Here is a 57487-nt window from a genome sequence, read left to right as displayed (position 1 = left end):
GCTCTGCCGTGGCGGGGGTCATCGCCTGGTGGTACGAACGCTGGTCGGTCTGCGAGAGCGTCCGGCCACCCGGGGTCGTCACACGCTCCACCAGATGAGGCTGCTTGAGGTCCCCGGCGTTGGCGACGGCCGCCGAGACCATCGCCATCTGGAGCGGTGTCGCCGTGGTGTTGAACTGCCCGATCGACGACAGCGCCAGCTGGTCCACGGTCATCCGGGTGTCGAAGTTGGAGGGGGCCACTCCGGAGGGGATGCGCAGCTTGCGGTCGTTGAAGCCGAACTTGGAGACCGTGTCCAGCATGCGGGCCAGGCCGATCTTCACGCCGATCTCCGCCATCACCGAGTTGCACGACCACTGGATCGCGTAGGCGAGCGAGGCGTTGCGGCAGTCCTTCGTCGCGTTGGGCAGCGTGGTACGGGTGCCCGGCAGGATGTACGGGTCGGGTGTACCGGTCGGCGCGTCGACGTCGGCGACCACCTTTGCGTCCAGCGCCGCCGCCGCGGTCACGATCTTGAAAGCGGAGCCGGGCGGATACGTCTGCCGGATCGCCCGGTTCAGCATCGGCTGTGTGTACTCCGCGTTGAGCCGTGCCCACGCGTACGTCGTCGACATGCCCGTGCCCGAGAGCTCGCCGGGGTCGTACGACGGGCTGCTGACCAGCGCGAGAATTCTGCCGGTCGACGGTTCGAGCGCGGCGACGGCGCCCCGCCTGCCGCCGAGTCCCCGGTACGCGGCCTCCTGCATCGACGGTTTGATGGTGGTGACGACATTGCCGCCGGAGCGCCGGTTGCCGCTCACTCCATTCCAGAACGGGAACGCGGTGAGCAGCGGATCCGAGCCCGAGAGCACCTTGTCCTCCGCGTTCTCCAGGAGGGTGGTGCCGTACGTCTGCGAGGAGAAACCGGTCACCGGTGCGTACAGCGGGCCCTGGGGATAGGTGCGTTCGAAGCGGAGCTGCTCGCCGGTGTCCTCGTTGCCGGTGACGGGTCTGCCGCCGACCAGGATGTGGCCGCGCGGCCCGTCGTAACGGCCGATCGCCGTACGGCGGTTCGCCGGGTTGTCGTCCAGCGGGCCGGACGCGACGAGCTGCACCCGCGCGGCGTTGATCAGCAGGGCGACGAGCAGCAGAAGGCAGAGGCCTGCCGCGCGGCGGATGTAGCGGATCACCTGTCCCCCTTCAGGGCCGGGACGAGCACCCCGGTGTCGGCCGGTTCCGGGCTCGGCCGGCGGGCCGAGTCGCTGACCCGGATGAGCAGCGCCACGATGATCCAGTTGGTGACGACGGACGAACCGCCCTGCGCCAGGAAGGGCATCGCCATGCCGGTGAGCGGGATCAGCCCCATCACACCGCCCGCGATGACGAAGACCTGGAGGGCGATGATCGAGGCGAGCCCCACCGCCAGCAGCCGCCCGAAGGGGTCGCGCAGACAGAGCCCGGCCTGGAAGCCGCGCGCCACCATGAGCGCGTAGAGCATCAGGATGCCGGTGAGGCCGACCAGTCCGAGTTCCTCGCCCGCGGTGGCCAGGATGAAGTCGGACTTGGTCGCGAACCCGATGAGCGTGGAATGGCCGAGGCCGAGACCGGTGCCGAGCATCCCGCCCGCGGCGAAGGCGAACAGTGACTGGGCGACCTGGCTGGGTCCCTGACCGGCCTCGATGGTCGCGAACGGGTCCAGCCAGTCCTGGACCCGGCCGTGCACATGGGGTTCGAGCAGGCCGACCGCGACCGCGCCGGCCGCCGCGAGCGTCAGCCCCACCGCGATCCAGCCGGTCCGGCCAGTGGCCACGTACAGCATGATCACGAAGAGTCCGAAGAAGAGCAGTGAGGTGCCGAGGTCACGTTCCAGTACGAGTACGGCGACGCTGATCAGCCAGATCGCGACGACGGGACCGAGCACCCGGCCGGTGGGGAGCTGCATCCGCCAGATCCGGCGGCCCGTGCTGGCGAGCGTGGTGTGGTTGGCCGCGAGGTACGCGGCGAAGAAGACGGCGAGCAGGATCTTCGCGAACTCACCCGGCTGGAACGACAGTCCGCCGATACGGATCCAGATCCGGGCGCCGTTCACCGCGGGGAAGAAAATCGGCACCAGCATCAGGGCGAGCGCGGCGGCGACCGAGACGTAGGCGTAGCGCTGGAGGAGCCGGTGGTCGCGCAGCAGGAGGACCGCGGTGATGAAGAGGGCGACTCCGAGCGTGGACCAGATCAGCTGGACGGGCGCGGCGATGTCGTGCGGCGTCTCCTGGTCGAGCCGGTAGATGAGCACCAGGCCCAGGCCGTTGAGGAGGACCGCGATGGGCAGCAGCAGCGGGTCGGCGCACGGGGCGCGGAACCGCACGGCGAGATGGGCGAGAAGCGCGAGGACGCCGAGGCCGGCGCCGTAGCGCAGTACGTCGTGCGGTACGGCGTTGTGGCGGGCGAGACCCACCGCCGCGTAGCCGAAGACGCTGATGAGGACGGCGCCCACCAGGAGCGAGAGCTCGACGCCCCGCCGCCGGGGGAGACGCGGGGCGGGCGGGGGAGCCTCCGCCGTCGTTGCGGTCATGCCACGCAACGTAGCAAGACGCAAGTCTTATGTCCCTTTATGTCAATAGTGTGCCGGTGAGGAGTTGACGGAACGTCACATCCCGCCTTCGGGGGCGAGGTCGGGGGAGTCGTCGTCGAACCGCACGTACTCGGGCAGCGTCAGCCGGGCCACCGCACCGCCCTCGGGCGCGTTCGTGAAACGCAACTCGGCTCCGATCGCGGCCGACTGGCCGACCGCGATGGTCAGTCCGAGCCCGTGCCCCTTGCTGCCGCCCTCGGTGCGGAACCGCGCGGGCCCGTGCGCCCGCAGATACCCGGGATAACCCGGCCCGTGGTCGGTGACCGTCACCACCGGGCCGTCGACGGTCAGCACCACCGGCGGCCTCCCGTGCCGATGGGCGTTGGACACGAGATTGCCGAGCACGCGTTCGAGCCTGCGGCGGTCGGTCTCCACCGCGGCGTCCCGTACGACCCGCACCTCGGTGTCCGTCCCCGACAACCGCACCACGCGCTCCGCCAGTCGCGCCAGTTGGTGCACCTCCAGGTCCACCGTCTCGCTGCCCGCATCCAGCCGGGAGATCTCCAGCAGGTCCTCGGTCAGCGAGCGCATCGCGCGCACCCGGTCCCGCACCATCTCGGCCGGCCGTCCCTCCGGCAGCAGCTCGGCCGCCGCCGTCAGCCCGGTCAGCGGCGTCCGCAGCTCGTGCGCCACGTCCGCCGTGAACCGCTGCTCGCTCAGCAGCTTGCCCTGGAGCGAGGAAGCCATCGTGTCCAGCGCACCGGAGACCGTCGCCACCTCGTCCTGGCGGCGCGAAGGGTCCTCGGTGCGCGGATCGTTGACCCGGGCGTCGAGGTCGCCCGCGCTGATCCGCCGGGCCACCTGCGCGGTCAGATGGAGCCGGCGCGTGACCCGGGTGACGGCGAACGCGCCGACCAGCAGCGTCGCCCCGATGGCCAGCCCCGACGAGCCGACGATGGCCCGGTCCAGGCCGTCGATGGTGTTGGCGCTCTGGGTGTAGTCGAGGCGTACGGCGATGGCCCGGCCGTCCGCGGGCCCCGCGGCCCACATGGTCGGGTGCCCCTCGAAGCTGCTCACCACCGTGCCGCGCCTCCCGCCGACGGCGACATCGCGCAACGCCGCCGGCAGGCCGGGTGGATCCACGCCCGCGTACCGGGGCAGCGGAGCACCGCCCTCGTACGCCTCGGTGACCTCCGTCAGCCGGTCCAGCGCCTTCCCGCGGGACTCCTCCACGGTCTGCCGGGTGACCGAGGCGTGCACCAGCGCGCCCAGCAGTGCCGCGAGCGCGCAGCACATCACGGTGATGAAGACCGCGGCCTTCCAGGTGAGGGTCGCGGTCCAGCGGGGCAGTCGCGGCGCTCTCACGGCCCGGCCGCCGGACGCCTCGGCGTGGCGGAGGGCGGCGGTGTGGCGGACGGTGACGGCGTGACGCGGACGATCTCGTCGCTCGTCGCCAGCATCGCGTTCTGCCGGGCGTCCCAGGACCACACCGTGCGGTACTCGTACCCGGGGATGCCGGCGGAGACCGAACGCAGCACGAGGTCCCGGCCGGCCAGCTCCACGTTCACCAACTGGTCGTACGTGGCCATGATCCGCGTCAGCCCGCCCTGGCCGGGCATGTAGCAGCGCACCGCCGTCTGCTGCCGCGGCAGGGTGATACCGACGATCAGCTCGTCCTGCCCGTCACCGGTCAGGTCGCGGTAGTACGGCGGGAGTACCGGGCACGACGCGGGTTTCGTCGTGCAGTCGTGGAGCCGGGCGACCGTCTCCTGGTAGCGGTCGTCGGCGCCGGTGAAGGTGCTCGGCTTGGCGGCGGCCTCGGCGAGCAGGACCGACACCGGGTCGAGTTCGCGCACCCCGGCGGCCGGGACCGTGATGCCGGGGACCCGTTCGGTGTCGGTCTCGCCGTAGTCGTTGGGCGGCGAGGTGACGGGCGCGAGACCGGGCCACAGCCGGACGGGTCCGACGGCCGTGGGGGTGGCACCAGCGATCTCCAGCCGGCCGTCGTCGCCGCACCCCGACAGCAGTACGGCGGTGACCGCCGTCAGCAGCGCGGCGTACAGCAGGCGGGGCGGGCGCACGGGTCTCCTCGGACAGTCGGTCTTCCCGTAGACCTTATTCGTAGGGAAGTCCTTTTTGTCCACCGGTCGGGCGGTCACGCACCCTGGCCGGAGTGCGCCGCTGGAGCGCCGGCGAGCGGTGCCTCCCGCCGGGCGGGCGTGTGGCCTCACGCCGGTAAGGGCGGTGGCCTCAGCGCTGGTACGGGCTGTGACCTCAGCGCTGGTACGGGTTCTGCTGCCCCGGCTGCGCCTGCGGCTGGGCCTGGGGCGCTCCGCCCTGCGGGCCCGCGGCCTGCGCCAGCAGCTGGTCGGCCTGCTCCTTGGTGATCTTCTGCTCCATGCCGCAGAACGTGCACTGCGTGGCGTACTTCGTCGACACCGGGAACAGCGGCACGAAGAACAGCGTGAACTTGGTGACCCGCTTGCGGAGCGTGTGCGCGGACGGGTTGCCGCAGTGCCCGCACACCAGCGTCAGTATGGCCAGCTGGAAGATGTAACCCTTGGTACCGAAAATGATCATGTCGCCGGTCCCTCGCTCGTCAGCGCCCGCCGGCACAGGGCCAGCAGCTTCTCATCCGTAAAGATGTCATGACTGCCGTACCCGCCGTCCATCGCCTGGTGCCGCCGGACGGACGAGATTTCCGCACGCAGCGTCCGCTCCACCTCGTCCGCCACCGCCTCGGGAGGTCCGTCCGGGAGGCCCGCGAGGCATGCGGCGATCGCGGGACGCGTGCCCGGAAGGGTCTCCCAGGCCACCCGCAGCACGGGCCACGCACGGTCCGCGTCGCCCGTCACCCGCCACAGGGCGATCGCCGCGTCCGTCCGGGCCCACACATCCGGCGCCCGCAGCAGTCCCGCCAGGGCGGGGGCGGCCGCTGTCGCCTCGCTGCCCACGACACCGAGCGCCGCGGCCGACACACGCCGGACCGCGAGTTCGCTCGCCGACAGGGCCGTACGCAGGACGGGAAGGACCTCCCGCGCGCCCGGCTCCACCGCCCACAGCGCCGCCGCGGTCTTCACCGCCAAGGCGCCCGCACAGTCGCCCCCGGCCAGCAGCCCCCGCAGATCCGGGGCGGCCGTCCGGGCCGCGGGCCCGAAGGCGGTCAGTGCACGCAGCACCTGCTCGACGACCCACTCCTTGCGGTACCGGGGCGCCCCGCGCAGCACCCGCAGCACCTCGGGCAGCGCGTCGGTGGCCCGCAGCGCCGTCAGTCCGTGCAGCAGCGGACCTGCCAGGTCATGGAGCCGCTCGTCCAAATCCAGCGCGCCGAGCCGCCTGCGCAGCCCCGGCACGAGTGGCAGGGCCTTCTCGCCCAGATGGTCCAGCACATGTCCGAGGTTCCGCGGTGCCTCGTCCAGCTCCAGCAGCCGTGCCAGCACCGGCACCGCCCGCCGGTCGCCCGCGCGCGCGAGGGTCATGACCACGCTGCCGAGCACGGGCGGTCCGCCGGGCCACTCCTGCACCCAGCCCGCCGGGTCCGCCGCGGCCCGGTCCGCCAGCGCGTCCGCCGCGGGCGCGGCCAGACCGAACAACTCCCCGAGCGCGAGCACCGCGGCGTCCGCAAGCCGTGGTTCGGGGTCGCTGAGCTGTTCGCCGATGAGCCCCACCAGCTCGCCGTACTCCCCGCGCCAGGTCCGCAGCAGAGCGCCGCTCATCCGTACGGCATCGGTCCGCTGCCCCCAGTCGGGACTGCACAACTGGTCCGTCAGCAGCGCCGTCCGGTCCTCGACCCGGTCACCCAGACCGGAGTGGAGCGTCCGCAGCAGGTCCGCCGTCCAGGGAGCGTGCCGGCCCGCCGTCTCCGCCTCGTGGCGCTCGCGCAGCTGTCCGAGAATCGTCGGCGTCGACGGCCGCTCGGGCGCCGACGAGGCGGGCACCGGCTCGGCGCGCAGCTCCCGCAGCAGGCCCGTCACCCCGGTCACCACGTCGGGCGGCAGGGCGTCCGGGGCGCAGCGGGCGAGCTGGGCCAGAGCGGCCAGCCGGACCCCCGCGCCGTACGTCACCCGGGTCAGCCCGGTCAGCCACTCCACCACCTCGGATGCCAGACGCCCGTGCCGCAGCGCTATCCGGCCCGCCGCCTCCACACAGGCGAAGCGGACCTCCGCGTCCTCTTCCGCGGCCAGACGCCGGCGCAACAGCCCCAGCACCAGCTCCGGGTCACCGTGCAGAGTGGCGAGCGCGAGGGGGGCGGCGAGCCGCACCCCGCGGTCCCCGGAGTCGACGAGCGCGAGAAAAACGTCGGCGCCCGCGGTCACGGCCGACGCCGCCATCGCGTAGTTCGCCGCGTACTCGAACTCCTCGTCCTCCGGGTCCAGTTCGTCGTCGCCGTCCAGATCGATGCCGCCGATGCTCGTCAGCAGCTCGACGATGCAACCGCGGTCCTCGACGGACGGATCGCCGACCAGCTCCAGCAGGAAGGGGATGCAGGCGAGCGTGGAGTCGTACACATCGCCCTGGTGGTGCACCGCGCCGTACATCCCGTCGAGTGCCGACTCCCGCTCAGCGGGGTCCGGGGACGCCAGCCCGTACAGCAGGGCCGGCACGTCGTCCGCCGGGCCGTAGGCATGCTCCAGTGACGCCCAGTCGACGTCGTTGATTCCCCCGAACACGCCTGCCCCCTCCCAAGAACGTGCGCTTGGGGAGAGTGTGCACCACCGCTCCGGCATCGCGGGGTTATTGCCCCGAAGGCCCCCGGGCTGTTCCCATGGTCCGGGGGTGATGGCATGACCGCGCTGCGCGTCACACCAGCACACAGGGAAGGCCGGGACCGGCTCTACGTCAGCCTTCCCGACGGACGGAACGTCGCCTGGTTCGACCGCGACACCGGGCGGATCAGCCTGGTCGCGGACGAGCACCGGGACGGGGTGCTCGCGGCTCTCGCGCCCTATGTGACAGAGGACTTCACCATCGGGCCCCCACCCGTGCCCACCTCCGCCGACCTCGCCAGGCTCTCCCTGCACCCCGATGACGACCTGGCCCCCAACCGCTCCGGCGAGAGCCTCCTTGCGGACCTGGACCGCAGTCCCGCCCCCGGCAGCCGCTTCCGCCAGGACCCGCGCCTGGCGCAGCTCGACGCCGACCGGCTGCTCGGCGACGCCCTGGAGCGGCTGGAGTCGGCGGGCTGGCGCGTCCTGCACTCGGTTCCGCTGCCCGGCGCCGAGCGCATCGACCATCTGCTGCTCGGACCGGCCGGCGCGCTGGCCGTGCATACCCTGCCCGCGCGGAAGCAGCGGGTACGTGTCGCCGACCCGATGGTCCGCGCGGGCCGCGGGCAGCCCGTCCCCCTGCTGCGCACCACCCGCCGCCGGGCGGAGCGCGCCTCGCTGGCCCTGACCGCGGCCGTGCGGCCGGTGCTCGCCGTCGTCGGGGCGGCGCGGCTGGACGTTCTGCCGACGCCGCCCGGCGTCAGAATCCTTCGCGAAACGGAAGTGCCGGCACTGGCCGGGCTCGGTGGGGTGCTGAAGCCGGCGGACATAGAGGCGCTGTACGCGACGGCGCGCGACCGCCGCACGTGGCTGCGGGCCTGACGGAGCGGGTGGGGCGGCGCGGGCCAGGTGGCCCGCCCAAGGCGGCGGCCGACGCGGGCGGTTCGGGCGGGCCGGGCGGGTTGGGCGGGAGACCGTCCGGCGCGCGGGGTCCGGCACTCTCAGCAGGACGCACCAGGTCCGTCCCCCTCGGCGTCGGGGGGAAGGCGCAGCCGCAGCACCGTGGTGGTCGCGTGCCGCGTGGTCCGCAGCTCCACTTCGGCGCTCAGCCCCGCCGCGACCGGCTGGTACGCGACCTCGCCGAGACCGGCCGCCATCGCCACGGGCGCCCCGACCGGCACGAGGGGATCGCCCGCCCCGACGCCGGTACCGGACGCGGCCGTCCCGGCCGGCCCCGGCAGCGCGGCGGCCGCCTGGACCCGCAGCGCCGGCGGCAGCGGGCTGGAGACCACGGGGGTGTCGTCGTCGGGCAGGACCAGCACCAGGGCGTGCGGCCGGGACCGCGCCCCGGTGAATCCGACGACCACCGCATCGTGCGCCGAGGTGTGCCGCAGCTTCATCCACGCCCGCGTGCCGCTGCGGTACGTCTGGTCCAGCCGTTTGATCACCAGCCCCTCGACGCCGATCCCGGGCAGCGAGTCGTACCAGGTCGCGGCCTCGTCGGCGTCGAGCGTCATCGGCACGGCCTGAAGCGGCGGACCCAGTGACCCGAGGAGAGCGACCAGCCGGCGCCGCCTCTTCTCGTACGCGGCGGTCGTCAGGTCCTCTCCGCCCTCGGCCAGCAGATCGAAGGCCGCGTACGAGGCGGGCAGCCGGCGCGCGAGAGCGGGTGCGCGGCCCGGGGTCGCGGCAGCGCGCTTCTGCACGGCGGCGAAGTCGGTCCGGCCCTCCGTCCAGACGACGACCTCGCCGTCCAGCACCGTCCCCACGGGCAACTGCCGTGCGGCGGCGGCCAGATCGGGGAACGCGTCCGTGATGATCCGCCCGGAGCGGGCCTGGAGCACGACCTTCTCAGCGGTACGGAAGATCACCATCCGGTGACCGTCGAACTTCGGCTCGTACGCCAGCCGCCCCCCACGCGGCAGCGTGCTCACCGACTCGGCGAGCATCACCTTCAGCGGTGGGCGCGGCATGCTCACGGCAGCGGCCTCGCCTGCCCGGGATCGGTCAGCGGGGCGAGCAGATCGCCGTACCTCTCCAGACGCGGTGCGATGTCACCGATCCGGAAGGTGAGCTCCTGCCGCGACTCGATCTCTTCCCAGGTGACGGGCGCCGACACGGTCGGTTCGGGCCGGGCTCGCAGGGTGTAGGGGGCGGCGGTCGTCTTCGCGGCGGCGTTCTGGCTGTGGTCGACGAAGACCTTTCCGGGCCTCAGATTGCGGGCCATCCGGTACAGGGCCAACCGCGGCAGCGCGGCCTCCGCCTCGATCGCGAGGCTCTTCGCGTACGCCGACACCTCCTCCGACGGGGTCGGCCGCACGGGCACCAGGACGTGCAGCCCCTTGGACCCCGAGGTCTTCACGTACGCCTCGAACCCGTCCTCCGCCAGGCGCTCCCGCAGCCACAGCGCCACGGTGCAGCACTCCTCGACCGTGGCGGGGGCGCCGGGGTCGAGATCGAAGACCATCCGGTCGGCGACGGCCGGCGCGTCCTGCGTCCACTGGTGCGTATGGAACTCCACGACCAGATTCGCCGCCCAAACCAGTGACGGCAGGTCGGCGACGACGACCTGCCGGGCGTTCTTGTCGTCGGAGCGTGGCACCGGGGCCGTCTGTACCCACGATGGCGTACCGGGCGGCGGATTCTTCGTGAAGAACATCTGCCCGTCCGGCCCGTCCGGGTAGCGGAGGAAGGAGACCGGCCGGTCGTGGATGTGCGGCAGTATCGCGTCCGCCGTCGAGGCGTAGTAGTGCAGCAGCTCTGCCTTGGTCGTCCCGGTGGCGGGGTGGATGACCTTCTCCAGGTTGCTCAGCGCCAGGCGCCGCCCCTCCACCTCTGTGATCGGCGTCATACGATGAGAATCCCACGATTCCCGGAATTACGGATGAAAGGGATCAAGAGTGCGATCCATCTGGAACGGGGCCATTTCCTTCGGCTTGGTCAGCATCCCCGTGAAGCTGATGAACGCCACGGAGAACCACTCCATCTCCTTCCGCCAGATCCACGCCGCCGACGGCGGCCGAATCCGCTACCGCAAGGTCTGCGAACTGGAGGAGAAGGAGGTGCCCAACGACGAGATCGGCAAGGGCTACGAGACGGAGGACGGCTCGGTCATCCCGATCACGGACGAGGACCTGGCCAAGCTTCCGCTCCCGACGGCGAAGACGATCGAGATCGTGGCCTTCGTGCCGGGGACGGAGGTCGACCCGTTGCAGATCGACGCCGCGTACTACCTCTCGGCCAACGGCGGCCCGGCCGTCAAGCCGTACACCGTGCTGCGGGAGGCCCTCAAGCGCAGCCAGAAGGTCGCCCTCGCCAAGTTCGCCCTCCGCGGCCGGGAACGCCTAGGGATGCTGCGCGTCGTCGAGGACGTGATCGCCATGCACGGCCTGCTGTGGCCGGACGAGATCCGCTCGCCGGACGAGGTGGCCCCGGACGGGGACGTCACGGTCCGCGAGGCCGAACTCGACCTGGCGGACGCGCTGATGAACACCCTCGGGGAGGTCGACATGGACTCTCTGCACGACCACTACCGGGAAGCGGTCGAGGAGATGATCGCGGCCAAGGCGCAGGGCGCCGAACTGCCCGCAGCGCCCGAGGGCGAGGGCGGCGGCGGCCAGGTCATCGATCTGATGGCAGCGCTGGAGAGCAGCGTGCGGGCCGCGAAGAACGCGCAGGGCGGGGACGCGGGCACGGACACGGGCACGCACGCGGAGGTCACCCCGATCAAGGGCCGCAAGAAGACGGCCGCGTCGAAGACGGCGGCGAAGAAGACCGGCGCGGCGAAGACGGCGGCGGGCAAGAAGGCGGCGAAGAAGACGGCGGCGAAGAAGACCGCGTCAAAGGCGGCGACGAAGACGGCGGCGAGCAAGAAGGCGACGTCGGGGGCGGCGAAGAAGACGGCCGCGTCGAAGACGGCGGCGAAGAAGACGACGAAGGCCTCGCCGAAGAAGCGCGCCTCGGCGTGAGGGGCCGCGTGTCCGGCCCACAGGCCCCACCGTTGTGTGGGCCGTTGCGGTGCAGCCTGGCCCCGCCGGTTCGTGAGGAGCAACGCCCGGAACGGGGCCCGCTCGTCCACGGCTACTGCCGTGAGACGGAGGACGCGGACATGCGGAGCCCGCGGCCCGCGGACGAGTACACGGCGCAGGAGTACGCCGTCACCCTCCAGGACGACGGGACCCTCGCCCTGACGCCGGCGCCGCCACTCAGCAGTGTCGCGGTGTTCACGCGGCAGCCGCGCCAGTCGCGGTAGCCGCCCGCCGGGCGAAGCCCGCGCCCGTACGCGCCGCGCGGCGCCCCGGGCACCTGCCGCCGCATGCCCCGCGAGGCACCCGTCCCGTACTCCGGGCGAAGCACCGTCGCTCCCGCAGGCAGCGCGCGTGCACCCGCCCGCCCCGCGAAAAGCACCCCCCGGGTCCGCGCCCCGCAGGTCCCGCGCATGCCTGCCCACGCCCCCTCCCGCCCCTGTATGCGCACTCAGCGCACCCATCCCGTCACCTGGTGCATTCCACCCCACCCCAAACCATCCCAAATTGCTCGCCACCTGTGAGGCGCCCCATAGGACCCACGTCACTTACTAAGCGCGGTAGTGGCGGCGTCCCGCGCTCTCGACCGCAGGCGACCCCCGCTCGATCTCACACGGGACATATCTGCGTAGTTCGGTAGTACGTCACATCTTTGCGTCCACCGCAGAGCGCCGTTAACCATGGCTGACGTTCCGGGGAGCCGAGTGCCGGACCGGGCGAAACCCGCCCGTCCGACCGCACCGGCCCACGCTGCGGAGTCCGACTCCGCTCCAGCCGTACCGACCCCCCGGTCGGCCTCCCCGCACGTCCCCCATGGAGAGGTACATCCGCATGACCACGCACATGAAGTCCAGCACCGGCCGTATCGCCCGCCTTCGCAAGCTCTCGGTCGCGGGCATAGCCACCGCCGGTGCCGCGGCAGCCGCGCTCACGATGATGCCCTCGGCCGCCCACGCCGCCGAGCCGGTCTCCGCGAGCGCGTCCACCGCCTCCGTCGCCTCGGTCAAGGCCAAGGCGGACGCCAAGTCCGACGCCCACGCGGCCAAGAAGACCACGGCGAAGAAGAAGACGTACGCGAACAACCTCGACGGCTGGATCAAGGAGTCGCTGGCCATCATGAAGGCCAAGGACATCCCCGGCAGCTACGAGGGCCTGCACCGCAACATCATGCGGGAGTCCGGCGGTGACCCGAAGGCCGAGAACGGCTGGGACATCAACGCCCAGAACGGCACGCCGTCCAAGGGCCTGCTGCAGGTCATCCAGCCGACGTTCGACGCCTACCACGTCACCGGCACCCCGCACGACCTGACCGACCCGGTCGCCAACATCACCGCGGCCGCCAACTACGCCGCCGACAAGTACGGCTCGATCGACAACGTCGACTCCGCGTACTGAGTCAGCCGAGCCACGGGCGCAGCCGCACCCGCCGCACGAGCGACCACCGGCACACCACTGCCGGTGAACGCCTGACGGTGAACGAAGGGCCGTGAACGCCTGACGGTGAACGCCTGACGGTGAACGAAGACCCGTGACCGCCTGACAGTGAACGAAGGCCGGTGGCGACTGCCGGAACACCCGGGCAGCGCCACCCGACGAACGACGGCCGGCCGGCGAGGCCCGGCCGGCGAAGGACGGACGGACAGGCATGCCGCACGAGAGCGGAGAACCGCACCAGCCATCCGGGCCAGGCGCCCCCACGCCGGAGCCCTACGGACCGGGCAGGGTGTACCGCTCTCGGGGCAGGGCACGACACCGGGCTCGGCGGAGGTCACTGCGGATCGCCGCCTGGACCGCCCTCGGTGTCGTGGCAGTCGGAGGCGGCGGCCTGGCCTACCTCTACTCGCAGCTCAACGGCAACATCCAGGGCACCGACATCAACGCGGCCCTGGGCAAGGACCGCCCCGGCGAGCAGCGCGACGGCTCGATGAACATCCTGCTGCTCGGCTCCGACTCACGAGCGGGCACCCACGGCCAGTACGGCTCGGGCGTCACCGGCGCCCGGTCGGACACGGCGATGGTGCTGCATGTCGACAAGTCCCACAAGAAGGCGAGTGTCGTCAGTGTTCCGCGCGACACTGTCGTGGAGCGGCCCGCGTGCGCCGAGCCCGGCGGCGGCACGGCCCCGGCCGAACACCGGGCGATGTTCAACGAGTCCTACCAGGTGGGCGGACCGGCCTGCACCGTGAAGACGGTGGAGAAGATGTCCGGCGTCCGCATGGACCACTACCTCGAAGTCGACTTCAAGGGTTTCACCAAGCTCATCGACGAGCTCGGCGGTGTGAACGTCACGACCAGCAAGGCCATCAAGGACGACAGCAGCCATCTGTCCCTGCCCGCAGGCAAGCACACGCTCAAGGGCGAGCAGGCGCTGGAACTCGTACGGACCCGTCACGGCGTGAGCGACGGCAGCGACCTCGGCCGCATCCAGCTCCAGCAGACGTTCATCAAGGCGCTGTTGCAACGCGTCGACTCCATCGGCCTGGCGAGCGACCCCACGAAGCTCTACGACCTGGCCGACACCGCGACCCGCACGGTCAGCGCGGACTCGGACCTGGCATCCGCGACGAAGCTGCTCGGCCTCGCGAAGGACCTCAAGGGCATCAAGCCCGACCGGATGCACATGGTCACCCTGCCCGTGACGTACGACCCCAAGGACCCGGGCCGCGTCGTACCGCTGAAGAAGGCCTCCCACGAGGTGTGGGACGCGCTGCGCGAGGACCGCCCGATCCCCGAGTCCGCGTCGGACAACTCGGTCGGCGACCGCGGTGACGCCCCGGTGAGAGCGGGCACCTGACGTTCCCGGGCAGCGTGGTACCCCGCGCCAGGGAAACTGACGGACCATCAGCAACGGAGGGCGCCCCCGACGCCGCGCATCCGCGTCCACGATCCGGGCCCCCGGGTCGCCAACCCGTTCCGCGAGAACATCTACACCGGCCGCCCGGCGGGCGGCACCACCCGCTGGACCTACGACACCCGCGGTCGGCTCGTCTCCGCCACGGGCGCGCTGGGCGCCGTGACCGCAGGTGCAGTGCGACTCGGCGAAGGACAGATGTGCGAAGCAATTCCCGAATGAAAGCACTCCTGGAGGAAACAGACCTCACGGACCTGGGGTCCCGGGACATCCCTCCCCTGTTCCGCGAGGTCGCGGAACGCGGATGGTCCACGACGGCCGGTGGGGCCCGTGTGCCGACCGATCTGCGTCCGGAGGGCCCGGCCGAATACTTCGACCGGCTCGCGGAGGAAACCACGGTCAACGGCCGGGGAATGACCGACTACGACCTCCCCACCGCTGCTCACGAGCACACGCCCCTCCTGCTGCGACGCTGCCTGGCGTACATCTGCGCCTGTCTGCGCGCGGCGGAGAAGGAGTTCGGGGACAGCGGGGTGAAGGGATACGTCTCCCTGTCCTTCGCCGACACCGAGGACGCGCTCCTCACCGCCAATGTCACCTTCTGCACACCGCTGCCCGACGTTCCCCCCTACATCGCGGATCTCGAGCAGGTGGAGAACGAAGCGGTGGCGGAGATCTCCGTGGAGGACTGCCGGCTCTGGTCATGAGGAGGCCAGGGCTGGATCGGTCTTTTCAGTCCTGCTTCGACGCGGGGTGCAGGAGGGCGCGCAGATACCGGCGCCGGTACCAGCGCTGCGCGAGCAGAAGCACCGGGAAAACGGTCCGCCACGGACCCGCGGGAGCCCGGCCGGTCAGCGACCGCAGCGTCAGAGTGACCCGCCCGTCGGGGTCGCGGCCCACCACGAAGGACTCCTCTCCGGACACCGGATGGCCGGGCAGCGTGCCGTAGGCGAAGCCGCACCTGTCGGCGGTGTCGACGACGGCGACCACCCGCACCGGCTCATGAACGGCCGCCGGCCCCCACGCCGCCGTGATCCGGTACTCGGCCCCCTCGACGACCCGCTCACCGGCGCCCGCGAGCGGAGTGACGCGGAAGCCGCTACGGCGCTTGATGCCCCAGCGCAGCACGGCATCGGAGGCGGCGCGCCAGTCGCTGTCCCCGTGCCCGACGACCACGGTCCGTTCAAAGCGGCGGTAGCCGGGTATTCCCGCGGTCCAGCTGCCGTCCCCGGGACAGGTAGCGCCGGCGGGAGCGTAGGTGAGATGGCGCGTGCCCGCCGGTCGGTCCGATCTGTCCGAGGGCATGACGGGCTCCTGTGACGACGGCTGTGCTGACGGCTGGCCGCTGAGCCCAATGGGGGTGGGCGTCGGGGCCGGGCGCCGGGTCGGCACCACCCCGTATTCCACGCCCGGCGTCCCACGGCATCAACGGCCGGCTGCCCGCACCTCAGTCGGTGATGGTGACGGCCTGCACGGGGCAGCTACGAGCAGCTTCCTTCAGCAGCGAGTCGCCCTCCCCGCCCTCGCGGCCGGCCAGGACGACCCCGTACCCGTCGTCATCCTGGGTGAAGATGCTGGGGGCGGTCAAGGCACACATGCCCGACCCGATGCACGTGTTGCTGTCGATGCTCACTCTGGTGGTCACAAGCTCGTCCCTTCGAGTTCGGTGCGCACGAGGCCTCGTACGGGAGGAGTGGTTCCCTGCCGCAGGTGCCGGTGAGGCCGAACGCCGCGCGCGTCACCCGTTCGGGCGCAGCGCCGGCGGGGGCGGAACCCCCACCGGCGCTGCGCAGCCGGACCCTTTCGGACCCGTTTACGCAGGGTCGAGGCGGTGGATGCTGCCGCCGATGTCGAGGACGTACAGCTCACCGCAGCCGTCCTGCACGAAGGAGATGACCTCACCGCCGCTGACGCCGAGGTCGCTCTCGCCGGTCACCTTGCCGTCCTTCATCTGCAGGGCGCGGACGGTGCCGTCGCAGTAGTCGCTGAACAGGTACTGCCCCTTCAGGGCCGGGATCGCCTTGCCGCGGTAGACGAACCCACCGGTCACGGAGCAGCCCAACCCGTTACGGCCGTACTCGTGAACGGGCGGCACATGGTTCGCCGGCTCGGTTCCACCGCGGAAGGGATGGGTGCCCTCCATCTCGGACCAGCCGTAGTTCTCGCCACCCTTGCTGCCCGCCGAGGCCCAGTCGATCTCCTCCCAGTCGCTCTGGCCGACATCGCCGATGAGCATGTCGCCGGTCCCGGCATCGAAGGAGAACCGCCACGGGTTGCGCAGCCCGTACGCCCAGATCTCGTCCTTGGCGTTCGGGTCACCCACGAAGGGATTGTCCGCCGGGATCGCGTACGGCTTCGCACCCCTCGGGTCGATCCGCACGATCTTGCCGAGCAGGGTGTCGAGGTTCTGCCCGTTGCCATGCGGGTCCCCGCCCGAACCCCCGTCGCCGAAGGCGATGTAGAGGTAGCCGTCGGGGCCGACCTTGATGTCCCCGCCATTGTGATTCGCGTACGGCTGCGTCTGGGTGAGGACGGTGCGCCGGGTGTTCTTCTGAATGCTGCCGTTCCGCACGGCGAACTCGTCGATGGTGCTGGTGCCTTCGAGGTCCGTGTACGAGATGTAGAAGTACCAGAACCGCTTGTCGAACGCGATACCGAGCAGCCCGCGTTCCCCGTCGACGGTGGTCTCCTTGGAAATGTCGAGCACGGGCGCGCCGAGCCCCCTGCTGTCCAGAACCCGTACGGTCCCGGCCCGCTCGGCAATCCACACACTCCCACCGGGCCCGGCGGCACCGGCGGACGGATTCTTGGCGGTGGCAACGTGCTTGAGAGCGACCGCGGCCGCCTTGGAAGGGGCTTTCGGCGTCGCGCCGGACTCGTCGGCGGAAGCGGTGGACAAGGCGAGGGATGCAACAAGACAGATGGTGCCGATAATCGCGGAGCTTCGGGTGCGAACGTTCACCGTGACCCTCCTGAGGCGGCGCATGGGGAGTTCACCCGGCTGCTGGGCAGAGTGGTGCGTGGGGGTAGGGGGTCGCCCGCGCCAGCACGCAACCTGGGTGGGGGATGGTGTGCCACTGGCTGGGGGCGAGACTACTGGGGGAGGGGGGTGCTGGCCTAGACCAATGCGGGCCATGTCTGGGGGAGTTGGGCGTTCGTGCTTCGCGTTCTGCGGCTGTTCCGGCGTTCAGGTACCGATAAGCCAGCCCCGGAGGCTTCGCGAGTCGAGGACTGAGAGCACGGGAGCCAGGCACTGGTGGGCCGTACCGAGATCGTCGCCTACCCGCTGCGATGCTCCGGTCCCACTGGAAGGTGTCCGGGGCAGCCCAAGGACGGTCGGCTCTTCCCGCGTCCTGCCTGATGCGGGGAGTTGCGGAACGAGCCGCTCGACGTACTCGCGCATCTGGCAGGAGGCCTGGGCGCTTCCGCCGGCGTGCTGCTGACCCGCTACGCGAAGTGCCTCGACGGACGGCAGGACGTCGCCAACCGGCGTATCGAGGACCTGCTGCGCGAGTACGAGTAGACACCCCTGACCGCCTCCGAGTCCCCTGGTATCAGGTCGATTCCGGGGGCCTCGTCGTTACTCCACGTCTCAGCGTATCGGGTAGTCGATCTCCGTAATGTCCTTCGCAAGGTCTGCCAGGACGATCTCCGAAATCAACGCGCGGGCGCCTTCATCGGCCCGGAGGACGCGAGGAGAAGACGTGACGAGCGGTCTCCACGTCGACCGGGACCTCGTAGTAGTCCTCAGCCCACCGTCGGAACGCTTCCGATGATCGATTCGGAAACTTTTCCCAAAGCCTATTGACTCGGCAGATAGGCTGCCTAATCTGGTTAATAAGCCATAACACCGAAAGAGTCACAAAGTCGATGAGGACGTCTAGTCGGCGGAGTGCCTTGGACAGGATGTGGTCCAGGCCCCCGGCAAGCCGGCGCGATACCGAAGTGACAGTGACGACTGAAGCTCCAGGACACGTGCAGCACTACCGGGGACTGTTTTTGCCCTCACAGCCTTCGCAGCGCGGTTGGGTCGCGGTGCGAAGGCTGCGCCATGACCACGAAGCCGCCCATCGAGGTCGGGGGCGACACACTGCGGGCGTCCTGGGGCTGCTGGGGGTGACCACCACGTCGCCATGTGCGCGCCCTTTTCAGGGTGTCCCGAGTGTCAGGCCCTCAGCTGTCCAGAGACCCTCCTGTTTCCTGGGGCTCACCTGCGGCGATGCCTCAAGATCCCGTCCACGCCTCGTCCATAGGACTCGACATAGGGCTGCTGTGGGCGACATACGCCTGCACACGCAAGAAGACCCCGCTCTCAGCGAAAGCGCTGATGGCGGGGTCTTTGGGCACCTGATCCAAGGTGCCCCCGGCAGGATTCGAACCTGCGCACACGGCTCCGGAGGGCATGCCGCTGCCCGCCAAGAGACAGGGTCTGACCTGTGCGTTCTCTGCGGCTACCTCAGCGTGGAGGCAATCTCTATCGCATACCGCGCACAGAGTCCGAGGGAGGCATGCCACTTGCCCTCCGACGGGGTGCTGCTGCCTCCGTTCCCGCGGTTGTCCGCGATGTAGAGGAGCAGCTGGGTCAGTGCGACCGCTCGTTCCGCGAGTCTGCCAATTCAATCTCGCAGGCTTGGATGCGGGCGCTGATTCTGATGTCCTCCGCGTTGAGATCAATCGGCAGTTTCGTATCGCGATAGAGGTAGGTGTAGATCAGCGTTCTCGCCTTGACGCGCTTGGCGTCTCGCAGGTTGGTTCTCCTCAGCAATGCTCCGTCGAGGTCGGCGAAGGCTAAGAGAGCTCCGGCCAGTTGGGCATCGCTGATGTCTGAGTACCGCAGGTCGGCAAAGGTGAGTTGAGCGTTCTGTAGAGATGCGCCTTGAAGGCATGCACCTTTCAGGTCAGCATGATGGAGATTCGCCCAGCGCAGGTCGATCCCCGTGAGGTCGTAGTCGCATAGTCGGCAGTATGAGAGGTCTGTTGGCACACTCTGCCGTTGTTCGTCAGGCCGCCGCGTGAGTACTTTGAGCGCTGCGCTGACCTCTTGGTTCAGCCGTGGGAGCCTGTTGTGGTGACGCTTGCAAGGCGGGCCTAGGTCGGCACCGAGACTATCGTCCTTGGGAATGGGATAGCCGTCGCCGGTCTCTTCGAGTTTGGTCTGGATGAAGGCGGAGAGTACCTCGACGACGGTGGGATGGTCTCGCGCACTGTCTTTCATGACTCGTTCGAGAGCGTAGATGCCGCCGAGCTGTTGTGTGAGGTTGTCGCTGCTCAGTAGCTTGACCGCCTCAACGTAGCGTTCGGTGACTTGGCCTTCGCGGGTGAGGTCGGCTTGTTCCCGGTCCTTCTTGCGTGCGTGGTGGAACTGTTCTTGGCTGTGTTCGTAGAGTCTTTCGGCGTGGTGATGGCTGCGGTGTGTGTACCAGAGGCCGACCCCGGTGAATACGCCGGCGGCGATGGCGATGAGCATGGTACGGAAGCCAGTGACGATGATTCCTGCGGAGGGCACAAGGTCGCCGTTCTTGGTGTGGAGGTGGCGTCTTTCCATCCACCAAGGCCCCCAGATGAGGGCGGCGATGAAGAGGATGGCGCCGGCCGCTGCTGCGGCCCAGATCCACCAGGGGCGCCGACCGGTGGCGGGTTGCTCGTCGCTCATGGCGGCATGATGTCCGTCGGCGGTGGGAGGGATGCCCCGAAGAAGGCGATCCAGAGGAAGAGTTGAGGTTTCCGAGTGGGTTCGACTGGCGTGATCGCGGCTACACCCGGGCGGAGCCGAGACCGTGACCGAGGGCGTCCCACCGCTTCGTGGCTTGCCCGCCCACACAGAACGCACGACCTCTTCTTCCCGAACGCGATTTCGCAGGTAGCTGACCGTGTGGGGCGAGCGAATGGCAAGGCCTGGCGGCCTGTGTTCCGTCCGTGGTTGTCCGCGACGGTCCGGTGCGAAGTGCTGCGGTTGGCCCCCTCTTTGGCCCCCCGCGGAGCCTCCTGGAACGGCCGTGAGGCGCCCGCCATCGGTGGCGTAGCGTCGCTGTGTGCTGGCACTTTTCGATCTCGACGACACCTTGGTTGACCGATGCGGGGGCTTGGAGGACTGGGCCCGCGGCTTCGTGCGGTCGCGGCGACTGCCCGCGGCCGCGCAGTCCGTCATCTGCGAGCGGCTCCGGCAGCGGGCCTACCCGGCAGACTTCGTCCATCTGCGGGATGCACTCGGGCTCAGCGACGACCCGGGCGACCTATGGCGCGAGTACGTCGACGGCATCGCTCGGTCGGTTCGCTGCTCCCCAGGGGTACTGGAGGGCCTTGAGGTGCTGCGCGCTGAAGGGTGGACACTCGGCATCGCGACGAACGGCGCGGGGGACATCCAACGGGCCAAGCTCGCGGCTTCCGGACTCGCGCTGCACTTCGACGGTATTTGCGTGTCCGAGGAGGTCGGAGCCAGGAAGCCAGCGCGTGAGCACTTCGACGCTGCCGCCGCACTGTGCGGTATGAGCCTGAGCGCCGGCGGGTGGATGGTCGGGGACAACCCTGCGACGGACATAGCAGGGGGCCGCGCGGCGGGGCTTCGTACAGTGCTGGTATCCGGCGGTCGTGAGCGGACCGGGGACTCTTTCGACTCCCACCTTGTGGTGCGTGTTGCAGCGGAGGCAATCGCGGTGATTCGGGCGTCGACTGGAGGTCCGTCTAGCCACCGATTGATTTAAGCCGTCTAGGTAGTCAAATGGGCCAACTCGACTGAGGAAAGCATCAGTTGATTGCGAAGGGGTGGGTTGACGCCCTGGTCTGAGGGGAGCATCGATCCGTCAGTGACACGGTGCATGCAGGCATTGCCGGGGAGGGCCCTTACGTCATGCTCGATGAAGCAGCCATCGCTGTCGCCACCGGTGCGGCCAGTAGCGTTATTGCCTACCTTGCCCAGGGACGTCTCGACGCCGTACGCGCCAGGATCGCTGCGATCTTCCGGCACGGGGGCGCGAGCAGCGAGGCAGAGGCGGTACAGGCCCTGGTCGATACCTCTTCAGCCCTGTCCCAACAAAGGATCAATCAGGCTGAAGCAACCGCGCGTTGGGCAGGCCTACTCACCGCAGCCCTTGCGGCCCACTCCGAGACCCGTCCAGACATTGAGGCCCTGGCCTCCGCGGCTCCCCCCAACAAGACGGTCAACATCGGGTCTCAGCACAACTACGGCAGCGGCACGTTCGTCGGGGGCGACAATCACGGCAGTATCGGACCTGGCAGCGCGGGGTAGCGGTGACGAAAGAACAGGAACCGAGCGGCTCCGACGCGGAAGTTGTCGAGCAGCACAACCACGGGTCCGGCGCCTTCGTGGGACGCGACAATAATGGCGTCATTCGCATCGAGGCACTCGACGCGAAGACAAAGGCCTACTTGGGGCATATATCCAAGGACGCGCCTGCACTTGGCGCGCTACTCCGTAAGTCACTTCGCGAGGGCACTATCTCTCCGGACACCGCCAGTCAACTTATGATGGCGGCTCGGAGCATCAACGAGGATGTGGCTCGCTCCTTGTGGGAGGCTTCACGCCACATCAACGAGGACGTCGCGCACTCCTTGTGGGAGGCTTCACGCCGGATTAACGAGGATGTGGCCGGGCAGATATCGCGGGCCGCAGACAACCTGGCGAAGGTGTCCGATCATCTGCAGCCTGACGACTTTTCCAAGGTCGTAACCAGATTCGAAGCGGGCCTAGTAAATCTAGAAAGGCTAACGAAGAGCGTCGACGAACTGCGAGCCTTGACCGGCGAGATCGAGCGGCTCCAGGGTTCGGACCGGCCCTTTGGTCGAATCGAGCACATCGGAGTCGCTCTTAGCGGGGCGGCTGAGCGAATTGAAGCCACTGTGACACCGCCGCGACCGCGTCTCATCGTTGACAAGGGGGCGCAAGCCAAAGCGTTCTTCTGGGGTCTCGGTATTGGGATGGCGTTCATCTTCTATCTCTGGCAGAGGTAGAAGTGCCATGTTGGCCCTCGTGTAGGTGCCTGAGTGCATCGTGGGTACTGAGGGACGAATCTTTGGATTCGTTCCATCGGCTCATAATTGCGGCCGATGCTTCAGCCAGACAGGCCGGAAGCCCGCTTTCGCGCAAGGCATCCGCCACCTCCAGCATCTCGGGGCCCCAGCGCCATGACCGCGCGGCCACTTTCGGGATGTAGTCGGTATCGGCGAGGTAGCTGGTAGTGCGACCCTGCGCGATGTGGAATAGCTCTTCCTCCACACCGTAGTCACTGGCAAGGGCATACGAGACCGCGGCGAGTACCCGGCTCGTCTTCTGGTAGCTGCTGTAGGACAGCTTTAGCGCCGAGGCGCGGCCGATTCCGCCGGAGAGTGCGTGCGCGTGAACCGCCGACCCCGTGAAGAGCGATGCCACAGAAGCCAGTGCATCTTCCGGCCCTGACAGATAGAGGCGGGGAGACTTCGAGTCGGACGGAGGCGAGCCGATGATGGAACCGTCTACGACCGTCGCGCCGCCCCGGGCCGCGATAGCGCATACACGCGCCATCGTGCCCGGAGAAATGGCGTTGCCGTCCACGTAGATACCCGCGAATCCTTGAGCCGCGACCTCCACCGCTATGTCCTCCGCATGCGCCGGCGGACAGATGCTGAGGATGACGTCGGCCGTGTCCACCAGCTCTCGCAGTTCGCTAGCTGCGGACAGTCCGTACCTGAGGGCTCGATTTCTCGTCGCAGAGCTGCGCCCGGTCGGGCACCACAGAACCTCCGCCCCGCTGAGCCTGGCCTGTGCTGCCATCGCGGCGCCCATGCTCCCCGGGTGCAAAACTCCGACGACTGTCATCCGACGAGCCCCCGGATATCGCGCACTTCGGCAGGCGCGTCGGCCAACCGCGCTTCGTCGATGGCCTGTGCTGCCTGAGCCGCGCTGAGCTGATCGGTTCGGATGACGAGTGACCAGGGCTCTGCGGCATGGTCCAAGAGATCCTGCCGGGTCTCGTGCCAGACCTTGAGCCGGGTGTCCAAGTCCTTGTCTTCGCGGCCACGGCAGCGAAGACGCGTCACGTCTGCGGGGCACCACAGGAGTACCCGCACCCAGTGGATCGGGTGGGCCGCGACCGCACGGGCTCCGGCGACCTGACCCATGTGGAGGACCGGGATACGCCCCGAGTCGACAAGCGCGGAAACCTCGCCTCGGTCGATGGCGTACTGCGCGTCGTACCGGCTGTTGTGGTACAGGACCTGTCCGGCCTGTGCCAGTTCCTCAATGTGCTCGGCTGTCGTGAGTCGATACCCCGTGGTCCGCCCGGGGCCCGCCTTAAGCCGGCGAAACAGTGCGAACTCCGGCCGCAGAGCGGACAGTTCGGCTGTGATCGTGTCTTTGCCGGATCCGGGAGGGCCGTAGAGGATCACGCCGGAAGGGCTCATAGTCCGCCACCGCTCAGTACGTCGCGGGCTTCGTCGACCAAGGCCACAGCGGCGCCAAGCCGGTTGTCGACGACGAAGTGCGGGCCCTGCGGGCGCATCTTCAGGTCGAGTCCCGACACGTATTCGTCCCAGGATTCCATCTTCCAGGCGTCACGTGCCGCTCCGCGGAACTCCATATACTCGCGCATGGACTCTGGGTCGCACTCGACCCATATGGTTGCGACGGATACACGCTTTGATCGGCAGCGGTTTTGGAAGCGCTGCATCCATTCGACTTGGGAGAATTCGGAGATGAATGGAGCGTCCAGGATCGTTGAAATTCCGCAATCCACATTGTCCCATGCGGCTTCCATGAGGCATCGGTATTCGAGCGGTCGAACCTTTTCTCGGTAAAGCGCCGAACTCCGGTCGTGAGCCTCTCCGCCCAGTGCGACCAAGAGTTGGTCCACCAGCGGACGCGTCAACGAGTCCTTGTCCAGGATGGGCCAGCCGGTGAGCCCTCCGAGGAACTTTGCGAACTCCGACTTCCCCGACCCTGCATACCCTCCGACGAGCATCACGGTAGGGCCGTCGGCACTCCCCCCTGCGGTGTGGCGACGCCATGCGTCGACCACGCGATTGCGCAGAGCCTCGCCGTCCACACCGTCGGTACCTTCGCGAATGCTGCTGAGCGCTTGACGTACTGCGTCCGGTTGGTCAGGGAGCCTTCGCTCAGCGGAAGTGGGCGCCGGTACGGATTCCACCGGGGCATCCTCTCCGGGCAGGGCCATACGGAAGCCGAGTTGAGCTTCGTTGCGACGATAGAGGCGGCAGTATGCCCGGCGGTAGTGCGGACCGGGATATACCGAACCCTTTTCGTGGCCCCAGATTGTTTGGAAGTTTGCGGCAATATTGAAGCCGTGACGCTCCGCGATTTCACGCAGTTTCTCCCCCGTGTCTTCCAGGGTGAGCCCTATTTCCTCGCGATGCATTCGCAGGAGATCCGGCTTCCAATCCGGGTGCTTCCGAGCCATCTGCCCCTCCTAGATAGCTGGTCGGAGCCGCGAGTGTAGCGGCTCGACTAGGCCTATGGAAATTCGTGATAGCGCATGTGTAAGCGGATGTATAAAAGCGCTTGGATTTTCTCGGGTAGTGGGACGTGATACAGGTTTTCGCGCCGCGGATGTGAAGTAGTGCACACACCGAACGAGGAGCTTTAGATGCCCCGCGACGCGACGATTGAAGGCCCACCCGGGCTTGCCGGAAGGTCAACTCCCACCCAGCGTTGCGACGCGTTGACGCAGCTCCCCAACCTCGCTCTGCAGCTCCCCAACCTCGCTCCGCAGTTGCGCGACTTCATCGCGCAGTTTGGCCACGGTCCCGACCGGATCGGCGAGCTGTGCGGCGCGGCTGGCGTCGGGAGTCAAGAAGGCACCCTTGCCCTGGTGGCTCACCGCGAGGCCGTCCGTCGTCAACTGCCGGATGGCGGCGCGGGCGACGGTCACTGTGACCTCGTACGTCTTCTGGAGCTGTGCGAGCGAGGGGAGTTGACCGGTGTCGGCGAACTCGCCATCCGCGATACGGCGCCGCAGGTCATCGGCCACCTGTTGATAGGCGAACTTGCCGGTCCACTCGACCATCTGCACCCCAAGTCTCGTCTCGGTCTCTGCCTCATAGTGCCTAAGCCGCAGAGGTAGAACCAGCGTCCCACGCTGCTTGTTCCGCGACGAAACTTGACGCACTCTGCCTCATAGTGCACTCTGAGGCAGAGTTGGAGTCGCTCACCCCGGAAGGGGCTGAGTGCCGGAACAGCCTGTTTGACCTGCACGAATGCACAGGGCGGGGACGCTGCAATCCCGCTAAAGGCCAGAAATCAGGGCTTCGGCCCGACTGGCGAGGTGGCCCGGTGACCGCGAGCAACGGCCGGAGGGTGGGGACATCGGTCCCCCTTGCAGTGCTCAACCCTTGTTGTTCGAGCGGAGAGGAGTTCGCGTTCATGCGCACCTTAAAAATCTTGGCGTCGCCGGGCCGGCCGGATTGGCGGCGCCGTTCCATCCCTCGTTCGCGAGCAGCGCTGGCGCGCCGTGAACAACCGGTCGATTCCTCAACGTTCCGCAGCGCCCAACGGGTGCTGCGGCCGGTTGCCTCCTCCGCCTGTCTTGTACGGGCGGGGCTGAGGGGAGCCGGCAGCTCTCTGGTCTCCAAACGGCGCGCGGCCCCGGTGCTGGAACACCGGGGCCGCTGTTCGGGCCGTTCCACTGCGAAGGGATCACGACCCATGAAGAACATCGTTGCTGGTCATGTGGCTGTTACCGCCACAGAGTTCGTAGAGCTCGCGCTCGGCACCCCGCTGGATCTGTGGCTGGGTGTAGAGGGCGAAACCGAGCAAGAACGCGCGGCTCGTCTTGATGCTGCGCGGGACATCCTCACCGCCTACCCGGAGCTCCCCGACGACGTCAGCCGGGTTGCTGCGGAAGCGATCGAGGCGTTCGCCCCGGAACTGTTCAACGTGATCACGCTGCCGCGGCCTGCCGGTCGTCGTCGGCCGCGCCGCAGGGCGGTGGCGGCATGACCACCGCGACCGAGATGGCGCGGCCGCAGGTGCCGCCGCTGTCCCGCCCGGAACAGGGTCTGGCCGGTCTGGGTGCGGTTTCCGCGGCCGGGGTCGGCGCGCTGGGCCTGGTGGCGTCGTTCGATGCCGTGTCGGCTGCCGCTCTGGAGTGGGGCTTCACCTCGCCGTGGATGCTGCCGGTCGGTATCGATGTGGCGATCCCGGTGTTCACGGTGGCCAACCTGCTGTTGATCCGGATGGATATGGCGCTCGCGTGGGTGCGGTTCGTGCCCTGGGTGCTGACGCTGATCACGTGCGGGCTGAACGTCGCGGCCGGGCATGGCATGTGGGCGAAGGTGGCTCACGGAACGATGCCGCTGCTGTGGGTGGTGTTCTCCGAAATCGGAGCCCACATCTACGCCGTCCGCATCGGCGCGGTGACCGGCCGCCGGATGGACAAGATCCGGTTCGGCCGCTGGCTGCTGGCCTTCCCCTCCACGTTCGCTCTGTGGCGGCGGATGACGCTGTGGGAGATCACCTCCTACGCGGTGGCGCTGGAGCGGGAGAAGGAACGGCAGTTGGCGCGTGCCGAGCTGCGCGAGACCTACGGGCGACGGTGGCGCAAGCACACCCCGCAGCGCACACAGGTACTGCTCAAGCTCGGAGAACTGGCCCCCGCGGGTGTGCCGGCCGATCCGGAGCGCGAGCCCGACCTGGCGGGAGACCCGAAGCCGAAGCCGCGGCGGCCCCGTCAAGCCAAGCCGAAGGGCAAGGCCACGCGCACTCCGGCCGAGATGCTGGCCGCGGCGCGCGAACTCACCGCGGGCTGGTCGGATACGGAGCTGACGGCGGACCGGATCCGCACCACGGTGCGGGTGTCCGCGGCAAACGCGCGCATGATCCGCGACACGCTCAAGACCGAGCGGGCCGCGGGGAACGCCGTTACCGATTCTCGTCAGATGGACGTAGCCGCTGAGGCGGTAGCGGCCTGATGTCGCCGACGTTCGGCAAGTGCTTCGACCCGACCGGCACCACCTATGGCATCCCGACGTACCCGTGGCAGTACGCGCCGGTCGGGCACGCTACCCGCCGTCAGCTCCGGGCCCGTGGCCTACGGCCCGGTGGGCAGCCGATCGCCGCGCAGGTCATGCGCCGCCGCCGGGGCCGCAAGTCCGGGGTCCAGGTCGCCTACCTCTACCGGATCGACCGCGCGAAGCCGGTTCGGCCGATGACGTCGCGGAAGTGGGGCGCGCTCGCTCTGGCGATGCTCGCCCGCCGCACCTGCCCCGTCTGCCAACTGGACGCCGGGTACTGCATCCCGACCTCGCTCGGCACGTGCGTGCCCTGTGCCTTTCCCGAACAGCGCGCCGCCTGAACACCTCATCCGCGCAAGGAGATTCGCTGTGATCGGCAAGACCGCTTGGCCCGCCAACGTGCTGTACCGGTTCCCGACCATCGTCGGGGCCACCGTCGACGTGATCCCGCAGCCGAGTGCGAACTACCCGGACCGCCACGCGTCCGTCTGCCAGGGCTGCGACGAGACGTACGACAACCCCGCGTGCGGGATGCACCAGCTCAAGGGCTGGGCGCAGGCGCACCCCGAGACCTGCCGCGCACTGCCCCGCCCCACCGCGTGACCCGTACGGCTTCGCTCACCGGGGCCCGGACGGTCGGCCGTCGAAAGCGCCGTCCGGGCCCCTTCCAACCCCGTGTCCCAGGGAGGGACGTTCAGTGAATCACGACGACGAGAACGAACTCTTCAACCGACTCGAAGCCGACATGGAACCCGACTCGGGTGCGGAGGTAGTCGACTTGGGCAAGGCCCGATCCGCCCGGACCGAGTCGGCCAACCCTGCACCCGACCAACTCACCGACCAGCGGGGTGACGAGTCGGCAGACCCGGACGCACGGGTGATGGTCGACCAGCCGACCGCGACCGCGGCCGGTCCGGGCTATCTCGGTCGGCTGATGGGCGCGCGTCGTCGGGACGTCATCCCGGTGTGGCTGCGGTCGGCCGCTGAGCTGAAGACCGCCGCAACCTGGGTGGCCCGGCACTACGCGCATGCGGCCGGGTATCACGCGCTCCGTTCGCCGGTCTACGCCGCCCGCCTCACGCTCCAGTCCCCGGCAGGTGCCGCCAAGTTCATCGGCGGCACGCTGCGGTGGGTGGCCGACCGTGAGGGTGAGCCGGTCCGCCTCGCGGCCGTGCGGCGCGAGGATGCTGCCGAGTACCTGAAGCTGTCCCGGCAGCGCGACGGACGGGTACGGCTCCGGACGCTGATCAGCGTGCTGGCGATGTTCGTCGGGATGGGTGCTGCGCTGGCCATCTACGTCCTGGCCCCGGGGTGGCTGCAACTGGTGTCGGTGTCCGCGCTGGTGATGGCGCTGGGGTTCAACGGCCGGCAGGCCGATGCCCCGGTCATTCACCGCGCGGTGGAGATGCCGAAGGCGGTCAAGCTCACCAGCGACATCGTGCTGCGAGCGCTGGGCGCGCTGGGCATTCCGGCGATCAACCAGGCGCAGGGCAAGGGGAAGGACGGGTTCGAGTTCACCGCCCCGATCACCCGCGACGGTCCCGGCTGGCGCGCGGAAGGCAACCTGCCGTACGGCGTCACGGTCACGGACATCATCGAGCGGCGGGAACGCCTCGCCTCGGGGTTGCGCCGGCCGCTGGGCTGTGTGTGGCCGGAGGCGGTGAGCCATGAGCACACCGGGCGGCTGGTGCTGTGGGTCGGCGACCAGGACATGTCCACCGCGGCAAAGCCTGCCTGGCCGCTGGCCAAGTCCGGGACAGTGGACCTGTTCAAGCCGGTCGCGTTCGGCACCGACCAGCGCGGCCGCTGGGTGGAGATCACGCTCATGTACATCGCGGCCGTGATCGGCGCGATCCCCCGCATGGGCAAGACCTTCCTCCTGCGTCTGCTGCTGCTCATCGCCGCATTGGATGTGCGGGCTGAGCTGCACACCTACGACCTCAAGGGCACCGGCGACCTCGACCCCGTCGGCGAGGCGGTCTCCCACCGGCACCGGGCCGGTGAAGACGACGAGGACATCGAGTACGCGCTCGCGGACATGCGGGAGCTGCAAGAGGAGCTGCGCCGGCGGGCGAAGATGATCCGCTCTCTGCCGCGGGACATCTGCCCTGAGTCCAAGGTGACCAGTGTGCTGGCGGACAAGAAGTCGCTGGGGCTGCACCCGATCGTGGTCGGGGTCGACGAGTGCCAGAAGTGGTTCGAGCACCCCGATTACGGCAAGGAGCTGGAACAGATCTGCACCGACCTGGTCAAGCGCGGGCCGGCCACCGGCATCGTGCTCCTGCTCGCCACCCAGCGCCCGGACGCCAAGTCCCTGCCCACCGGCATCAGCGCGAACGCGTCGGCCCGTTTCTGCCTCAAGGTCATGGGCCAGTTGGAGAACGACATGGTCCTCGGCACCTCCTCCTACCGGCGCGGGGTGCGGGCCACGATGTTCAGTTGGGCGGACAAGGGCATTCACTACTTCATGGGTGAAGGCGCCGACGCCCGGATCGTCGCCGCGTCCAACATCGACGCCCCCGCCGCCGAAGCCATCGGCCTGCGGGCCCGCGCGCTGCGCGAGACGGCAGGGACGCTGTCCGGGCACGCGCTCGGAGAAGCCTTCGAACCCACCGCCACCACCTCGACCACCCTGCTAGCGGACATCCTCGCGGTGATCCCCGAGAAGGAAGCGAAGGTCTGGAACGAGACCGTGGTGGAGCGCCTGGCGGAGCTGCGGCCCGAACTGTACGGGGAGTGGGCCGACATGAGCGGCGAGGAGCAGACCGCGCACCTGACCGCGATGCTCAAGCCGTACGGCATCGCGGCCGGGCAGGTGGGCCGCCGCATCGACGGGAAGTTCGTCAACAAGCGTGGCATCAAGCGCGCCGACATCACCGCCACGGTCGCGGAGCGTGACGGCAAGCGGGACGCGGGCTGACCATCCGGGGCCGCTATCGATAGCGCCGGCACCTGCTATCGATAGCAGCCCCGATAGCACCCGAAACGCTGTCTGATCAGGCCGCTAGCGCATAGCGGCCCACCTGCGAAAACCCCTGAAACCCGCCTGGGAGGGCCCGTCATGACCCCTGCCCTGTTCGCTATCGCCTGCCTACTCGCCGTCACTGTCGGTTACAGCGGCTTGTGTGCCGCGTCGCCGTTCGGGCCCTGCCGCAAGTGCCGAGGCTGGGGCTTCGAGATGAAGACCGACCGCAAGGGCCGCCTCAAGCGCGGCCACGACTGCCGCCGCTGCAAGGCCACCGGCAAGCGCATACGCGTCGGCCGGCACCTCTACAACCTGTGGGCCGCAACCTACCGCGCCGGCACCCGCCCCTGACTCGAAAGGAGGTCCGGCCGTGGCCGTGACCGTTTCCCTCGTCGCCCTGTTCGGGCTGGTCCTGTTCTTCCTGCTGCGCTCCAAGACCCTCGGCTACGGCTCGGCATTCATCGCTGCGATGTTCGGGTTCTACCTGGCCTCCACGGGCGCGTCCGGCCCCGTGAACGAGCTGTCCGCGGCTGTCATCGACGCCATCGGGAATCTCTAGGAGGCAGCCGTGAACGAACCGATCCTCGCCCGCAGCACGCTCAACCTCGCCCTGCCCGCCATCACCACATCCACGGTGCTGTTCCTGGCCCGGATCTGGAACGCGAACGGGGCCGAACACAGCATCGGCAACGCTGCCCTCATGACCGTGCTGGCTGCCGGATCCGGTGCGGCCGGCGCCTTCCTGGCTCGTGCCGGAGACGGACCGCTCGCCGCCGCCGCGTTCGCCATCTCCGGCGGGCTCGCCCTGACCGGAGTCGCCGGATACGCCGACGGCCTCTCCCTGCCCCTCCTGCTGTGGGCGCTGGCCACCGTCATCGCCTACTGCTTCGCCGCCCGCCTGTGGCGCGCCGACCGCCTCGCCACCCTCACCCACCAGCGGCAGACCGCCACACGGCGCGAGGAACACGGCCACGTCGAACGGGTGGAAGCACTCCGCGCCGGCGCACAGATCGAAGTAGCCCGATCCGGCGCCGCCTACGCCGAAGCCCTCGCCCAGGCGCTCACCGCACGCGCTGCACTGCCCGGCTTCGACCCTGCACAGCTCACGCGTGCCGGACTGCCCGAACTTCCCGCCACCGAGATCACGAAGGAGTACTGACCCATGGAAGAAGACGACCTCATCGACTGCGAGCTGTGCGCGCCCACGGACGACGCCGACCCCTGCCCGTATCCCCACTGCTGCGGATGCGGCGCGGACGGCAGCTCCGCCGCCCGGGACTGCACCTGCGAGTAGCTACGCCCGAGGCGGCCCCCTCTCACGCCAATGACACGGGGCCGCCTCGGTTCTCCCAGTCCTCAACAGACCTATGGAGGTCTCCAGCATGACGCATCACCCGCCATCGGCGCCGCTCGTGGCCGCGCTGACTGCCGCTGAACGCGGCTGGCACGTCTTCCCTCTCCGTCCCCACGACAAGCGCCCCGCCCTGCACGGAGAGGCGGTGTGCCCTGGGATCGGGGACTGCGCGGGCGGTCACCGCAAGTGGGAAGACCGGGCGACCATCGACCCGGACCGCATCCGCCGCGCCTGGGCTTCCCTCCCGTTCAACGTCGGTATCGCTACCGGCCCGTCCGGGCTGCTCGTGGTGGATCTCGACATGCCCAAGCGCAGGAGCAAGAGCAGTGCGGACACGCCTTGCGGCGTGACGACCTTTCGTGCGCTCTGCGAGCGCGCCGGGCAGCCCGTTCCGGCCACGCACACGGTGCGGACTGCGAGCGGTGGAGTGCACCTGTACTTCACTGCCCCGGCCGGGGCCCGCCTCGCGAACACCGCGGGCAGGCTCGGCAAGCTCATCGACACCCGTGCATGGGGCGGCTACGTCGTCGCCGCGGGGAGCATCACCCCCACCGGCCCCTACACCCCGGTCAATCCCATGCCGCCCGCCCCGCTCCCCGAATGGCTGCACAGCCTTCTGGCGCCCCGTCAACCATCGCGGGGACTGATGGCTGTTCCCGCATCGTCCCGGGCCTCTCGCTACGCCACAGCAGCCTTGCGGGCGGAAACGGCGACGGTGCGGGACGCACGGCACGGCGAGCGCGACGCCACGCTGCTGGCGGGAGCGCGGGCCCTGGGGCGGTTCGTCGCATGGGGCGACCTTCCGCGCGACGTGGTGGAGGAGGCTCTTCAGTCGGCAGGGGAGTGCACCGGCCTGTCGGAGCGCCAGTGCCGCTCGACCGTGCGCAGCGGCCTGAACTGGTCCATCGCGCACAACTCGCAGCGGAGGACGGCATGAACACCCCTCCCCGCTCCCCCCTGAAGAGCCGTCGCCGCACGGCCAACCGTCCGCCTGCTGCCGGGCTCGCTGTGGTTCCGGCGGCCGCGTGCGGGCCGGCAGGCGTCCCCTCTGTTGTTCGCCCTGACCCGCACCCGGGTGACGGCCGGTTCATCGTCGCGTGGCTGCACATCAGCGCATCCCGCGGCGCGGTTCCCACCGCCACTTCCCGGTGCGCGTGCGGTTGGGACCGCAGCGCCGTCGGCCGCCCGAAAGTCCAGCAACTCACCTCCGACCACATGGAGCACCGACTCGTGTGCCCGCTCCGCACCCCGCAGGAAGGGAGGGCCGCCGCATGACCGCGCCCGAGAAAACCGCCCCGGGTATCAACGGGGCCGCGCTGCTCGACGAGGTGGAGGCCTTTCACCGCCGGTTCAACGTCTTCCCCCTCGATGCCGCCTACGTCGCGGTGACGCTGTGGGACGCGCACGCGCACCTGCTCGACTGCTTCGACGCCACCCCGCGCATCGCCTTCCTCTCCCCGGAACCGGGCTCGGGAAAGTCCCGAGCGCTAGAGATCGTCGAAACTCTCGTGCCCAAGCCGCTCGTGGCGGCGAACGCCTCCGCATCGGTGCTCTTCCGCGCCGTGTCCACGCTGGAGACCCGGCCCACAGTGCTCTTCGACGAGATCGACACCGTCTTCGGCCCCAAGGCAGGGGACAACGAACCGCTCCGCGGATTCCTGAACGCCGGGCACCGGCGCGGGGTGGGCATGTGGCGGTGCGTCGGCGACGGCGCGAATCAGCAGGTACAGGAGTTCCCCTCCTACTGCGCCGTGGCCATGGCCGGCCTCGGCTCCCTCCCCGACACGATCCTGACCCGCTCGGTCATCATCCGCATGCGCCGCCGCGCCCGGAACGAACGAGTGGAGCCCTACCGGCAGCGCATCCACGAGAAGGAAGGTAACGCACTGCGTGACCGCCTCGCCAACTGGGCGCAGACCGTGAGCCACCTGGTGGACGGGGTCTTCCCGGAGCTGCCGCCGGAAGTCACGGACCGGCCGGCCGATGTGTGGGAACCGCTCATCGCCATCGCCGACGCGGCCGGAGGTGCCTGGCCGGCTCGGGCTCGTGCGGCGTGTGTGGAACTGGTCAACGCGGCGAAGGACGGGGACAAGGGCAGCATCGGGATTCGGCTGCTCACCGATCTGCGGGACTACGTTTTCAACGGCATCGACCGCTTGCCCACTGTCGCCGTCCTCGACCGCCTCCACAGCCTCGATGAGGCGCCGTGGGCGGACATGAGCGGCCGGCCGCTCGATGCGCGGGGGTTGTCGCGGATGCTGCGCGAGTACATGACCGTGGACAACAAGCCCATCGCGGCGCGGAACATCAAGACCGGCGGCAGCGTGATGAAGGGCTACTACGCGTCCGATCTGCACGACGCGTGGGCGCGGTACTGCCCCCCTACCCCTGAGAGTCCGCTACTTCCGCTACCTCCGCTACCGCGCAGGTCAGAGGCCTGAAAAGGGTAGCGGATAGCCGGAATCTATCCGCTACCTAATCGCTCCATCCGCTACCGGCCCACGGACACCAACCGGGGCCGGTAGCGCACTTATCCGCTACCGCAGCACCTATCCGCTACCTCGATCAGGCCCCTGACCAGGCAGGTAGCAGAGGTAGCGGAAGTAGCGGACCTGACAGGAAGGGGCCCCCGAGCCCCCTGCCCGCCGAGGAGACACTGTGGCCAAGCCGCGAGACGAAATGCTCACCATCCCTCAAGTGATCAACGAGATCGGCGTGCCGCGAGCGACGTTCTACCGCTGGCGGCAGTGCAAGAAGGGCCCCAAGTCCATCAAGCTTCCGAACGGTTCGGTGCGTATCCGCCGCTCAGAGCTGTGCCGTTGGCTGGAGATGCTGGAGGAGACCGCGTGAGCACGGGCACCAACCTTGGGGCCGGACACTGGAACGGCCCCGCCCCGGAGGGGTTTTCTCTCGACGTGCGCCTGTGGAAGGTGACCAGGGCGCAGAGCAGGACCAGGCCGCATCAGCTCCGTTGGAAGGTTGGCGGCAAGGTCAGCAGCAGCACGTTCGCCACAGTGGCGCTCGCTGAGAGCCGTCGGTCCGAACTGTGGCAGGCGATGCGGCGGGGCGAGGCGTTTCGTATCAAGGACGGCCTGCCGGAGTCCGAGGTGCGAGCCGCCGCTGCTGCTGCCGAAGTCCGTGAGGAGGTGTCCTGGTTCGCCTTCTGCCGTGAGTACATGGCGCTGCGGTGGCCGACTAGTGCAGCGAAGACAAGGGAGGGAATCGCGGACGGCCTCGCGGCCGTGACGCTCGCAATGGTGGAGCAGGGAAGCGGGGCCCCTCGGGTCGAGGAGATTCGCCTTGCGCTGCGGTGGGCGGTGGTTCCGAGGCATGCTGGGGAGACGCCACCGCCCGAGCTTGGCGATGCTTACGCCTGGATCTCCCAGAGGTCTCTGCCGGTTTCGTCGCTCGCGGACCCGCGAATCCTTCGCGACGTACAGCATCGCATTGCGTTCAAACTCGATGGTGCACCGGCGGCTGGTGAGACTGCCCGCCGTAGGCGCCGGGCGCTGAACACGGCCGTGGAGTACGCCATCGAGCGTGGAGCGCTTGCGGCGAATCCGCTGGGGGCAATCAAGAAAGCTCAGCGCTCAGCGCCAGACCGCCTGGACCCTCGGGTCCTCGTAAACAGAGTGCAGGCGGCGCAGTTGTTCGCGGCCGTGTCGTATGTGGGTACGTGGGGGAGGAGCAAAGGACGACGGCTCGTGGCCTTCTACGCCGTCATGTACTTCGCGGCGCTTCGGCCGAGCGAGGCGGTGGGGCTGCGCGACGCTGACTGTCACCTCCCGGAAACTGGCTGGGGGACTCTTACGCTGCGCGAGACGCAGCCGGTCTCTGGCACGAAGTGGACGGATACGGGGCAGCGCCATGAGCAGCGCGGCTTGAAATCCCGCAGTGCGTCAGAGGATCGGCCAGTGCCGATTCCGCCGCCGCTCGTGGCAACACTGCGCGAGCACATGAGGCTGTTCGGTACGGCCAAGGATGGGCGCCTCTTCACGAATGAGCGGGGAGGCCTCGTTGGCAGCAGCACATACTGGCGCGTGTGGCGCGACGCACGAGAGTACGCCCTCCCGCCCGACCTCCAAAGGTCCATTCTTGGTGGTCGGCCGTACGACCTGCGGCACACGTGCATTACGACGTGGTTGAACGCCGGGCTGCCTGTCGCTGAAGTGGCGAGACGGGCTGGCAACTCGGCCGAGGTAGTCCACCGTGTGTACGCAGGCTGCATCTTCGGGCAGGAGGAGGCCATGAACAGCAAGATCGAGGACGAACTCGCCTGGGGGGAGCGGTAGGTAGCGCCGGGGAACGTAGACGATCTCGTAGAACTGCTCTGCGGCGCCGTTAGGGCGTTCGGCGCGACAGGAGGCCCGTTCGCTGATAGGACGTATACGTCGCAGCGGAGGTTGATACTTCGTGGCCCCTCTGCTGTAGCCGCGCACCGCGACTACAGCAGAGGAAACGAGGTGTTGCTCAAGAGCAAGCGCAGTTCCTTGATTTGGGCTATGGGTTCAGCGTGGCCGAGCGATGCCATGGCGAGTCCTGATGGTGGGGAGGACACTCTTGTCTAGGTCTGTGATCTTTGTCCACGGTGTCGGTGTTCGCGGCAAAGTATTCGCCAATACGTTCCGCGCAGTTAAGGCCGGCTTTCTGACACACGCCCCCGGGACCTTGGTTCGCGGCTGCTATTGGGGGGAGGCAGAGGGAGCCAAGCTAGGCGCAGGGGGCGCATCAATCCCTGGATATCACGAGACCGGGGGCCGGGGCTCCAAACCGCAGGAGGAAGAGGAGCTTGCGCTATGGGCCGTGCTATATGTGGATCCGTGGTACGAGTTGCGGCTGATCCGTCACTCCCGAAGCGTCGAGCCGGGAAGCACTCCCCCCGGGCAACGGTCGCCTGTGCAGGACTTGCTCACTAGTATCCACAGTTTCACGCCGTCTGTGGAACTTCGCCAACTGCTGTCTAGGGAATGCCTCGATACCTACTTCGACCAAGCGCTTGGCGACCTTCGGGCATCTCCCGAACTCCAACAAATCCCCCCCGTTGGGGTCCAGGGAGCGTTCGAACTGCGGCGTGCCATCGCCAGAGGCCTGCTGGCACATGCGATCTCTGCCTACGAGGAGGCTGGAGGTCTCGCCGTCGATGGGCGTACCCGAGACGGAGAGTTGATGCTCAAGCTTGGAGCAGAACTACGGGCTGAAGGCCGCGGATTGCCGAGCGGGATTACCGCGCTCCCAAGACGGGCAGCAAGTCGAGCTGCTGTTCGCCGGAGGGGCCTGCTCTCGGATCACGGGATGGCCGCGTCCGGAGACGTTCTACGCTATCAGGCGCATGGCGAAGGATTCCGCAAACTGATTCATGAGGTTGTTAAGGACGACCCTGGAGATTCGATCACCCTTGTCGGGCACAGCCTGGGTGGTGTCGCGTGCTTTGAGTTGCTGGTAGCCGAGGAGATACAGCGCGTCGATCGTCTCGTTACGGTTGGTTCACAGGCGCCGTACTTGTATGAGATCGGTGCCCTGACTTCGTTGCCATTCTCTGAGCCCCTGCCGCCACACTTTCCCGAGGATTGGCTCAACGTTTACGACCGCAATGACCTCCTGGCATACGTCGGAGGGGGGCTATTCAGCGGGCACGTTCTCGACCATCAGGTTGACAATGGTCAGCCTTTTCCGCAAGCCCATAGTGCGTACTGGAAAAATGATGAATTCTGGAAAGCCGTAGCGCCGTGGGCACGATGACCACTTCCGATAGAACCCATGCAGTCGTTGTGGGAATCGAGCGCTATGCCTCCGTGGACTGGGGTCTTTCTGGCCCTGCGCTGGACGCGGTGCGCTTCACTCGGTGGCTGGTCGATATGGGTGTGCCTTCCGGGCAGATCCACCTACTGCTTGCCCCGCTCGATGAGAATCGAGCACAGGTGGCCGAGGAAGCCTTTCGACTCGGAGTGCGCGCGAAATTCCGGGCAACCCGAGATGAGCTGATGGGCATCTTCATCGATGAAATCCGAGTGGCCAACGGTGATTTCTTGGTCGTGTACTGGGGAGGCCATGGTACCGTCCACCGTCAGCAGCAACTTCTATACGGCTCTGACGCCGCTGAACACAAGCAATTGTGTTTGGACTTCGCAGGACTGCGGAGGTACCTCGCGTCGACAGAGGTTCGAGGCTTCGTGCACCAGACGTTCATACTCGATGCATGTGCAACATTTGCCGAGTACTCTACGCAGACCGCGAGTCCGGCACTAGCGGAATTCCCCTCCGGTAGACCGCGTCAAGTCGAACAATTCGCACTCCTAGCAGCCTCCCCAGGGCAAATTGCGGAGAATGATTCGGCTCGGCGAACCGGTGCGATGTCCGACGTGGTAAATGCCTGGCTGGAAGGGAACGCTACGAATGTCTCTCTCCATCAGATGCAGGATTTGGCAGTCCACGTAAAGGAGCGATTCAAGGACTATCGGAGAAGAGGTGCAGTCCTGCAGACGCCTTCCACATTGTGCAGTAGTTGGCCAGGCTTCGATGAATGGATGGACTGGCCAGAAGGCAAGCGGGTATCAAGCTCAATCCTTGCGCTGCTGGAGCGGCAGCGCGAGGAGGGCGAGGTATTTCCTTATGCGATGCATGAGGGGAGACTGCCGAAGCTCTCGTCGCTCTACGTGCGACAGGCCTTGGAAGCCGCGCCTGTCGGTGGGGAAGATGAGATCGAACAGTCGCCTGGCACCGGTTCCGAGCAAGCTGGGCCAGAAGCCCTCTCACCGCCCCGCTCAATTGAGGAAGTTCTGCGGGAGCAAAGCAGGCGGCATCTGTTGGTGGTTGCTGGCCCTGGCGGGGGAAAATCAACGCTTTCAGCACGGTTGAGCGCGGAACGCGCCCAACCTTGGCTGGACAGAGAGGGAGCGCTGACCGCAGTAAAGTCGCAGGACCCGGAGGAAGCGGTCGTCCCGATACGAGTGTCCGCATCAGACTTGGCTGACAGCACGAGAAGTGTGGAGGACTCGCTTCTCGCCGGCACAGGCATCGCGGTAAGTGCGGACGGCGTGCGCCGAGGACTTGAGGAACTATTGCCGCCGGGACTGACCTGGCTAATCTTAATTGACGGCCTAGACGAAGTTGTCGCCGCTGCGTCACGCCGTGACCTAGTGCTCCGCCTCGGTACGTTCGCCGAACAGCGTGGTCAAGCCGTGCGACTGGTGGTCACCACACGTCGCCTGCCGGGCGGAGAGGAGCAGTCTCTTAGGAAGTCTGGCTTTGCTTGTTACGAACTCGAGCCATTCAACCGGCCCCAACTGAAGAAATTCGCAGCCCGTTGGTTCGGCAATGACCCCACAGACGGCCCGTCGGCAACGCAGTACTTGCGCCAGATCGACCTGGCGGGGCTCGGTCCTCTTGTTCAGGTGCCTCTGTTGGCGACCATTACCGCCGTGGTTTACGAGACATGGCCCGATAGGCCCCTACCGAGCAACCGGTACGCCCTTTACGAGCAGTACCGTGACTATCTGAACCGCGCGAAGGCCTCGCAGTTGCGTGAACACTTGACCCGCTTGGAAGCGCACGCGGAAGCGGCTCCGCAGATGCGCTCCGCTGTGCGCTGTCTGCGTGATCAACTGAACGAACTCGTGGGCTACCTTGCTGTTGAACAGATCACTCATGATGTGCGTGACCTGCGCGAGTGCGCCTTGGCGTGGCTCGACGATCAGCTCGACTCAAGGGTGCGGGCGAGCATCCCTGGTTGGGGTGACCAGGTCGTGGCGGTGCTCACCAGCACCGGCCTTCTGGTGCGTTCCGGTCACACCGTCAGGTTCCTGCATACCAGTTTCGCCGAGCACCTCACCGCGGCACACTACGCAAGGCAACTCCCCAAAGTCGTTGATGCACGCGACCCAGCGTGGCGAACGGTGATCGAACAGGCTGGGGCTCGCAACATGCTTGCCCTCGACACCCTTGTCCACGCAGCGAACGGCAGTCTCGAAGTCGCGCGGTCGCTCCTGGCGCAGCTCCAACGAGGAGCAGAGCCACAGCGCCGCGTAGCCGCCCATCTTCTCGCTGAAGGGCCGGTGATCGACGATGTACACGCTGAATGGTTCATTGCCGAATTGGCGGCCACCGACCCCGAACTCGACCTTGACTTGTGGACTCTGGCTGCTCGCACTAGCCACCCGCATATCGTCGACTTCCTGACCCGTACCGCCCAGGCAACAGGGGACCAGCGCTATGCGGCTGCTGCTGCGCTAACGGTCCACCGTCCGAATGTAGCCAGCCTGGCGTTGGGAGCTATCGTTGAAGACTCCGACGAACAATGGGAGACCCGCTGCGATGCGGTCCGAACCTTGACGCGGTTGAGCGACCCTCGAGCGCAGCAAGCTGCTGAGACATTGCGCGGGTTGATTCTCACAGGGCACCACGATCGACTTGCGCGAAAGCACGCCGTACCTGTGCTCGCTGAGTTCTACCCGATCGCTCAGCTGGAAGTCTTCTTCCGCAGCCATTTCGATGCCCGTTCGCCTCAGGTTCAGCGCAATGCGCTTGCCGCCTTTTCCTGCCTGGGTGTCGACCAAACCGATGAGGCAGTTGCGTATGTGAACTCGGTACTCGATCGAGCCGTCACTAATGGTACTGGTAGCGCTTTCGCTATCGGCACGCTAGCGGAAATTTCCCCCGGGTTGGATAGTGGGCTGGTGATTGCCGACTATATCCTCAGTCAAGACTTGGATTGGCGAGATCGCGTCGAGATCGCTTTGGCTGGTATCAGAGCGGGATTTCCGCATGACTTCCTCGTTCGGGCCATGCTCGTGGCCGCCTATTCGGTCGACATCGGCGATGGCCCCGGTATGCAGCAAGCGATAGGCTCACCGCCATCCGCCCATATATGGCGGGAATTCTCACAGGCTGCTACCTCACTTCACGCCTTTTTGTCGGACCCTCACCTTGCCGAAGATAATCTCAATCAGGCCCTGGTCTGGATGGAAATGGAAGGAGAGCAGTTGGGAAGTGCCCACGCCTTGACCCTAGCCGTATGTGGGCTCGGCCTTCTCTATCCATTTCCTCACGACGATCTCCGGGGGGAGTCCGCCGTGCAGGACCGAAGCGCATGGGTCAATGCTCAGTTCCTTCTGGCTAACCTGCAGAGCGTTCCCTGGGGCCTCAGGGACCGCCTGATCCCCTGGCCCTACTGGGTCGAACATCCACCGCCGACGGCATTGGTTCGACCGGACGAGGTTCGACTACTTGACGCCCTATGCCAGTTTACGGTAATGGAAGAATTGCCCGCCCGGCCGCGAGCAGCTGTCACGGTTGCACTCGTGAAATTTCTTACTGCATTGTGGGGAGTGGGGAACATAGGTTTGGTGCGCGCATCGTTGCTTGCAATCGCTCGAGCCCATAGGGAAACGAGGCCTGCCCTCAGTGAGTGTGTAAATCGACTGGCGCATTTCGTGGCGCGTGACTGGGAAGAGTAGATCCGCTGGCTGCAGCTGCCCTCCCGACTTACCAACCGATTGAGACGGGTCATTTGGCGGATGGAAAGGCGGAATCAGAACTGGAACAGTCCGGCGGCCCAGCCTGCTTGGAGGGCGGAGCGGCGCCGTAGGCCCTATCGCAGGTCTATCGCGATCAGTGCTCAGTAACGACGAAGAGCCGGACCCAGTGGGACTGGGTCCGGCTCTCAATGTCTGGCACTTCCGCAGGTCAGCGGGTCGATCACGCTGTTCCGGCTTCTGTGCCCCCGGCAGGATTCGAACCTGCGCACACGGCTCCGGAGGCCGTTGCTCTATCCCCTGAGCTACGGGGGCGCACATCCCGCTTGCGCGGTGACGGGTAGAACCCTACCAGCTCACAGAGGGTCCCCGTGAACAGGTATTCAGGGGCCCCGACCTGCCCGCGAGCCTGCCCCCGCGCGCGCCATCCCGGGCCCCACCGCAGCACCTTCAGCCGTCCCCGGACGTCACCCGATAGCCGGCCCCCGCCCGCAGCCCCCCGCCCCCCGCCCACCGCCCCCGGCCCGCCCACCACCGAGGCCGCCCGCCACTCGCCCGCGCCGCCCCCCAACCACCCCCACCCCACCACCCCCTCCACCCCCACCCCCCGTCCCCCCACCGGGTGGAAGTCGGCAAAACCCGGACGCGGCCCCGCCCCGCGACCTACTCTCGAGTTGTGTCAGGGGCGTCCGGCCGTGTGCTCGTTGTCGACGACAATCGGGTCATCCGGCAGTTGATCAGGGTCAACCTCGAGCTGGAGGGCTTCGAGGTCGTGACCGCGGCCGATGGTGCCGAGTGTCTGGAAGTCGTGCAGCAGGTGCGGCCCGATGTCGTCACTCTTGATGTGGTCATGCCTCGGCTGGACGGGTTGCGCACCGCCGCCCTCCTGCGGGCCGATCCGCGGACCAGCCATCTGCCCGTCGCCATCATCAGCGCCTGTACGCAGTACGAGGTGGAGAGCGGCATCGCCGCCGGGGTGGACGCCTTTCTCGCCAAGCCCTTCGAGCCCGCCGAGCTCGTCCGTCTCGTACGGCAGTTGATGCACCGGGAGGGCCCGCCGTCCGTAGACGGCCGGCATGGGGCCGGGCGAGCGGGAAGCACGCGCGGCTGACCGCATCGCGAAACCGGTTCGCGAAGCGCCCCCCTTCCTCCCATACGCTTGTCCCGTGACGCCCGCCGATCTCTCCCGTACCGTGCTGCACGCCGTGCGCCGCGCGGTGGCGGACGGTGCGCTGGACGCGCCGGTGCCGGAGAGTGTCAGCGTCGAACGTCCCAGGCCAGGAGGGTGCGGCGACTACGCCACCAATGTCGCCCTGCGGCTCGCCGGGCCCGCCCACCAGCCGCCCCGTGCCGTTGCCGAGGCCCTGCGGGACCGGATCGCCGGCCAGCCCGGGATCGCCTCCATCGAGATCACCGGGCCCGGCTTCCTCAACATCACCCTGCACAGCCGTGCGCAGCAGCAGCTGGTGGAGACAGTGCGGCAGCAGGGCGCGGTGTACGGGCACAGCCGGCAGCTCGCCGGGGTCGCCGTGCGGTTCGAGGCGGGGGAGGAGCTGCGCGCCCGGGTGTGGGCCGACGCCCTCGGCCGGCTGCTCCGCTCCCAGGGGGCCGAGACCGGGCACGGGGGCGTCGAAAGCCTTCACGTCGTGCCCGCACCCGATCAAGCTCTGGACCCCGCCGCCGACGCCACTCGTTGGCCCCTTCTCTCCGCCGCCGCGCGCGACCGGCCCCGCACCGGGCCCCATCTCCTCGTGCAGCACGAGTCCAACCCGCTTTTCACCGTCCGCTACGCCCACGCCCGCAGCCGCGCCCTCAGCCGTAACGCCGCCCAGCTGGGCATCACGAGCGAGCAGCCCGGTATCGATCAGCTCACCGGCGCGCACACCGTCGACGTCCCCGCCCTGACCGGCGCCATAGGCGATCACCCCGCCGTCCTCGCCTCCGCCGCCCGCCTGCGCGCGCCCGACCGGCTCGTCCGGCATCTGGAAGCGACCGCCGACGCGCTCCTCTCCTTCCAGCACACCGTGCTGCCCCTAGGAGACGAGAAACCCTCGGCCGCCCACCGTTCCCGCCTCGCGCTCGCCGAAGCCGCCGGGACGGTGCTCGCCGGTGGCCTGTCCCTGCTCGGCATCAGCGCCCCTGACTACCTGTGAGAGAAGAATGAGCCGTTCCGCACACCCCGCCGGGCCCCGTCACGCCGATGTCTACCCCGAGGGTCACTACAGCGCCCCTCCCACCGACCTCAACGGTCTCGACGAGAAGGTCTGGGCGAAGACCGTCACCCGTAACGACGACGGGGTCGCCACGGTCGGCGGGATCGAAGTCACGCGGCTGGCCGAGGAGTTCGGCACCCCCGCCTACGTCCTCGACGAGGCCGACTTCCGCGCCCGATGCCGTGCCTGGGCCGACGCGTTCGGCAAGGAAGCGGACGTCTTCTACGCCGGGAAGGCGTTCCTCTCGCGGGCCGTGGTCAAGTGGCTCCACGAGGAGGGCCTCAATCTCGACGTCTGCTCCGGTGGTGAGCTCACCACCGCGCTCGACGCCGGGATGCCCGCCGACCGCATCGCCTTCCACGGGAACAACAAGTCCCCGGAGGAGATCGAGCGGGCCGTGCGCGTCGGTGTCGGGCGGATCGTGCTCGACTCGTTCCAGGAGATCGTGCGCGTCGCGCACGTCGCCCAGAGCCTCGGCAAGCGCCAGCGCGTGCAGATCCGGGTCACGGTCGGTGTGGAGGCTCACACGCACGAGTTCATCGCGACGGCCCACGAGGACCAGAAGTTCGGCATCCCGCTCGCCGGCGGCCAGGCGGCCGAGGCCGTGCGCCGGGCGCTCCAGCTCGACGGGCTGGAGGTCATCGGCATCCACTCGCACATCGGCTCGCAGATCTTCGACACCTCCGGCTTCGAGGTGGCCGCGCACCGCGTCGTCGGACTGCTCAAGCAGATCCGCGACGAACACGGCGTCGAGCTGCCCGAGATCGACCTCGGCGGCGGTCTCGGTATCGCGTACACGCCGGACGACGACCCCCGCGAGCCGCACGACATCGCCAAGGCGCTCAACGAGATCGTCACCCGTGAGTGTGAGGCGGCCCGGCTGCGTACGCCGCGTATCTCCGTCGAGCCGGGGCGCGCCATCGTCGGCCCCACCGCCTTCACGCTGTACGAGGTCGGCACCATCAAGCCACTGGAGGGCCTGCGGACGTACGTCAGTGTCGACGGCGGCATGTCCGACAACATCCGCACCGCGCTCTACGACGCCGAGTACAGCGTCGCGCTGGTCTCCCGCAGGTCCGACGCCGAGCCGATGCTCTCCCGCGTGGTCGGCAAGCACTGTGAGAGCGGCGACATCGTGGTGAAGGACGCGTTCCTGCCCGCCGACCTGGCGCCCGGCGACCTCATCGCCGTGCCCGCGACCGGCGCGTACTGCCGCTCGATGGCCAGCAACTACAACCACGCACTCCGTCCGCCGGTGGTCGCCGTCGCGGACGGCGAGGCACGGGTGATCGTGCGACGGGAGACGGAGGAAGATCTCCTGCGTCTCGATGTCGGATAGTTGAGATAGATGTCTCGTATGCCGGACGGAGGATAGAAACTTCCGTCCGGTGCGTGAGACTGGTCCACACCGTAGAAGTGATGAGAAGCGAGGTCGGATGATGCGTACGCGTCCGCTGAAGGTGGCGCTGCTGGGCTGTGGAGTGGTCGGCTCAGAGGTGGCGCGCATCATGACGACGCACGCCGACGACCTCGCCGCCCGCATCGGCGCCCCGGTTGAACTGGCCGGCGTCGCCGTCCGCCGGCCGGGCAAGGTGCGTGAGGGGATCTCCGAGGACCTCGTCACCACGGATGCCACCGCCCTCGTCAAACGCGGCGACATCGACGTCGTCATCGAGGTCATCGGCGGCATCGAGCCCGCCCGCACGCTCATCACCACCGCGTTCGAGCACGGCGCCTCCGTCGTCTCCGCCAACAAGGCGCTGCTCGCCGAGGACGGCGCCACGCTGTACGCGGCGGCCGAGCAGCACGGCCGCGACCTCTACTTCGAGGCCGCCGTCGCCGGTGCGATCCCGCTGATCAGGCCGCTGCGCGAGTCGCTCGCCGGGGACAAGGTCAACCGCGTCCTCGGCATCGTCAACGGCACGACCAACTTCATCCTCGACAAGATGGACGGCTCGGGCGCCGGTTACTCCGAGGCACTCGACGAGGCCACCGCCCTCGGGTACGCGGAGGCAGACCCCACCGCCGACGTCGAGGGCTTCGACGCGGCCGCCAAGGCCGCCATCCTCGCCGGGATCGCCTTCCACACCCGCGTCCGCCTCGACGACGTCTACCGCGAGGGCCTCACCGAGGTCACCGCCGCCGACATCGTCTCCGCCCAGCGCATGGGCTGCACCGTCAAACTCCTCGCCATCTGCGAGCGGGCGGCCGACGGCAAGTCCGTCACCGCCCGCGTGCACCCGGCGATGATCCCGCTCAGCCACCCGCTCGCGTCCGTCCGCGAGGCGTACAACGCCGTCTTCGTCGAGGCGGAGGCCGCCGGGCAGCTGATGTTCTACGGCCCCGGCGCCGGCGGCGCTCCCACCGCGTCCGCCGTGCTCGGCGACCTCGTCGCCGTCTGCCGCAACAAGCTCGCCGAGGCCACGGGGCCGGGCGAATCCGCGTACACGCAGCTGCCCGTGAGCCCCATGGGCGACGTCGTGACGCGGTACCACATCAGCCTCGACGTGGCCGACAAGCCTGGCGTGCTCGCCCAGGTCGCGACGGTCTTCGCCGAGCACGGCGTGTCGATCGACACGGTCCGCCAGCAGGGCCGACCGGAAGCAGACGGCGAGGCATCGCTCGTCGTCGTCACCCACCGCGCGCCCGACGCAGCCCTCTCCGGGACCGTCGAAGCGCTGCGCAAGCTCGACACCGTGCGCGGTGTCGCCAGCATCATGCGTGTTGAAGGGGAGTAAGGGACCCATGACGACCAACGGCACCCACCAGTGGCGCGGCATCATCGAGGAGTACCGGGACCGCCTTCCGGTGACGGACACGACGCCCGTGGTCACGCTCCGTGAGGGTGGCACGCCGCTCGTCCCGGCGCGCGTCCTGTCGGAGCGCACGGGCTGCGAGGTGCATCTCAAGGTCGAGGGCGCCAACCCCACCGGGTCCTTCAAGGACCGCGGCATGACCATGGCCATCACCCGCGCCAAGGAGGAGGGTGCGCAGGCCGTCATCTGCGCCTCCACCGGCAACACCTCGGCGTCCGCGGCCGCCTACGCCGTACGGGCCGGCATGGTCTGCGCCGTGCTCGTCCCGCAGGGCAAGATCGCGCTCGGCAAGATGGGCCAGGCGCTCGTCTACGGCTCGCAGATCCTCCAGGTCGACGGAAACTTCGACGACTGCCTCAACCTCGCCCGCCGGCTCTCCGAGAACTACCCGGTGGCGCTGGTCAATTCGGTCAATCCGTACCGCATCGAGGGGCAGAAGACGGCCGCGTTCGAGATCGTCGACGCGCTCGGCGACGCCCCCGACATCCATGTGCTGCCCGTGGGCAACGCCGGCAACATCACGGCGTACTGGAAGGGGTACAAGGAGTACTCCCAGCCGTCGCCCGCGAGCACTCTGGCCGGCGGGGCGGACCGCCCCGCGCTGCCCGCCCTCTCCACGCGCAGGCCGCGCATGTGGGGCTTCCAGGCCTCCGGTTCCGCGCCCATCGTCCGCGGTGAGATCGTCAAGGACCCGTCGACGATCGCCACCGCGATCCGGATCGGCAACCCGGCGTCGTGGCAGTTCGCGCTCGACGCGCGGGACGAGTCCGGCGGCTTCATCGACGAGGTGACGGACCGTGAAATCCTGCGCGCCTACCGGCTGTTGGCCTCCCAGGAGGGTGTCTTCGTGGAGCCCGCGTCGGCCGCTTCGGTCGCCGGTCTGCTGAAGGCGGCCGAGCAGGGCAAGGTCGACCCGGGCCAGCGGATCGTCTGCACGGTCACCGGCAACGGTCTGAAGGACCCGGACTGGGCCGTCGCCGGCGCTCCCCAGCCCGTCACCGTCCCGGTGGACGCCGTGGCGGCGGCGGAGCGGCTCGGTCTCGCCTGAGGGTCGGCACGGAGCCCCTCGCCCGGAGCCCGAGAGTCACGGGCCGAGGTCCGAGGGGCTGAGGGTCGGCAAGGGCGTCCTGTTGTGGGTCCGGGAACGCTTCCTACTGCGTTCCCGCCCGATGGACAAGCAAGGCAAGCCGGGCAACGGCGTACGTAGGGGCACAGGAGGCTCGCGACACGCATCGTGCGCCTCCCGTGCGCCCTATGTCGCCACAGAACCTTCCTTCGATAAGCTGTACCGAACCCGCCCCGCCGCCTGTGCCGCGGTGTTGCTGCCGTTACGGCCCACGGGTCCTCACCTCTCGAATCTCACAGCTCAGAACCAAGGAGAGTCATCGAGCGATGGCCGGTCCAGCGTTCCGCGCCGCCGCCGTCCGGGTGCGCGTTCCCGCCACCAGCGCCAACCTCGGCCCGGGCTTCGACGCCTTCGGGCTGTCCCTGGCGCTGTACGACGATGTCGTGGTGCGGGTCGCCGATGCCGGTCTGCACATCGACATCGCGGGTGAGGGTGCCTCCACGCTGCCCCGCGACGAGAGCCATCTGCTCGTCCGTGCCCTGCGGACGACCTTCGACCTGCTCGGCGGGCAGCCGCGCGGCCTCGAGGTCGTCTGTGCCAACCGGATCCCGCACGGCCGCGGGCTGGGCTCGTCGTCGGCCGCCATCTGCGCCGGCATCGTCGCCGCCCGCGCCGTGACGATAGGCGGCGACGCCAAACTCGACGACGCGGCGCTGCTGGAGCTCGCCACGGAGATCGAGGGACACCCCGACAACGTCGCCGCCTGTCTGCTCGGCGGTTTCACGCTCGCCTGGACCGACGGGGGAGCGGCCCGCGCCATCAGGATGGACCCGGCCGATTCCGTCGTTCCGGTGGTCTTCGTCCCCGGCAAGGCGGTGCTCACGGAGACCGCACGCGGCCTTCTGCCGCGCAGCGTCCCCCATGTGGACGCAAGCGCTAACGCCGGTCGTGCGGCCCTCCTCGTCGAGGCGCTGACCAGGCGTCCCGAACTGCTGCTGCCGGCCACGGAGGACCGTCTCCACCAGGAGTACAGGGCCCCGGCGATGCCGCAGAGCATCGACCTTGTCAACCGACTGCGTGCCGACGGCGTCCCCGCAGTCATCTCCGGTGCGGGCCCCACGGTGCTCGCGCTGGCCGAGGACAGTGCGGCCGACAAGGTCGCACGACTGGCGGGCGAGGGATGGGCGGCCAACCGGCTCACCTTCGACGCCGCGGGCGCGAGCGTCCTGCCACTCAGCTCGTAGTGACACGAGATTGCCGGTGATGGAGAGGGGGAATGTTTGTTGGAGCCGGTAGTGTTAACCTCAAGTCTGCAACCGATGCCTTTGTGGCTCGGAGCTTCGTGTCCCCCTTAGGGACCGCCATTCTTCCGGGAGCCTCCCCAACTGCCTGAGCAGCCTGCCTGAGCAGTTTCGAGCACGCTCCGGAACCGGCACGACACCCCTCGCTTCTCCAGGAGTGGGCCGAGCAGGGGGACCTCGGGCCGGACTTTGCACGTATTTCTCTCCGCCGTCATCACCGGCGGGACCACCGCCCCGGCAACGTTCTGCGACATCCAACGTCACAGGCCGTCGCCGGACAGCACAACCGGTCGCCGAGCCAGAAGGCCGACGTCCGCTCCAGGGAAGGACCCTTCGTGAGCGACACCACCGATCTGATGGGCGTGACTGCCGACAACAACGTCGACACCTCCGCGCCCGCCGGAGGTGCTGCCTCCTCCGGCACCACCTCACGGCGCCGCCGCTCCGGCACCGGCCTCGAGGGCATGGTCCTGGCCGAGCTGCAGCAGGTCGCGTCCGGCCTCGGCATCAGGGGCACCGCGCGTATGCGCAAGAGCCAGCTGATCGAGGTCATCAAGGAGGCGCAGTCCGGCAGTGGGGCCCCGGCCAAGGCGTCCGCGCCGAAGAGCGCCGACGCTGGCGCCGGTGAGGCCGAGACCAAGCCGAAGCGCCGTGCCACCTCCAAGGCGCGTACGGGCGACTCCGCCGCCGCTGCCGAGAGCAAGGCCGAGCAGGCCACCGCCCAGCAGCAGATCGACATCCCCGGTCAGCCGGCTGGGGGCACCGCCCAGGCCGCAGGCTCTGGGGGAGACGACCAGCCGGCCGGAGAGCGCCGCCGTCGCCGTGCCACCGCTCAGGCGGGCAGCCCGGAGACCCAGGCCGACGCCCGGGCCGAGAGCAAGGGCGACACGGCCGTCGACGTCAAGACGGACGCACAGCCCGACGCCAAGGCCGAGACCGCCGTCGGCGCGTCCTCACAGCAGGACGGCGAAGGCCGCCGCGACCGCCAGGAGCGCGGCCAGCGCGGCGAGCGTGGCGACCGCGGTGACCGCCGTGACCGTCAGCGCGACCGCCGCGGCAAGGGCGACGACCAGCAGCAGGGCGGCCAGCGCCAGCAGCAGGGCGGCGGCGGCCAGCAGCAGCAGCGCCAGGGCGGCCAGCAGCAGGACGACGGCTACGACGACGAGGCGGGCGGCCGTCGCGGTCGCCGGGGCCGTTACCGCGACCGCCGTGGGCGCCGTGGTGGCCGCGAGGACTTCGGCAACGAGCCGCAGGTCTCCGAGGACGACGTCCTGATCCCCGTCGCGGGCATCCTGGACATCCTCGACAACTACGCGTTCATCCGGACCTCCGGTTACCTGCCGGGCCCGAACGACGTGTACGTCTCCCTCGCCCAGGTCCGCAAGAACGGCCTGCGCAAGGGTGACCACGTCACGGGCGCCGTGCGGCAGCCCAAGGAGGGCGAGCGCCGCGAGAAGTTCAACGCGCTCGTGCGCCTGGACTCGGCGAACGGCATGGCGGCCGAATCCGGCCGTGGCCGCCCCGAGTTCAACAAGCTGACGCCGCTGTACCCGCAGGACCGGCTGCGCCTCGAGACCGACCCGGGCATCCTGACGACCCGGATCATCGACCTCGTGTCGCCGATCGGCAAGGGCCAGCGAGGGCTGATCGTGGCCCCGCCGAAGACCGGCAAGACCATGATCCTCCAGGCGATCGCCAACGCGATCACGGTCAACAGCCCCGAGTGCCACCTGATGGTCGTCCTCGTCGACGAGCGTCCGGAAGAGGTCACCGACATGCAGCGGTCGGTGAAGGGCGAGGTCATCTCCTCGACCTTCGACCGCCCGGCCGAGGACCACACCACGGTCGCCGAGCTGGCCATCGAGCGCGCGAAGCGTCTCGTCGAGCTGGGTCACGACGTGGTCGTCCTGCTGGACTCCATCACCCGTCTGGGCCGTGCGTACAACCTCGCGGCTCCCGCCTCCGGACGCATCCTGTCCGGTGGTGTCGACTCGACCGCGCTGTACCCGCCGAAGCGCTTCTTCGGTGCGGCGCGCAACATCGAGGACGGCGGCTCGCTGACCATCCTGGCCACCGCGCTGGTCGACACCGGTTCGCGGATGGACGAGGTGATCTTCGAGGAGTTCAAGGGCACCGGCAACATGGAGCTCAAGCTCGACCGGAAGCTCTCCGACAAGCGCATCTTCCCGGCGGTGGACGTCGACGCGTCCAGCACCCGTAAGGAAGAGATCCTGCTCGGCAGCGACGAGCTCGCCATTGTCTGGAAGCTGCGCCGGGTGCTGCACGCGCTCGACCAGCAGCAGGCGATCGAGCTGCTGCTGGACAAGATGAAGCAGACGAAGTCGAACGCCGAGTTCCTGCTCCAGATCCAGAAGACGACCCCGTCGGTCGGCAACGGCAACGACTGACGCCGTTCCCCGCACGACACAGGACCGCCCCGTCGCCCCACAGGTGACGGGGCGGTCTCGTTTTGTTCGCACCCCATCAGCCACTGGTAAACCGTCAGTTGACGCACGTATCATCAGCGGATCGAGGTGGGGGGATTCCACCGCAGTGCCTGAGAGGCCGGGGGGCCTCAGCTTCGGCCTGCTCGCACGCTTCTTCGTGCCCCACCGATGACCCAGTTTCCTCCGGTGGGGCGGTTGCGCTCTGCCGGTTCAACCCGAGGGGTTACCGAGTGCAGATACGCACGCGTGGTGGTCGGCACAAGCGCCGGATGAGACTTGCGATACCGGCCGTCGCCGCCGTCCTCGCGCTGACCGGTGCGGGGATCGCGATGACCGCGTCCGGTTCCGCGGAGGCCGGCGAGGCACCGCAGATCAGCGCCGAGTCGCAGAAGCCCGTACAGCCCTCCCAGAGCGAGCTGCGCAAGCGCGTCACCCTGGCGATGAAGGCCGACGCCAAGAGCGAGCGGTCCCTCATCACCCAGCCCGACCCCGCGGCGGACAGCGACTCCGGCAGCGCGCCCAGTGCGCGCATCATCGGTGGTTCGCAGACGACCATCTCGGCCGCCCCCTGGATGGCGCAGCTCCACTACTACGACGAGGCCACCGGCACCGGCTTCTTCTGCGGCGGCGTGGTCATCGCCCCGACGAAGATCGCCACGGCCGCCCACTGCGTCAAGGGTGCCAAGTACTACCAGGGCGGCACCGTCGCCGTCGGCACCGACAAGCTGCCCACCCAGAACGCGGACGGGTCGTGGGACTGGCACGGCGCCACGCTGCTCGGCGCGTACCGGCAGTGGAACCACCCCGGATTCAGCTGGTCCACGCTCGACAACGACGTGGCCGTCCTGACGCTGACGTCCAAGGTCCCGTCCACTGTCACGCCGCTGCCGCTCGCGCAGCCCACCGACTCGGCGCTCTACCAGGCAGGCCTGGACGGCAAGGTGTACGGCTGGGGCCGCACCAGCTCCACCGTGCAGGACAGCGCCTCCCCCGTCTTGAAGGTCGCCGACGCGGACATCGTCTCCGACACCGCGTGCGGTGCCGCGTACCCCGAGGGCTTCATCAGGGGCAACATGCTCTGCGCGGGCGCCCCGCCCACCGGCGACGACGCCACCAGCGAGACCACCTGCAACGGTGACTCCGGCGGACCGCTGGTCGTCGGCGGCAAGCTCGCCGGCATCGTCTCCTGGGGCGACGAGAACTGCTCGGCCGCGGGCAAGTACGGCGTGTACGCGAAGGTCTCCACGTACTCCGCCCCGATCCAGTCCCGCGTCGACGACGCCAACTGGAGCTCGGACCACACCGCCGACCTGCTGGCCCGCCGCACCTCGGACGCCAGCCTGTTCAGCTGGCACTCCAAGGTCACGGGCCTGACCCGCACGTACAACCTGGGCAACTTCGGCAACGCCAACCTGCTCGTCCAGACCGACCTGGACCGCGACGACTACGACGACCTGTTGTACCGCGTCGGCAACGGTGACGTGTACTGGGACCACTACGTGCCCGGGAGCGGCGGCGCGGAGGGCGAATGGCAGTTCAAGCTGGTCGCCAAGGCCTGGACCGCGCACAAGCAGATCGTGACCCCCGGTGACCTCACCGGCGACGAGCTGCCCGACATGCTCGCGGTGAACTCCTCCGGCAACCTCCACCTCTACCCGGGCAGGGGCAACGGCGGCTTCGCCGCCCCCGTCCTGGTCGGTGGCGGCTGGGGCCAGTACGGCGTGGTCCGCGGTCACGGTGACTTCACGGGCGACGGCAAGCCGGACGTTCTGGCCCGTGGCGCCGACGGCTCCACGTACCTCTACCGGGGCACCGGCAAGGCCGCGACCCCGTTCGAGGCCCGCCGTCTGGTCGGCAAGTTCACCCTCAGCAGCTTCACCGCGCTGGTCACCGTCGGTGACGTGAACAGCGACGGTCACGCCGACCTCCTGGTCCGTGACTCGACCGGCAAGCTGTGGCTCTACCCGGGCAACGGCAACAGCGCGACCACCGGTGGCATCTTCGGTACGCGCAAGGACTTCGGCACCGGCTGGCAGGCCTACAACCTCTTCGGCTGAGGCCTGACGCCGGCCGGACGTCCGCGGACGCCGGTGGGCACCGGCGGGTGCCGGTGGGACCTTCACCACACCCGCCGGCGCCGCCGCTCTACCCCCGCTCCACCGTCCCGGCGGGAAAAACCCCTGATGGGACAGGCTCTGCGCCCGTCGTGCCCCGCACGGCGGGCGCAGCCGCGTTCTCACCCGGTTCTCACGCCCGCGTGCAACCCTTTCCGTCGCCGCGCCGTCTCACCAGTGGCGGAGCAAAAATTGACAGGGTCAGACAAACCGCACCTGGTTCGGCGCAGCAGGGGGTGGCGGCAGACGGCGGAACAGGGGAGATCATGGCCGAGCAGAGCAGCAGTGGCAGCCGAATACGCGGCAGCCGCGGCAAGCGCCGCAAGCAGCCCTCCACGGGCCGCCGGGCCATGACCGTCGCCGCCTGGACCACTGCGGGCCTCGTGCTCTTCGGTGGCTCCGGCCTCGGCTACGTCTACTTCAAGCTCAACGGCAACATCACCGGCGTCGACATCAACAGCCAGCTCGGCACCGACCGGCCCGACGACGTCGACAACGGCTCCATGGACATCCTCGTCCTCGGCTCGGATTCCCGCGCCGGAGCCAACGCCGAGTACGGCCCCGACGAGGGCGGTGCCCGCTCGGACACGGCGATGATCATGCACGTGTACGAGGGACACAAGACGGCGAGCGTGGTCTCCGTGCCCCGCGACACCCTCGTCCAGCGCCCCGACTGCACCGACAGCGACGGCGAGACCGTCACCGGGTCCCGGCGCGCGATGTTCAACACGGCGTACGAGTCCGGCGGCCCGGCCTGTGCGGTGAAGACCGTCGAGAAGATGTCGGGCATCCGCATGGACCACTACATCGAGGTCGATTTCACGGGCTTCAAGCAGCTCATCGACAAGCTCGGTGGCGTGAAGATCACCACCGCCGAGCCCATCAACGACTCCAAGAGCCATCTGAACCTGGCGCCGGGCACGCACACCCTCGACGGGGAGCAGTCGCTGGGCCTGGTCCGCACCCGCAAGAGCATCGGCGACGGCAGCGACCTCGGGCGGATCCAGCTCCAGCAGGCCTTCATGAAGGCCTTCATCAACCAGGTCAAGAGCGTCGGCGTGCTGACCGACCCGAAGAAGCTGCTGGACATCGCCGACACCGCGACGAAGGCCATTACCCCGGACTCCGAGCTCGACTCGGTGTCCGAACTGATGAGTTTCGCCAGGGGGCTCGGCGGCCTGGACGCCCAGGACGTGCAGATGATCACGATGCCGGTCGAGTACGACCCCGTCGACCCGAACCGGGTGATCCCGATCACGTCCGCCGGGCAGCAGGTGTGGACGGCGCTCAAGCAGGACAAGCCGATCCCGGCCTCCGCGGTGAAGGACTCGGCGGGCGACAAGGGCGACGCCGGCACCGTCGTCCGGGCGCGCTAGCCGCATCCGTCGGCGCGGCGGTCAGGCGTGGCGGACGCCGCGGAACCGTGCGGAATAGTTCCGCGAGCACCCCGGTTTTGGGAGATACGGCCGGTCCTGGCAGACTGGTACGTCGGCCCCGGTTCACGCACCCGTATCCCGCGCGTGCGACCCGGCGCCCTCCCGAAACTAGGAGACACCTTGAAGCGCGACATCCACCCCGAGTACGTCGAGACCCAGGTCAGCTGTACCTGCGGCGCGTCGTTCACCACTCGCAGCACCATCGACAGCGGCGCCATCCGTGCCGAGGTCTGCTCCGAGTGCCACCCGTTCTACACGGGCAAGCAGAAGATCCTCGACACCGGTGGCCGCGTGGCCCGCTTCGAGGCCCGCTTCGGCAAGGCCGGCTCCGCCAAGAAGTAGCGAGCCAACTGCGCCGGTCCTCGGCCACCCCCGCGCGGGGCGGCTGGGACCGGCGCTTTGCCGTCCCGTAGGTCTCGTTCAGTAATCGTCATCCCCCAGGAGCCCCCGAATGTTCGAGGCGGTCGAGGAACTGATCGGCGAGCACGCCGATCTGGAGAAGAAGCTCGCCGACCCTTCGGTCCACGCCGACCAGGCGAACGCGCGCAAGCTGGGCAAGCGTTATGCCGAGCTGACGCCGATCGTCGGCACGTACCGCTCCTGGAAGCAGACCGGGGACGACATCCTGACCGCGCGCGAACTGGCCGCCGACGACCCGGACTTCATCGCCGAGGCCAAGGAGCTGGAGCAGCAGCGCGAGGACCTCACCGAGAAGCTGCGGCTGCTCCTGGTGCCGCGCGACCCCAGCGACGACAAGGACGTCCTCCTCGAGGTCAAGGCCGGCGCGGGCGGCGACGAGTCCGCCCTGTTCGCCGGCGACCTGCTGCGGATGTATCTGCGCTACGCCGAGCGCGTCGGCTGGAAGACCGAGATCATCGACGCCACCGAGTCGGAGCTGGGCGGCTACAAGGACGTCCAGGTCGCGGTGAAGACCAAGGGCGGCCAGGGTGCCACCGAGCCCGGACAGGGCGTCTGGGCGCGGCTGAAGTACGAGGGCGGGGTGCACCGCGTGCAGCGCGTGCCCGCCACCGAGTCCCAGGGCCGTATCCACACCTCCGCGGCCGGTGTGCTGGTCACGCCGGAGGCGGAGGAGATCGACGTCGAGGTCCACGCCAACGACCTGCGCATCGACGTCTACCGCTCGTCGGGCCCCGGCGGACAGTCCGTCAACACCACCGACTCCGCGGTTCGCATCACGCACCTGCCGACCGGCATCGTCGCTTCCTGCCAGAACGAGAAGAGCCAGCTCCAGAACAAGGAGCAGGCGATGCGTATCCTGCGCTCCAGGCTGCTGGCCGCGGCGCAGGAGGAGGCCGAGAAGGAGGCCGCGGACGCGCGCCGCAGCCAGGTCCGCACGGTGGACCGCTCCGAGAAGATCCGCACGTACAACTTCCCCGAGAACCGCATCTCGGACCACCGGGTCGGCTTCAAGGCGTACAACTTGGACCAGGTCCTCGACGGTGACCTGGACGCGGTCATCCAGGCCTGTGTCGACGCCGATTCGGCCGCAAAGCTCGCGGCCGCCCAGTAACACCTCGTACGGAACGGGTGGAGGACCAGTGAACCTGCTGCTCGCCGAGGTGGCCCAGGCCACCCAGCGGCTGGCCGACGCCGGCGTGCCCTCGCCGCGCTTCGACGCGGAGGAGCTCGCCGCCTTCGTCCACGGTGTGAAGCGGGGAGAGCTGCACAACGTCAAGGACGCGGACTTCGACGCCCGTTACTGGGAGACGGTCGCCCGCCGCGAGGCCCGTGAACCGCTCCAGCACATCACCGGACGGGCCTTCTTCCGCTATCTGGAGCTCCAGGTCGGCCCCGGTGTCTTCGTGCCGCGCCCCGAGACCGAGTCCGTCGTCGGCTGGGCCATAGACGCCGTACGGGCCATGGACGTCGTCGAGCCGCTCATCGTCGACCTGTGCACCGGATCGGGCGCCATCGCGCTGGCGATGGCGCAGGAGGTGCCGCGCTCGCGTGTGCACGCGGTCGAGCTCTCCGACGACGCCCTCAACTGGGCCCGGAAGAACGCCGAGGGCTCCCGCGTCACCATCCACCAGGGCAACGCGCTCGCAGCGCTGCCCGAACTGGACGGCCAGGTCGACCTCGTCATCTCCAACCCGCCGTACATCCCGCTCACCGAGTGGGAGTACGTCGCCCCCGAGGCCCGCGACCACGACCCTGAGATGGCCCTGTTCTCCGGCGAGGACGGCCTGGACACCATCCGCGGTATCGAGCGCACCGCGCACCGTCTGCTGCGCCCCGGCGGTCTCGTGGTCATCGAGCACGCGGACACCCAGGGCGGCCAGGTGCCGTGGATCTTCAACGAGGAGTCCGGCTGGGCGGACGCGGCCGACCACCCCGACCTGAACAAGCGGCCGCGCTTCGCCACCGCCCGCAAGGCGATGCCGTGAACCGCGCGAAGACACAGCCCGCACAGCCGGCGCAGACGACACAGACGACGAAGATCTTGTACGTGTACGAGGAGGCCCACTGATGGCACGGCGATACGACTGCAACGACGCGACCGACCGCACGACGGGCCTGCGCGAGGCCGCGTCCGCCGTCCGCCGCGGTGAGCTCGTCGTGCTGCCCACCGACACCGTGTACGGGATCGGTGCCGACGCCTTCAGCTCCGAGGGCGTCGCGGACCTCCTGGCGGCGAAGGGGCGCGGCCGCAACATGCCCACCCCTGTCCTCATCGGGTCCCCGAACACCCTCCACGGCCTGGTCACCGACTTCTCCGAGCAGGCCTGGGAGCTCGTCGACGCCTTCTGGCCCGGAGCGCTCACCCTCGTCGCCAAGCACCAGCCGTCGCTCCAGTGGGACCTCGGGGACACCCGGGGCACCGTCGCGATCCGGATGCCGCTGCACCCCGTCGCGATCGAACTGCTCACCGAGGTCGGCCCGATGGCCGTGTCGTCCGCCAACCTCACCGGGCACCCTGCGCCCGAGGACTGTGACGCGGCGCAGGACATGCTCGGCGACTCCGTCTCCGTCTACCTCGACGGCGGTCCGACGCCGGGCATCGTGCCGTCCTCGATCGTCGACGTCACAGGCACGGTGCCGATTCTGCTGCGGGCGGGGGCGCTCGACGCGGACGAGCTCCGCAAAGTCGTACCCGACCTCGAGGTGGCCAATTGACCGCCCCTGAGGGGCGTGGCATAGGTGCGGCGACCGCAGTCGACACCTTCAGAATCCTCCACGTCAGCACCGGCAACGTGTGCC

55 protein-coding genes and 1 tRNA gene (2 of these 56 running past the window's edge) are annotated in these 57487 nt (G+C 68.7%); 39 read left to right on the top strand and 17 right to left on the bottom strand.

The annotated features are described in order from the left end of the window. From ABTX78_RS14960 to ABTX78_RS14935, 6 genes are all read right to left on the bottom strand, one after another. A protein-coding gene (locus ABTX78_RS14960) for a penicillin-binding transpeptidase domain-containing protein (RefSeq protein WP_352207208.1) crosses the window boundary here: on the bottom strand, positions 1–1168 show its 5' portion. 290 nt of this gene lie to the left of the window's left edge; only the first 1168 of its 1458 coding nucleotides appear in the window; the start codon lies at positions 1166–1168; its stop codon lies off the left edge, out of view. Further along, the gene (locus ABTX78_RS14955; RefSeq protein WP_352207207.1) at positions 1165–2544 is read right to left on the bottom strand and encodes an FtsW/RodA/SpoVE family cell cycle protein; all 1380 of its coding nucleotides are present in this window, start codon (positions 2542–2544) and stop codon (positions 1165–1167) included. Before ABTX78_RS14955 ends, ABTX78_RS14960 begins: the two co-directional genes overlap by 4 nt. Before the next feature lie 75 nt (positions 2545–2619). Continuing rightward, positions 2620–3909: an ATP-binding protein gene (locus ABTX78_RS14950; RefSeq protein ID WP_352207206.1), complete on the bottom strand. Its 1290-nt coding sequence runs from the start codon at positions 3907–3909 to the stop codon at positions 2620–2622. Beyond that, complete coding sequence (locus ABTX78_RS14945) at positions 3906–4625, bottom strand: hypothetical protein (protein WP_352207205.1); 720 nt, start codon at positions 4623–4625, stop codon at positions 3906–3908. The genes ABTX78_RS14950 and ABTX78_RS14945 overlap by 4 nt, the downstream gene beginning before the upstream one ends. 193 nt (positions 4626–4818) lie before the next feature. Then, a complete protein-coding gene (locus ABTX78_RS14940; RefSeq protein WP_313944122.1) occupies positions 4819–5124 on the bottom strand; it encodes a zinc-ribbon domain-containing protein in 306 nt (101 codons plus the stop codon). After that, positions 5121–7214 (bottom strand): PBS lyase, encoded by a 2094-nt coding sequence (locus ABTX78_RS14935; protein ID WP_352207204.1) that lies wholly within the window; start codon positions 7212–7214, stop codon positions 5121–5123. The genes ABTX78_RS14940 and ABTX78_RS14935 overlap by 4 nt, the downstream gene beginning before the upstream one ends. Positions 7215–7328: 114 nt before the next feature. Between ABTX78_RS14935 and ABTX78_RS14930 the strand changes: the two genes are divergently transcribed. Next, the gene (locus ABTX78_RS14930) at positions 7329–8132 is read left to right on the top strand and encodes a nuclease-related domain-containing protein (RefSeq protein WP_352207203.1); all 804 of its coding nucleotides are present in this window, start codon (positions 7329–7331) and stop codon (positions 8130–8132) included. A 119-nt stretch (positions 8133–8251) separates the two neighbouring features. On the opposite strand, the gene ABTX78_RS14925 is transcribed toward ABTX78_RS14930, so the two are convergent. Then, positions 8252–9223: an ATP-dependent DNA ligase gene (locus tag ABTX78_RS14925; protein WP_352207285.1), complete on the bottom strand. Its 972-nt coding sequence runs from the start codon at positions 9221–9223 to the stop codon at positions 8252–8254. A 2-nt stretch (positions 9224–9225) separates the two neighbouring features. After that, positions 9226–10101, bottom strand: a complete 876-nt coding sequence (gene ligD, locus ABTX78_RS14920) for a non-homologous end-joining DNA ligase (protein ID WP_352207202.1) — start codon at positions 10099–10101, stop codon at positions 9226–9228. 49 nt (positions 10102–10150) lie between these two features. On the opposite strand from ligD, the gene ku reads away from it, so the two are divergent. The 5 genes from ku (at position 10151) to ABTX78_RS14890 (ending at position 14833) form a co-directional block, all read left to right on the top strand. Next, positions 10151–11218: a non-homologous end joining protein Ku gene (gene ku, locus ABTX78_RS14915; protein WP_352207201.1), complete on the top strand. Its 1068-nt coding sequence runs from the start codon at positions 10151–10153 to the stop codon at positions 11216–11218. Between the two features lie 140 nt (positions 11219–11358). Next, entirely contained in the window at positions 11359–11502 is a 144-nt protein-coding gene (locus tag ABTX78_RS14910; protein WP_352207200.1) for a hypothetical protein, read from the top strand. A 604-nt stretch (positions 11503–12106) separates the two neighbouring features. Beyond that, positions 12107–12670: a transglycosylase SLT domain-containing protein gene (locus tag ABTX78_RS14905; RefSeq protein WP_352207199.1), complete on the top strand. Its 564-nt coding sequence runs from the start codon at positions 12107–12109 to the stop codon at positions 12668–12670. Positions 12671–12920: 250 nt separating this feature from the next. Further along, entirely contained in the window at positions 12921–14069 is a 1149-nt protein-coding gene (locus ABTX78_RS14900; RefSeq protein ID WP_352207198.1) for an LCP family protein, read from the top strand. Between the two features lie 275 nt (positions 14070–14344). Further along, on the top strand, positions 14345–14833 hold the full coding sequence (locus tag ABTX78_RS14890; RefSeq protein WP_352207197.1) for a hypothetical protein: 489 nt from the start codon (positions 14345–14347) through the stop codon (positions 14831–14833). 25 nt (positions 14834–14858) lie between these two features. Here ABTX78_RS14890 and ABTX78_RS14885 read toward each other — a convergent pair whose 3' ends face one another. The 3 genes from ABTX78_RS14885 to ABTX78_RS14875 form a co-directional block, all read right to left on the bottom strand. Continuing rightward, complete coding sequence (locus ABTX78_RS14885) at positions 14859–15431, bottom strand: DUF1990 domain-containing protein (protein WP_352207196.1); 573 nt, start codon at positions 15429–15431, stop codon at positions 14859–14861. A gap of 142 nt (positions 15432–15573) precedes the next feature. Beyond that, positions 15574–15771: a ferredoxin gene (locus ABTX78_RS14880; RefSeq protein WP_352207195.1), complete on the bottom strand. Its 198-nt coding sequence runs from the start codon at positions 15769–15771 to the stop codon at positions 15574–15576. 168 nt (positions 15772–15939) lie between these two features. Then, entirely contained in the window at positions 15940–17088 is a 1149-nt protein-coding gene (locus ABTX78_RS14875; protein ID WP_352207194.1) for a PQQ-dependent sugar dehydrogenase, read from the bottom strand. A 408-nt stretch (positions 17089–17496) separates the two neighbouring features. Between ABTX78_RS14875 and ABTX78_RS14870 the strand changes: the two genes are divergently transcribed. Further along, the gene (locus tag ABTX78_RS14870; protein ID WP_352207193.1) at positions 17497–17649 is read left to right on the top strand and encodes a hypothetical protein; all 153 of its coding nucleotides are present in this window, start codon (positions 17497–17499) and stop codon (positions 17647–17649) included. Positions 17650–18708: 1059 nt separating this feature from the next. On the opposite strand, the gene ABTX78_RS14865 is transcribed toward ABTX78_RS14870, so the two are convergent. Continuing rightward, complete coding sequence (locus tag ABTX78_RS14865) at positions 18709–19779, bottom strand: pentapeptide repeat-containing protein (protein ID WP_352207192.1); 1071 nt, start codon at positions 19777–19779, stop codon at positions 18709–18711. A 379-nt stretch (positions 19780–20158) separates the two neighbouring features. On the opposite strand from ABTX78_RS14865, the gene ABTX78_RS14860 reads away from it, so the two are divergent. The 3 genes from ABTX78_RS14860 to ABTX78_RS14850 all read left to right on the top strand — a co-directional run bounded on the left by ABTX78_RS14860 (position 20159) and on the right by ABTX78_RS14850 (position 22094). Continuing rightward, positions 20159–20827, top strand: a complete 669-nt coding sequence (locus tag ABTX78_RS14860) for an HAD family hydrolase (RefSeq protein WP_352207191.1) — start codon at positions 20159–20161, stop codon at positions 20825–20827. Between the two features lie 146 nt (positions 20828–20973). Continuing rightward, positions 20974–21372: a hypothetical protein gene (locus ABTX78_RS14855; protein WP_352207190.1), complete on the top strand. Its 399-nt coding sequence runs from the start codon at positions 20974–20976 to the stop codon at positions 21370–21372. 2 nt (positions 21373–21374) lie between these two features. Next, the gene (locus ABTX78_RS14850; protein ID WP_352207189.1) at positions 21375–22094 is read left to right on the top strand and encodes a hypothetical protein; all 720 of its coding nucleotides are present in this window, start codon (positions 21375–21377) and stop codon (positions 22092–22094) included. On the opposite strand, the gene ABTX78_RS14845 is transcribed toward ABTX78_RS14850, so the two are convergent. The 4 genes from ABTX78_RS14845 to ABTX78_RS14830 all read right to left on the bottom strand — a co-directional run bounded on the left by ABTX78_RS14845 (position 22069) and on the right by ABTX78_RS14830 (position 25141). After that, positions 22069–22938, bottom strand: coding sequence for an NAD(P)-dependent oxidoreductase (locus ABTX78_RS14845; RefSeq protein WP_352207188.1), 870 nt, complete (start codon positions 22936–22938; stop codon positions 22069–22071). The genes ABTX78_RS14850 and ABTX78_RS14845 overlap by 26 nt on opposite strands. After that, positions 22935–23522 (bottom strand): guanylate kinase, encoded by a 588-nt coding sequence (locus ABTX78_RS14840; RefSeq protein WP_352207187.1) that lies wholly within the window; start codon positions 23520–23522, stop codon positions 22935–22937. The genes ABTX78_RS14845 and ABTX78_RS14840 overlap by 4 nt, the downstream gene beginning before the upstream one ends. Beyond that, the gene (locus ABTX78_RS14835) at positions 23519–24535 is read right to left on the bottom strand and encodes a P-loop nucleotide/nucleoside kinase family protein (protein WP_352207186.1); all 1017 of its coding nucleotides are present in this window, start codon (positions 24533–24535) and stop codon (positions 23519–23521) included. Before ABTX78_RS14835 ends, ABTX78_RS14840 begins: the two co-directional genes overlap by 4 nt. 234 nt (positions 24536–24769) lie before the next feature. Then, positions 24770–25141 (bottom strand): GntR family transcriptional regulator, encoded by a 372-nt coding sequence (locus ABTX78_RS14830; protein ID WP_352207283.1) that lies wholly within the window; start codon positions 25139–25141, stop codon positions 24770–24772. Positions 25142–25779: 638 nt separating this feature from the next. Here ABTX78_RS14830 and ABTX78_RS14825 point away from each other — a divergent pair. The 15 genes from ABTX78_RS14825 (at position 25780) to ABTX78_RS14755 (ending at position 40857) form a co-directional block, all read left to right on the top strand. Then, positions 25780–26073: a hypothetical protein gene (locus ABTX78_RS14825; protein WP_352207185.1), complete on the top strand. Its 294-nt coding sequence runs from the start codon at positions 25780–25782 to the stop codon at positions 26071–26073. Further along, positions 26070–27044 (top strand): DUF2637 domain-containing protein, encoded by a 975-nt coding sequence (locus tag ABTX78_RS14820; RefSeq protein WP_352207184.1) that lies wholly within the window; start codon positions 26070–26072, stop codon positions 27042–27044. Before ABTX78_RS14825 ends, ABTX78_RS14820 begins: the two co-directional genes overlap by 4 nt. Further along, a complete protein-coding gene (locus ABTX78_RS14815; RefSeq protein ID WP_352207183.1) occupies positions 27044–27427 on the top strand; it encodes an RRQRL motif-containing zinc-binding protein in 384 nt (127 codons plus the stop codon). Before ABTX78_RS14820 ends, ABTX78_RS14815 begins: the two co-directional genes overlap by 1 nt. Positions 27428–27455: 28 nt before the next feature. Beyond that, positions 27456–27689 carry a hypothetical protein gene (locus ABTX78_RS14810; RefSeq protein ID WP_352207182.1) on the top strand — a complete coding sequence of 78 codons (234 nt, stop codon included), beginning with the start codon at positions 27456–27458 and terminating at the stop codon, positions 27687–27689. Positions 27690–27783: 94 nt separating this feature from the next. Next, entirely contained in the window at positions 27784–30006 is a 2223-nt protein-coding gene (locus ABTX78_RS14805; protein ID WP_352207181.1) for a cell division protein FtsK, read from the top strand. Between the two features lie 141 nt (positions 30007–30147). After that, the gene (locus ABTX78_RS14800; protein ID WP_352207180.1) at positions 30148–30402 is read left to right on the top strand and encodes a hypothetical protein; all 255 of its coding nucleotides are present in this window, start codon (positions 30148–30150) and stop codon (positions 30400–30402) included. Positions 30403–30421: 19 nt separating this feature from the next. Beyond that, positions 30422–30610, top strand: a complete 189-nt coding sequence (locus ABTX78_RS14795) for a hypothetical protein (protein WP_352207179.1) — start codon at positions 30422–30424, stop codon at positions 30608–30610. 9 nt (positions 30611–30619) lie between these two features. Continuing rightward, positions 30620–31210: a hypothetical protein gene (locus ABTX78_RS14790; protein ID WP_352207178.1), complete on the top strand. Its 591-nt coding sequence runs from the start codon at positions 30620–30622 to the stop codon at positions 31208–31210. Between the two features lie 3 nt (positions 31211–31213). Continuing rightward, complete coding sequence (locus ABTX78_RS14785; protein WP_352207177.1) at positions 31214–31345, top strand: hypothetical protein; 132 nt, start codon at positions 31214–31216, stop codon at positions 31343–31345. Positions 31346–31433: 88 nt separating this feature from the next. Then, a complete protein-coding gene (locus ABTX78_RS14780; protein ID WP_352207176.1) occupies positions 31434–32342 on the top strand; it encodes a bifunctional DNA primase/polymerase in 909 nt (302 codons plus the stop codon). A gap of 334 nt (positions 32343–32676) precedes the next feature. Further along, complete coding sequence (locus tag ABTX78_RS14775) at positions 32677–33846, top strand: DUF3631 domain-containing protein (protein WP_352207175.1); 1170 nt, start codon at positions 32677–32679, stop codon at positions 33844–33846. 217 nt (positions 33847–34063) lie between these two features. After that, positions 34064–34255 (top strand): helix-turn-helix transcriptional regulator, encoded by a 192-nt coding sequence (locus tag ABTX78_RS14770; protein ID WP_352207174.1) that lies wholly within the window; start codon positions 34064–34066, stop codon positions 34253–34255. Further along, positions 34252–35697, top strand: a complete 1446-nt coding sequence (locus tag ABTX78_RS14765) for a tyrosine-type recombinase/integrase (RefSeq protein ID WP_352207173.1) — start codon at positions 34252–34254, stop codon at positions 35695–35697. The genes ABTX78_RS14770 and ABTX78_RS14765 overlap by 4 nt, the downstream gene beginning before the upstream one ends. A gap of 1000 nt (positions 35698–36697) precedes the next feature. Beyond that, complete coding sequence (locus ABTX78_RS14760; protein ID WP_352207172.1) at positions 36698–37144, top strand: hypothetical protein; 447 nt, start codon at positions 36698–36700, stop codon at positions 37142–37144. Further along, positions 37141–40857: a caspase family protein gene (locus ABTX78_RS14755; protein WP_352207171.1), complete on the top strand. Its 3717-nt coding sequence runs from the start codon at positions 37141–37143 to the stop codon at positions 40855–40857. Before ABTX78_RS14760 ends, ABTX78_RS14755 begins: the two co-directional genes overlap by 4 nt. Before the next feature lie 261 nt (positions 40858–41118). On the opposite strand, the gene ABTX78_RS14750 is transcribed toward ABTX78_RS14755, so the two are convergent. Continuing rightward, a tRNA-Arg gene (locus ABTX78_RS14750) sits at positions 41119–41190 on the bottom strand. Between the two features lie 361 nt (positions 41191–41551). Between ABTX78_RS14750 and ABTX78_RS14745 the strand changes: the two genes are divergently transcribed. From ABTX78_RS14745 to ABTX78_RS14680, 14 genes are all read left to right on the top strand, one after another. After that, positions 41552–41986 carry a response regulator gene (locus tag ABTX78_RS14745; RefSeq protein WP_313944085.1) on the top strand — a complete coding sequence of 145 codons (435 nt, stop codon included), beginning with the start codon at positions 41552–41554 and terminating at the stop codon, positions 41984–41986. 55 nt (positions 41987–42041) lie between these two features. Further along, the gene (gene nrtL / locus ABTX78_RS14740) at positions 42042–43028 is read left to right on the top strand and encodes an ArgS-related anticodon-binding protein NrtL (protein WP_352207170.1); all 987 of its coding nucleotides are present in this window, start codon (positions 42042–42044) and stop codon (positions 43026–43028) included. Positions 43029–43035: 7 nt separating this feature from the next. Further along, positions 43036–44427, top strand: coding sequence for a diaminopimelate decarboxylase (gene lysA / locus ABTX78_RS14735; protein WP_352207169.1), 1392 nt, complete (start codon positions 43036–43038; stop codon positions 44425–44427). Positions 44428–44527: 100 nt separating this feature from the next. Next, a complete protein-coding gene (locus ABTX78_RS14730) occupies positions 44528–45826 on the top strand; it encodes a homoserine dehydrogenase (protein WP_352207282.1) in 1299 nt (432 codons plus the stop codon). 7 nt (positions 45827–45833) lie between these two features. Then, on the top strand, positions 45834–46952 hold the full coding sequence (gene thrC, locus ABTX78_RS14725; protein ID WP_327680168.1) for a threonine synthase: 1119 nt from the start codon (positions 45834–45836) through the stop codon (positions 46950–46952). 344 nt (positions 46953–47296) lie between these two features. Continuing rightward, a complete protein-coding gene (gene thrB / locus ABTX78_RS14720; protein ID WP_352207168.1) occupies positions 47297–48214 on the top strand; it encodes a homoserine kinase in 918 nt (305 codons plus the stop codon). Between the two features lie 392 nt (positions 48215–48606). Next, a complete protein-coding gene (gene rho, locus ABTX78_RS14715; protein ID WP_352207167.1) occupies positions 48607–50679 on the top strand; it encodes a transcription termination factor Rho in 2073 nt (690 codons plus the stop codon). 308 nt (positions 50680–50987) lie between these two features. Then, the gene (locus tag ABTX78_RS14710) at positions 50988–52775 is read left to right on the top strand and encodes a trypsin-like serine protease (protein WP_352207166.1); all 1788 of its coding nucleotides are present in this window, start codon (positions 50988–50990) and stop codon (positions 52773–52775) included. A 323-nt stretch (positions 52776–53098) separates the two neighbouring features. Beyond that, entirely contained in the window at positions 53099–54208 is a 1110-nt protein-coding gene (locus ABTX78_RS14705) for an LCP family protein (protein ID WP_352207165.1), read from the top strand. A gap of 180 nt (positions 54209–54388) precedes the next feature. Then, positions 54389–54610, top strand: coding sequence for a 50S ribosomal protein L31 (gene rpmE, locus ABTX78_RS14700; protein ID WP_313944077.1), 222 nt, complete (start codon positions 54389–54391; stop codon positions 54608–54610). A gap of 109 nt (positions 54611–54719) precedes the next feature. Further along, entirely contained in the window at positions 54720–55799 is a 1080-nt protein-coding gene (prfA, locus tag ABTX78_RS14695; RefSeq protein ID WP_352207164.1) for a peptide chain release factor 1, read from the top strand. 28 nt (positions 55800–55827) lie between these two features. Further along, entirely contained in the window at positions 55828–56673 is an 846-nt protein-coding gene (gene prmC, locus ABTX78_RS14690; RefSeq protein WP_352207163.1) for a peptide chain release factor N(5)-glutamine methyltransferase, read from the top strand. A gap of 82 nt (positions 56674–56755) precedes the next feature. After that, complete coding sequence (locus tag ABTX78_RS14685) at positions 56756–57403, top strand: L-threonylcarbamoyladenylate synthase (RefSeq protein WP_352207162.1); 648 nt, start codon at positions 56756–56758, stop codon at positions 57401–57403. Beyond that, a protein-coding gene (locus ABTX78_RS14680) for an arsenate reductase/protein-tyrosine-phosphatase family protein (RefSeq protein ID WP_313944073.1) crosses the window boundary here: on the top strand, positions 57400–57487 show its 5' portion. The gene runs 560 nt beyond the window's last position; 88 of the gene's 648 nt are visible here — the first part of the coding sequence; it begins with the start codon at positions 57400–57402; the stop codon falls past the right edge of the window. Before ABTX78_RS14685 ends, ABTX78_RS14680 begins: the two co-directional genes overlap by 4 nt.

The organism is Streptomyces sp. NPDC096193, from assembly GCF_040302905.1.
In the GTDB taxonomy this organism is placed as follows: Bacteria; Actinomycetota; Actinomycetes; order Streptomycetales; family Streptomycetaceae; genus Streptomyces.
The sequence above is the reverse complement of the archived record's forward strand: the minus strand, read 5'-3'. Positions and strand labels throughout refer to the sequence as shown.

Bases quoted from the DNA above. Each gene is read 5' to 3' on its own strand.
- ABTX78_RS14955 (WP_352207207.1), bottom strand. From the start codon at position 2,544: ATGACCGCAACGACGGCGGAGGCTCCCCCGCCCGCCCCGCGTCTCCCC.
- ABTX78_RS14940 (WP_313944122.1), bottom strand. From the start codon at position 5,124: ATGATCATTTTCGGTACCAAGGGTTACATCTTCCAGCTGGCCATACTG.
- ABTX78_RS14930 (WP_352207203.1), top strand. From the start codon at position 7,329: ATGACCGCGCTGCGCGTCACACCAGCACACAGGGAAGGCCGGGACCGG.
- ABTX78_RS14925 (WP_352207285.1), bottom strand. From the start codon at position 9,223: ATGCCGCGCCCACCGCTGAAGGTGATGCTCGCCGAGTCGGTGAGCACG.
- ligD (WP_352207202.1), bottom strand. From the start codon at position 10,101: ATGACGCCGATCACAGAGGTGGAGGGGCGGCGCCTGGCGCTGAGCAAC.
- ABTX78_RS14910 (WP_352207200.1), top strand. From the start codon at position 11,359: ATGCGGAGCCCGCGGCCCGCGGACGAGTACACGGCGCAGGAGTACGCC.
- ABTX78_RS14905 (WP_352207199.1), top strand. From the start codon at position 12,107: ATGACCACGCACATGAAGTCCAGCACCGGCCGTATCGCCCGCCTTCGC.
- ABTX78_RS14900 (WP_352207198.1), top strand. From the start codon at position 12,921: ATGCCGCACGAGAGCGGAGAACCGCACCAGCCATCCGGGCCAGGCGCC.
- ABTX78_RS14890 (WP_352207197.1), top strand. From the start codon at position 14,345: ATGAAAGCACTCCTGGAGGAAACAGACCTCACGGACCTGGGGTCCCGG.
- ABTX78_RS14885 (WP_352207196.1), bottom strand. From the start codon at position 15,431: ATGCCCTCGGACAGATCGGACCGACCGGCGGGCACGCGCCATCTCACC.
- ABTX78_RS14865 (WP_352207192.1), bottom strand. From the start codon at position 19,779: ATGAGCGACGAGCAACCCGCCACCGGTCGGCGCCCCTGGTGGATCTGG.
- ABTX78_RS14855 (WP_352207190.1), top strand. From the start codon at position 20,974: ATGCTCGATGAAGCAGCCATCGCTGTCGCCACCGGTGCGGCCAGTAGC.
- ABTX78_RS14845 (WP_352207188.1), bottom strand. From the start codon at position 22,938: ATGACAGTCGTCGGAGTTTTGCACCCGGGGAGCATGGGCGCCGCGATG.
- ABTX78_RS14840 (WP_352207187.1), bottom strand. From the start codon at position 23,522: ATGAGCCCTTCCGGCGTGATCCTCTACGGCCCTCCCGGATCCGGCAAA.
- ABTX78_RS14835 (WP_352207186.1), bottom strand. From the start codon at position 24,535: ATGGCTCGGAAGCACCCGGATTGGAAGCCGGATCTCCTGCGAATGCAT.
- ABTX78_RS14830 (WP_352207283.1), bottom strand. From the start codon at position 25,141: ATGGTCGAGTGGACCGGCAAGTTCGCCTATCAACAGGTGGCCGATGAC.
- ABTX78_RS14825 (WP_352207185.1), top strand. From the start codon at position 25,780: ATGAAGAACATCGTTGCTGGTCATGTGGCTGTTACCGCCACAGAGTTC.
- ABTX78_RS14820 (WP_352207184.1), top strand. From the start codon at position 26,070: ATGACCACCGCGACCGAGATGGCGCGGCCGCAGGTGCCGCCGCTGTCC.
- ABTX78_RS14815 (WP_352207183.1), top strand. From the start codon at position 27,044: ATGTCGCCGACGTTCGGCAAGTGCTTCGACCCGACCGGCACCACCTAT.
- ABTX78_RS14800 (WP_352207180.1), top strand. From the start codon at position 30,148: ATGACCCCTGCCCTGTTCGCTATCGCCTGCCTACTCGCCGTCACTGTC.
- ABTX78_RS14785 (WP_352207177.1), top strand. From the start codon at position 31,214: ATGGAAGAAGACGACCTCATCGACTGCGAGCTGTGCGCGCCCACGGAC.
- ABTX78_RS14780 (WP_352207176.1), top strand. From the start codon at position 31,434: ATGACGCATCACCCGCCATCGGCGCCGCTCGTGGCCGCGCTGACTGCC.
- ABTX78_RS14775 (WP_352207175.1), top strand. From the start codon at position 32,677: ATGACCGCGCCCGAGAAAACCGCCCCGGGTATCAACGGGGCCGCGCTG.
- ABTX78_RS14760 (WP_352207172.1), top strand. From the start codon at position 36,698: ATGGCCGCGTCCGGAGACGTTCTACGCTATCAGGCGCATGGCGAAGGA.
- ABTX78_RS14755 (WP_352207171.1), top strand. From the start codon at position 37,141: ATGACCACTTCCGATAGAACCCATGCAGTCGTTGTGGGAATCGAGCGC.
- lysA (WP_352207169.1), top strand. From the start codon at position 43,036: ATGAGCCGTTCCGCACACCCCGCCGGGCCCCGTCACGCCGATGTCTAC.
- ABTX78_RS14730 (WP_352207282.1), top strand. From the start codon at position 44,528: ATGCGTACGCGTCCGCTGAAGGTGGCGCTGCTGGGCTGTGGAGTGGTC.
- thrC (WP_327680168.1), top strand. From the start codon at position 45,834: ATGACGACCAACGGCACCCACCAGTGGCGCGGCATCATCGAGGAGTAC.
- thrB (WP_352207168.1), top strand. From the start codon at position 47,297: ATGGCCGGTCCAGCGTTCCGCGCCGCCGCCGTCCGGGTGCGCGTTCCC.
- ABTX78_RS14710 (WP_352207166.1), top strand. From the start codon at position 50,988: ATGAGACTTGCGATACCGGCCGTCGCCGCCGTCCTCGCGCTGACCGGT.
- ABTX78_RS14705 (WP_352207165.1), top strand. From the start codon at position 53,099: ATGGCCGAGCAGAGCAGCAGTGGCAGCCGAATACGCGGCAGCCGCGGC.
- prfA (WP_352207164.1), top strand. From the start codon at position 54,720: ATGTTCGAGGCGGTCGAGGAACTGATCGGCGAGCACGCCGATCTGGAG.
- ABTX78_RS14685 (WP_352207162.1), top strand. From the start codon at position 56,756: ATGGCACGGCGATACGACTGCAACGACGCGACCGACCGCACGACGGGC.